Annotated in this window: 59 protein-coding genes and 1 tRNA gene (1 of these 60 only partly in view); 34 read left to right on the plus strand and 26 right to left on the minus strand. The window is 60.4% G+C overall.

All coding sequences use genetic code 11. The features are described 5' to 3' along the window. Window positions 1–48 precede the first annotated feature (48 nt). Genes IU397_RS23995 through IU397_RS17835 form a run of 3 tightly spaced genes read right to left on the minus strand, consistent with a single transcriptional unit; the run spans window position 49 to window position 853 of the window. The gene (locus tag IU397_RS23995) at window positions 49–210 is read right to left on the minus strand and encodes a hypothetical protein (RefSeq protein ID WP_370541722.1); all 162 of its coding nucleotides are present in this window, start codon (window positions 208–210) and stop codon (window positions 49–51) included. Then, window positions 147–410: an IS66 family insertion sequence element accessory protein TnpB gene (gene tnpB, locus IU397_RS17830; protein ID WP_204416383.1), complete on the minus strand. Its 264-nt coding sequence runs from the start codon at window positions 408–410 to the stop codon at window positions 147–149. The genes IU397_RS23995 and tnpB overlap by 64 nt, the downstream gene beginning before the upstream one ends. A 26-nt stretch (window positions 411–436) precedes the next feature. Next, window positions 437–853: a transposase gene (locus tag IU397_RS17835; RefSeq protein WP_204416384.1), complete on the minus strand. Its 417-nt coding sequence runs from the start codon at window positions 851–853 to the stop codon at window positions 437–439. An 87-nt stretch (window positions 854–940) separates the two neighbouring features. Here IU397_RS17835 and IU397_RS17840 point away from each other — a divergent pair, with 87 nt between their 5' ends. Further along, the gene (locus IU397_RS17840) at window positions 941–1,165 is read left to right on the plus strand and encodes an MAPEG family protein (protein WP_204416385.1); all 225 of its coding nucleotides are present in this window, start codon (window positions 941–943) and stop codon (window positions 1,163–1,165) included. Here IU397_RS17840 and IU397_RS17845 read toward each other — a convergent pair. Then, on the minus strand, window positions 1,162–1,743 hold the full coding sequence (locus IU397_RS17845; RefSeq protein ID WP_204416386.1) for a TetR/AcrR family transcriptional regulator: 582 nt from the start codon (window positions 1,741–1,743) through the stop codon (window positions 1,162–1,164). The genes IU397_RS17840 and IU397_RS17845 overlap by 4 nt on opposite strands. Window positions 1,744–1,819: 76 nt before the next feature. On the opposite strand from IU397_RS17845, the gene IU397_RS17850 reads away from it, so the two are divergent. Both IU397_RS17850 and thrS read left to right on the plus strand, forming a co-directional pair. Next, window positions 1,820–2,326: a DUF1772 domain-containing protein gene (locus IU397_RS17850; RefSeq protein ID WP_204416387.1), complete on the plus strand. Its 507-nt coding sequence runs from the start codon at window positions 1,820–1,822 to the stop codon at window positions 2,324–2,326. Window positions 2,327–2,410: 84 nt separating this feature from the next. Continuing rightward, the gene (gene thrS / locus IU397_RS17855) at window positions 2,411–4,420 is read left to right on the plus strand and encodes a threonine--tRNA ligase (RefSeq protein ID WP_204416388.1); all 2,010 of its coding nucleotides are present in this window, start codon (window positions 2,411–2,413) and stop codon (window positions 4,418–4,420) included. On the opposite strand, the gene IU397_RS17860 is transcribed toward thrS, so the two are convergent. Beyond that, window positions 4,421–5,461, minus strand: a complete 1,041-nt coding sequence (locus IU397_RS17860) for a hypothetical protein (protein ID WP_204416390.1) — start codon at window positions 5,459–5,461, stop codon at window positions 4,421–4,423. It abuts the gene before it with no gap. Window positions 5,462–5,825: 364 nt separating this feature from the next. Here IU397_RS17860 and IU397_RS17865 point away from each other — a divergent pair, with 364 nt between their 5' ends. The 4 genes from IU397_RS17865 to IU397_RS17880 all read left to right on the plus strand — a co-directional run bounded on the left by IU397_RS17865 (window position 5,826) and on the right by IU397_RS17880 (window position 8,477). Continuing rightward, window positions 5,826–6,131, plus strand: coding sequence for a DUF2282 domain-containing protein (locus tag IU397_RS17865; protein ID WP_204416392.1), 306 nt, complete (start codon window positions 5,826–5,828; stop codon window positions 6,129–6,131). A 174-nt stretch (window positions 6,132–6,305) separates the two neighbouring features. Continuing rightward, on the plus strand, window positions 6,306–7,154 hold the full coding sequence (locus IU397_RS17870) for a DUF692 family multinuclear iron-containing protein (protein ID WP_204416394.1): 849 nt from the start codon (window positions 6,306–6,308) through the stop codon (window positions 7,152–7,154). Next, on the plus strand, window positions 7,151–7,894 hold the full coding sequence (locus IU397_RS17875; RefSeq protein ID WP_204416396.1) for a DNA-binding domain-containing protein: 744 nt from the start codon (window positions 7,151–7,153) through the stop codon (window positions 7,892–7,894). The genes IU397_RS17870 and IU397_RS17875 overlap by 4 nt, the downstream gene beginning before the upstream one ends. A 13-nt stretch (window positions 7,895–7,907) precedes the next feature. After that, the gene (locus tag IU397_RS17880; protein WP_204416398.1) at window positions 7,908–8,477 is read left to right on the plus strand and encodes a DoxX family protein; all 570 of its coding nucleotides are present in this window, start codon (window positions 7,908–7,910) and stop codon (window positions 8,475–8,477) included. Here IU397_RS17880 and IU397_RS17885 read toward each other — a convergent pair. Then, window positions 8,474–8,800: an arsenate reductase family protein gene (locus IU397_RS17885; protein ID WP_204416400.1), complete on the minus strand. Its 327-nt coding sequence runs from the start codon at window positions 8,798–8,800 to the stop codon at window positions 8,474–8,476. The two genes, IU397_RS17880 and IU397_RS17885, sit on opposite strands and share 4 nt — an antisense overlap. Before the next feature lie 131 nt (window positions 8,801–8,931). Between IU397_RS17885 and IU397_RS17890 the strand changes: the two genes are divergently transcribed. Further along, window positions 8,932–9,138 carry a cold-shock protein gene (locus tag IU397_RS17890; RefSeq protein WP_204416402.1) on the plus strand — a complete coding sequence of 69 codons (207 nt, stop codon included), beginning with the start codon at window positions 8,932–8,934 and terminating at the stop codon, window positions 9,136–9,138. 99 nt (window positions 9,139–9,237) lie between these two features. Here the strand turns inward: IU397_RS17890 and IU397_RS17895 are convergent, their stop codons facing one another. Beyond that, window positions 9,238–9,549: a hypothetical protein gene (locus tag IU397_RS17895; RefSeq protein WP_204416404.1), complete on the minus strand. Its 312-nt coding sequence runs from the start codon at window positions 9,547–9,549 to the stop codon at window positions 9,238–9,240. Window positions 9,550–9,784: 235 nt separating this feature from the next. Between IU397_RS17895 and IU397_RS17900 the strand changes: the two genes are divergently transcribed. Then, the gene (locus IU397_RS17900) at window positions 9,785–11,023 is read left to right on the plus strand and encodes an aspartate kinase (RefSeq protein ID WP_204416406.1); all 1,239 of its coding nucleotides are present in this window, start codon (window positions 9,785–9,787) and stop codon (window positions 11,021–11,023) included. A gap of 22 nt (window positions 11,024–11,045) precedes the next feature. Next, complete coding sequence (gene ptsP, locus IU397_RS17905; protein ID WP_204416408.1) at window positions 11,046–13,286, plus strand: phosphoenolpyruvate--protein phosphotransferase; 2,241 nt, start codon at window positions 11,046–11,048, stop codon at window positions 13,284–13,286. Here the strand turns inward: ptsP and IU397_RS17910 are convergent. After that, entirely contained in the window at window positions 13,261–13,749 is a 489-nt protein-coding gene (locus IU397_RS17910) for a GNAT family N-acetyltransferase (RefSeq protein ID WP_204416410.1), read from the minus strand. The genes ptsP and IU397_RS17910 overlap by 26 nt on opposite strands. A 74-nt stretch (window positions 13,750–13,823) precedes the next feature. On the opposite strand from IU397_RS17910, the gene IU397_RS17915 reads away from it, so the two are divergent. Then, window positions 13,824–14,432, plus strand: a complete 609-nt coding sequence (locus IU397_RS17915) for a flavin reductase family protein (RefSeq protein WP_204416412.1) — start codon at window positions 13,824–13,826, stop codon at window positions 14,430–14,432. Between the two features lie 63 nt (window positions 14,433–14,495). Here the strand turns inward: IU397_RS17915 and IU397_RS17920 are convergent, their stop codons facing one another. Together IU397_RS17920 and IU397_RS17925 are read right to left on the minus strand one after the other, a co-directional pair. Continuing rightward, a complete protein-coding gene (locus IU397_RS17920) occupies window positions 14,496–15,089 on the minus strand; it encodes a hypothetical protein (protein ID WP_204416414.1) in 594 nt (197 codons plus the stop codon). 105 nt (window positions 15,090–15,194) lie between these two features. Beyond that, complete coding sequence (locus IU397_RS17925; protein WP_204416560.1) at window positions 15,195–16,805, minus strand: SulP family inorganic anion transporter; 1,611 nt, start codon at window positions 16,803–16,805, stop codon at window positions 15,195–15,197. A 281-nt stretch (window positions 16,806–17,086) separates the two neighbouring features. Between IU397_RS17925 and IU397_RS17930 the strand changes: the two genes are divergently transcribed. The 3 genes from IU397_RS17930 to IU397_RS17940 are packed head-to-tail and all read left to right on the plus strand — an operon-like array spanning window position 17,087 to window position 18,848. After that, window positions 17,087–17,956, plus strand: a complete 870-nt coding sequence (locus tag IU397_RS17930) for an S-methyl-5'-thioadenosine phosphorylase (protein ID WP_204416415.1) — start codon at window positions 17,087–17,089, stop codon at window positions 17,954–17,956. Next, window positions 17,953–18,321 carry a 5'-methylthioadenosine phosphorylase gene (locus tag IU397_RS17935; RefSeq protein ID WP_204416417.1) on the plus strand — a complete coding sequence of 123 codons (369 nt, stop codon included), beginning with the start codon at window positions 17,953–17,955 and terminating at the stop codon, window positions 18,319–18,321. Before IU397_RS17930 ends, IU397_RS17935 begins: the two co-directional genes overlap by 4 nt. After that, complete coding sequence (locus IU397_RS17940) at window positions 18,318–18,848, plus strand: adenine phosphoribosyltransferase (RefSeq protein WP_204416419.1); 531 nt, start codon at window positions 18,318–18,320, stop codon at window positions 18,846–18,848. Before IU397_RS17935 ends, IU397_RS17940 begins: the two co-directional genes overlap by 4 nt. Before the next feature lie 29 nt (window positions 18,849–18,877). On the opposite strand, the gene IU397_RS17945 is transcribed toward IU397_RS17940, so the two are convergent. Further along, window positions 18,878–18,954 (minus strand) — tRNA-Met (locus IU397_RS17945). Window positions 18,955–19,081: 127 nt separating this feature from the next. Here IU397_RS17945 and IU397_RS17950 point away from each other — a divergent pair. Next, window positions 19,082–19,642 (plus strand): pyridoxamine 5'-phosphate oxidase family protein, encoded by a 561-nt coding sequence (locus IU397_RS17950; protein WP_204416421.1) that lies wholly within the window; start codon window positions 19,082–19,084, stop codon window positions 19,640–19,642. Here the strand turns inward: IU397_RS17950 and IU397_RS17955 are convergent. Continuing rightward, window positions 19,639–21,129, minus strand: coding sequence for an alpha/beta hydrolase (locus tag IU397_RS17955; RefSeq protein WP_204416423.1), 1,491 nt, complete (start codon window positions 21,127–21,129; stop codon window positions 19,639–19,641). The two genes, IU397_RS17950 and IU397_RS17955, sit on opposite strands and share 4 nt — an antisense overlap. A 61-nt stretch (window positions 21,130–21,190) precedes the next feature. Here IU397_RS17955 and selD point away from each other — a divergent pair, with 61 nt between their 5' ends. Next, window positions 21,191–23,374 carry a selenide, water dikinase SelD gene (gene selD / locus IU397_RS17960; RefSeq protein ID WP_204416425.1) on the plus strand — a complete coding sequence of 728 codons (2,184 nt, stop codon included), beginning with the start codon at window positions 21,191–21,193 and terminating at the stop codon, window positions 23,372–23,374. A gap of 3 nt (window positions 23,375–23,377) precedes the next feature. Here selD and mnmH read toward each other — a convergent pair whose 3' ends face one another. Genes mnmH through IU397_RS17975 form a run of 3 tightly spaced genes read right to left on the minus strand, consistent with a single transcriptional unit; the run spans window position 23,378 to window position 25,296 of the window. After that, complete coding sequence (gene mnmH / locus IU397_RS17965) at window positions 23,378–24,421, minus strand: tRNA 2-selenouridine(34) synthase MnmH (protein ID WP_204416427.1); 1,044 nt, start codon at window positions 24,419–24,421, stop codon at window positions 23,378–23,380. Window positions 24,422–24,436: 15 nt separating this feature from the next. After that, window positions 24,437–24,844, minus strand: coding sequence for a DUF4149 domain-containing protein (locus IU397_RS17970; RefSeq protein WP_204416428.1), 408 nt, complete (start codon window positions 24,842–24,844; stop codon window positions 24,437–24,439). A 53-nt stretch (window positions 24,845–24,897) separates the two neighbouring features. Next, window positions 24,898–25,296 (minus strand): RidA family protein, encoded by a 399-nt coding sequence (locus tag IU397_RS17975; RefSeq protein WP_204416430.1) that lies wholly within the window; start codon window positions 25,294–25,296, stop codon window positions 24,898–24,900. A 224-nt stretch (window positions 25,297–25,520) separates the two neighbouring features. Between IU397_RS17975 and IU397_RS17980 the strand changes: the two genes are divergently transcribed. The 10 genes from IU397_RS17980 (at window position 25,521) to IU397_RS18025 (ending at window position 34,510) form a co-directional block, all read left to right on the plus strand. Then, window positions 25,521–26,522, plus strand: a complete 1,002-nt coding sequence (locus IU397_RS17980) for an ABC transporter substrate-binding protein (protein WP_204416432.1) — start codon at window positions 25,521–25,523, stop codon at window positions 26,520–26,522. 110 nt (window positions 26,523–26,632) lie between these two features. After that, window positions 26,633–27,370, plus strand: coding sequence for an ABC transporter ATP-binding protein (locus IU397_RS17985; RefSeq protein WP_204416562.1), 738 nt, complete (start codon window positions 26,633–26,635; stop codon window positions 27,368–27,370). Then, a complete protein-coding gene (locus IU397_RS17990) occupies window positions 27,367–28,221 on the plus strand; it encodes an ABC transporter permease (RefSeq protein ID WP_204416434.1) in 855 nt (284 codons plus the stop codon). Before IU397_RS17985 ends, IU397_RS17990 begins: the two co-directional genes overlap by 4 nt. Further along, on the plus strand, window positions 28,221–29,486 hold the full coding sequence (locus IU397_RS17995) for a cytosine deaminase (RefSeq protein WP_204416436.1): 1,266 nt from the start codon (window positions 28,221–28,223) through the stop codon (window positions 29,484–29,486). The genes IU397_RS17990 and IU397_RS17995 overlap by 1 nt, the downstream gene beginning before the upstream one ends. Continuing rightward, window positions 29,483–30,886, plus strand: coding sequence for an FAD-binding oxidoreductase (locus tag IU397_RS18000; RefSeq protein ID WP_204416438.1), 1,404 nt, complete (start codon window positions 29,483–29,485; stop codon window positions 30,884–30,886). The genes IU397_RS17995 and IU397_RS18000 overlap by 4 nt, the downstream gene beginning before the upstream one ends. Window positions 30,887–30,977: 91 nt before the next feature. Beyond that, window positions 30,978–31,559 carry an NAD(P)H-dependent oxidoreductase gene (locus tag IU397_RS18005; protein WP_204416440.1) on the plus strand — a complete coding sequence of 194 codons (582 nt, stop codon included), beginning with the start codon at window positions 30,978–30,980 and terminating at the stop codon, window positions 31,557–31,559. Beyond that, window positions 31,560–32,192: an NAD(P)H-dependent oxidoreductase gene (locus tag IU397_RS18010; RefSeq protein ID WP_204416442.1), complete on the plus strand. Its 633-nt coding sequence runs from the start codon at window positions 31,560–31,562 to the stop codon at window positions 32,190–32,192. After that, window positions 32,189–33,109, plus strand: a complete 921-nt coding sequence (locus IU397_RS18015; protein WP_204416444.1) for an isopenicillin N synthase family oxygenase — start codon at window positions 32,189–32,191, stop codon at window positions 33,107–33,109. Before IU397_RS18010 ends, IU397_RS18015 begins: the two co-directional genes overlap by 4 nt. Then, window positions 33,106–33,900, plus strand: coding sequence for a creatininase family protein (locus IU397_RS18020; protein ID WP_204416446.1), 795 nt, complete (start codon window positions 33,106–33,108; stop codon window positions 33,898–33,900). Before IU397_RS18015 ends, IU397_RS18020 begins: the two co-directional genes overlap by 4 nt. 79 nt (window positions 33,901–33,979) lie before the next feature. Continuing rightward, a complete protein-coding gene (locus tag IU397_RS18025; protein ID WP_204416448.1) occupies window positions 33,980–34,510 on the plus strand; it encodes a hypothetical protein in 531 nt (176 codons plus the stop codon). Between the two features lie 3 nt (window positions 34,511–34,513). Here the strand turns inward: IU397_RS18025 and IU397_RS18030 are convergent, their stop codons facing one another. Together IU397_RS18030 and IU397_RS18035 are read right to left on the minus strand one after the other, a co-directional pair. Further along, a complete protein-coding gene (locus tag IU397_RS18030) occupies window positions 34,514–37,048 on the minus strand; it encodes an ABC transporter permease (protein WP_204416450.1) in 2,535 nt (844 codons plus the stop codon). Further along, on the minus strand, window positions 37,045–37,743 hold the full coding sequence (locus IU397_RS18035; protein ID WP_204416452.1) for an ABC transporter ATP-binding protein: 699 nt from the start codon (window positions 37,741–37,743) through the stop codon (window positions 37,045–37,047). The genes IU397_RS18030 and IU397_RS18035 overlap by 4 nt, the downstream gene beginning before the upstream one ends. A 73-nt stretch (window positions 37,744–37,816) precedes the next feature. Here IU397_RS18035 and IU397_RS18040 point away from each other — a divergent pair, with 73 nt between their 5' ends. Then, window positions 37,817–38,437, plus strand: coding sequence for an arylesterase (locus IU397_RS18040; protein ID WP_239479912.1), 621 nt, complete (start codon window positions 37,817–37,819; stop codon window positions 38,435–38,437). Between the two features lie 46 nt (window positions 38,438–38,483). After that, entirely contained in the window at window positions 38,484–39,890 is a 1,407-nt protein-coding gene (locus IU397_RS18045) for an FAD-binding oxidoreductase (RefSeq protein ID WP_204416456.1), read from the plus strand. A gap of 75 nt (window positions 39,891–39,965) precedes the next feature. Here IU397_RS18045 and hemC read toward each other — a convergent pair whose 3' ends face one another. Continuing rightward, window positions 39,966–40,916, minus strand: a complete 951-nt coding sequence (hemC, locus tag IU397_RS18050; protein ID WP_204416458.1) for a hydroxymethylbilane synthase — start codon at window positions 40,914–40,916, stop codon at window positions 39,966–39,968. Window positions 40,917–41,014: 98 nt separating this feature from the next. Between hemC and hemE the strand changes: the two genes are divergently transcribed. Continuing rightward, the gene (hemE, locus tag IU397_RS18055) at window positions 41,015–42,058 is read left to right on the plus strand and encodes a uroporphyrinogen decarboxylase (protein ID WP_204416460.1); all 1,044 of its coding nucleotides are present in this window, start codon (window positions 41,015–41,017) and stop codon (window positions 42,056–42,058) included. A 92-nt stretch (window positions 42,059–42,150) separates the two neighbouring features. Here hemE and IU397_RS18060 read toward each other — a convergent pair whose 3' ends face one another. Beyond that, entirely contained in the window at window positions 42,151–43,320 is a 1,170-nt protein-coding gene (locus IU397_RS18060; protein WP_204416462.1) for an MFS transporter, read from the minus strand. A gap of 28 nt (window positions 43,321–43,348) precedes the next feature. Continuing rightward, entirely contained in the window at window positions 43,349–44,212 is an 864-nt protein-coding gene (hemF, locus tag IU397_RS18065; RefSeq protein WP_239479913.1) for an oxygen-dependent coproporphyrinogen oxidase, read from the minus strand. Between the two features lie 137 nt (window positions 44,213–44,349). Here hemF and IU397_RS18070 point away from each other — a divergent pair, with 137 nt between their 5' ends. Beyond that, window positions 44,350–44,742: a hypothetical protein gene (locus IU397_RS18070; RefSeq protein WP_204416466.1), complete on the plus strand. Its 393-nt coding sequence runs from the start codon at window positions 44,350–44,352 to the stop codon at window positions 44,740–44,742. Window positions 44,743–44,772: 30 nt separating this feature from the next. Here the strand turns inward: IU397_RS18070 and IU397_RS18075 are convergent, their stop codons facing one another. Together IU397_RS18075 and IU397_RS18080 are read right to left on the minus strand one after the other, a co-directional pair. Continuing rightward, entirely contained in the window at window positions 44,773–46,362 is a 1,590-nt protein-coding gene (locus IU397_RS18075) for a serine hydrolase (protein WP_204416468.1), read from the minus strand. Window positions 46,363–46,676: 314 nt separating this feature from the next. Beyond that, window positions 46,677–47,378 carry an HAD family hydrolase gene (locus IU397_RS18080; protein WP_204416470.1) on the minus strand — a complete coding sequence of 234 codons (702 nt, stop codon included), beginning with the start codon at window positions 47,376–47,378 and terminating at the stop codon, window positions 46,677–46,679. A 133-nt stretch (window positions 47,379–47,511) separates the two neighbouring features. Here IU397_RS18080 and clpS point away from each other — a divergent pair, with 133 nt between their 5' ends. From clpS to IU397_RS18100, 4 genes are read left to right on the plus strand one after another with little or no spacing between them, the layout of a single operon-like run. After that, complete coding sequence (gene clpS, locus IU397_RS18085) at window positions 47,512–47,835, plus strand: ATP-dependent Clp protease adapter ClpS (protein ID WP_204416564.1); 324 nt, start codon at window positions 47,512–47,514, stop codon at window positions 47,833–47,835. Between the two features lie 54 nt (window positions 47,836–47,889). Then, window positions 47,890–48,810, plus strand: coding sequence for a methyltransferase (locus IU397_RS18090; RefSeq protein ID WP_239479908.1), 921 nt, complete (start codon window positions 47,890–47,892; stop codon window positions 48,808–48,810). Window positions 48,811–48,814: 4 nt separating this feature from the next. Next, window positions 48,815–49,615 (plus strand): SDR family NAD(P)-dependent oxidoreductase, encoded by an 801-nt coding sequence (locus tag IU397_RS18095; RefSeq protein ID WP_204416472.1) that lies wholly within the window; start codon window positions 48,815–48,817, stop codon window positions 49,613–49,615. A 3-nt stretch (window positions 49,616–49,618) separates the two neighbouring features. After that, window positions 49,619–50,728, plus strand: coding sequence for an FAD-binding oxidoreductase (locus IU397_RS18100; RefSeq protein ID WP_204416474.1), 1,110 nt, complete (start codon window positions 49,619–49,621; stop codon window positions 50,726–50,728). 282 nt (window positions 50,729–51,010) lie between these two features. On the opposite strand, the gene IU397_RS18105 is transcribed toward IU397_RS18100, so the two are convergent. The 4 genes in view from IU397_RS18105 to IU397_RS18120 are tightly spaced (at most 11 nt apart) and all read right to left on the minus strand, a layout consistent with a single transcriptional unit that may run on beyond the window. Then, the gene (locus tag IU397_RS18105) at window positions 51,011–52,615 is read right to left on the minus strand and encodes an ABC transporter ATP-binding protein (protein ID WP_204416475.1); all 1,605 of its coding nucleotides are present in this window, start codon (window positions 52,613–52,615) and stop codon (window positions 51,011–51,013) included. Beyond that, the gene (locus tag IU397_RS18110; RefSeq protein ID WP_204416477.1) at window positions 52,612–53,796 is read right to left on the minus strand and encodes an ABC transporter permease; all 1,185 of its coding nucleotides are present in this window, start codon (window positions 53,794–53,796) and stop codon (window positions 52,612–52,614) included. The genes IU397_RS18105 and IU397_RS18110 overlap by 4 nt, the downstream gene beginning before the upstream one ends. A gap of 3 nt (window positions 53,797–53,799) precedes the next feature. Then, window positions 53,800–54,957 carry a microcin C ABC transporter permease YejB gene (locus IU397_RS18115; RefSeq protein WP_204416479.1) on the minus strand — a complete coding sequence of 386 codons (1,158 nt, stop codon included), beginning with the start codon at window positions 54,955–54,957 and terminating at the stop codon, window positions 53,800–53,802. Window positions 54,958–54,968: 11 nt separating this feature from the next. Next, window positions 54,969–55,416 carry the 3' end of an extracellular solute-binding protein gene (locus tag IU397_RS18120; protein WP_204416568.1) on the minus strand. Its footprint extends 1,415 nt past the window's final position, so the window shows 448 of its 1,863 coding nt (coding positions 1,416–1,863); its start codon lies off the right edge, out of view; its stop codon occupies window positions 54,969–54,971.

Consider the following 55,416-nt stretch of genomic DNA (forward strand, 5'->3'; position numbering starts at 1 on the left):
CGACGCTATGGGCGTCGCACGGGTATCTTCCGACGCGGCCTCACACTCCTAAATTGCGATGGTCAGATCTTCGAACGCAAGCTGGCGCTCGTCTTCGGCCAGCTTCTCGGACTTCTTGCCATGCAGCGCGTGGCGCAGCTCCTTGATTAGCGCCTCCTGGCGTTTGTTCGCCTCGGCCAGCACATCGACCCGCCGCTGATGGCGGGCCACGCGAACTTGCCACCCTCGAGGCGCTTATAAGTCAGCACGAGCCCGCTGCCATCCCAAACGAGGATCTTGATCCGATCGGCACGTTTGGCGTGGAACACGACCACGACGCCGAAATGCGCCTTCAGGCCGAGTTCTTTCTCCACATAGGCGGCCAGCCCGTCATGGCCTTTGCGAAAATCCACTGGCTTCGTGGCGATCACGACTTTGACCGCCTGGGACGGGACGATCACCGGTCTTGGCGCAGGGCAGCGACAAGTTCTGCAATCCGGCTTGCCGATGTATCTCCAGGAAGCCGCAGGATGATACCATTCGCTTCCAACTCGATCGATGTCGCCACCAAAGGTGCGCGCTCCTCGACGACCTCGAGTGCCGCAAACGCCGCAAAGTCCTCCTCCGGGATTGGCACGTTCAGCTTGGCCTTCTTCGCCACCCCCCGCCAAGTCGACAGATGCTGCGGTGCCATGCCGTTCCGACGCGCCACGTCACATACCCGTACACCCGGCTCGAGGCTTTCCCGAACAATCCGGATCTTCTCCTCATCTGGCCAAGATCGGCGCCCGGTCGGCCCTTCGAGAACCTCAAGCCGATCGACACAGCTCGGTTCGTCTAACAAATGGACTCGGTTTGTTGGGAAACGTTTCATCTACAGAACCTCTTCATGAGGCTCCGTTGAATCTCGTTATCTCGGCGGCAGCAATATGGGGACGACGCACCGCTTACCCACCAGAACATGCTGGAGACGTTGATCCCCTTTGCCACGGTCGTGTTGATCGCCCATATGGCAGGCATTTCCACCGGGGTAACGGTTGCCGCCTCTGTCGCGTTCTTCTGGCTAAGAGTGGGCCATGCGGTAGGCATGATATCGGGGTTGGCGCGCTTTCCGATCCGACCGATAATCTTTACGGCCTCGTGGCTCTGTACAGTCGTGATCGCCTTTGTTTTGCTGACACATTAAAACCTCACCAAATCCATGAAATGATCAAGCGCGGCATCGGCCCGCGCTTGAAGCGCGGGCGGGTCAGGCAGTGGCATGACACCGATCACACGCCGGATCTGCTGATCCCCGATCAGCAAAGACAGGTAAAGCTCTGTCGCAGCAACAGGGTCCATCCGATCCGAAAGGCCAGTCATCAGATCGGCCAGCAAAGGCGCCACAACATCGCGACCGGCCAGGGCAAGTGCGCGCCCCAGATCGCCGCTTGGATCCGCCGCAGCGGCCCGGTTCAAGGCAACAGCCCGCGCGCCCAACAGCATTCCCAGCAACACCGGACCGATCCGGGATAGATTTGCTGCCAAGCCATCCTCAAGCGGAACATCCTGTAACACGTGCCGGACCTCGTCGGTATTGCGACGCACCAGGGCCAGAAACAACCCGTGCTTGTCGCCGTACCAACGATACAGCGTCTCGTTCGAGGCTTTGGCCGCCCGCGCGATCATCAGCATGGAGACATTGGAAAAGCCTTTATGCTCCAACAGCTTATAAGCCGCCTCTGCGATCTGTGCCTCCCGCTTGTCCTTGTTCTCCTGCCGCATTCCAACGCCTCCTTGACAGAAAACGTACTCACAATTACGGATATGTAAAGACGTACTCTAAATTACGGATATGGATATGCGAGCTATTCTGCTGACGTTTGCGTTCACCTCTCTCACCTTGACGGCCGGGATCTTTGGCATCTTCTACGGCTGGGTCTGCACGGTTATGTGGGGCCTCGACACGGCGCCGCCCGATGTGGCGATCCGCGCCATGCAGGCCATGAATGCATCGATCCGCAACGCCGCGTTCTTTCCCGTCTTCTTTCTGGCGCCCGTCTTTGCAGGGCTTACCGGCCTGACCGCTTATTTTCAGGGCCAAACCCGCGCTGGCATGCTGTTTGGGGTCGCCGCCTTGCTGTGCGGCTTAGGAATCGTCCTGCTGACCTTCACCATCAATGTCCCGATGAACGAAAACCTGGCCGCCATCTCGATCCCGCGCGATCCGGTGGAGGCCACGCAGATTTGGGCCACCTTTTCGGGGACCTGGCAGCTTTGGAACCAGATCCGTACGGGGGCCGGGTTTCTGTCGGTCATCGCCATCGGCGCTGGTCTGATGGCATTGGCCCGCCCTGTTGCCGGTTGACAAGTCATCGGCCAAAGCGCACACCACATGTCCAACTTGCAACCGGGCGTTCCGTGGGCGCCAAACCGACGAGGAGGCCCAGTGATGGCCCAAATCTCTTTGACCTTTCCCGATGGCGCGTCGCGTGATTACCCCAAGGGTGTGACCCCGATGGAGGTCGCTGCTTCGATCTCGAACTCGCTGGCGAAAAAGGCGATCTCGGCCCATGTCGATGATGCCCATTGGGACCTGCAATGGCCCATCGAAGTCGACGCCAAAATCGCCCTGAACACCTTGAAAGACGAGGTCCCGGCGCTGGAATTGATCCGGCATGACCTGGCGCACATCATGGCCCGCGCCGTGCAGGAGATCTGGCCCGGTGTGAAGGTTACTATCGGCCCCGTGATCGCCAATGGCTGGTACTACGACTTCGATCGCACCGAGCCCTTCACCCCAGAGGATCTGGGGGCGATCGAGAAAAAGATGAAAGAAATCATCAATAAGCGCGAGCCGGTCACCACCGAGATCTGGGAGCGCGACCGCGCGATCGCGCATTACCAGGCTACCAATGAGCCCTATAAGGTTGAACTGATCGAGGCCATCCCCGGTGATGAGCCGCTGCGGATGTATTGGCACGGCCACTGGCAGGACCTCTGCCGTGGGCCTCATTTGCAGAATACCGGCCAGGTTCCGGCGGACGCCTTCAAGCTGATGAACGTCGCGGGCGCCTATTGGCGTGGCGACAGCAACCGGGCGATGTTGCAGCGGATCTATGCGGTCGCTTTCCAGAACAAGGAACAGCTGAAAAAGCACCTCTTCATGCTGGAGGAGGCCGCCAAGCGCGACCACCGCAAACTGGGCCGCGAGATGAACCTGTTTCACATGCAGGAAGAGGCGCCGGGCCAGGTCTTTTGGCACCCCAATGGTTGGTCGATTTATACCGAATTGCAGGACTATATCCGCCGCAAACAGCGCGCTGGCGGCTACCAGGAGGTGAACACTCCTCAAGTTGTGGACCGCAAATTGTGGGAGCAGTCCGGCCACTGGGAGAAATTCCAGGAGAGCATGTTCATCGTGGAGGTGGACGAAAGCCGCACCGAAGATGGCGACAACGCCCAGAACTTCGATGAACGCAGCAACGACCCCAAGCATACCCGCATCAACGCACTGAAACCTATGAACTGCCCGTGCCACGTCCAGATCTTTAACCAGGGGCTGAAATCCTACCGCGATCTGCCTCTGCGCATGGCGGAGTTCGGATCCTGCGCGCGGTATGAGCCGTCGGGGGCGCTGCATGGCATCATGCGCGTGCGCGGCTTTACCCAGGATGACGGGCATATCTTTTGCCGCGAAGATCAGATCGAGGAAGAGACCGCGATTTATATCGACTTCCTATCGTCGATCTACAGCGATCTGGGGTTCCATGAATTCAAGGTGAAGTTCTCGGACCGGCCGGAAAAACGCGCAGGTACCGACGAGACCTGGGACAAGGCCGAAGCCGCCTTGCTATCAGCCACCCGTGCCGCGGGGATCGAGCCGGAACTAAACCCCGGGGAAGGCGCGTTTTATGGACCCAAGCTGGAATTTGTCCTGACCGACGCCATCGGGCGGGACTGGCAATGCGGCACCCACCAGGTGGATTTTGTTCTGCCTGACCGGTTGGGCGCGGATTACATCGGCGAGGATGGCAACAAACATACACCCGTCATGCTGCACCGCGCCTGCCTGGGCTCGTTCGAGCGCTTTATCGGGATCCTTATCGAAGAGCATGCGGGCAAGCTGCCCTTCTGGCTGGCGCCGCGGCAGGTGATCGTGGCCTCCATCGTCTCGGACGCGGATCCCTTCGTGCATGAGATCGTCGCGGCCTTGAAAGCCAAGGGGGTGCGGGCCGAGGCCGATATCCGCAACGAAAAGATCAACTACAAGGTACGGGAACATTCGGTCGGCAAGGTGCCGGTTTTGTTAGCCATCGGTCAACGGGAGGTCGAGGATCGCACAGTGTCCGTCAGGCGACTGGGCGAGAAGCAGACCAAGACCGAAACCTTGGATCAGATCGTCGCGACGCTCGCCACAGATGCCCATCCACCAGACTTGCGCCGAAGCGCTGATCTGTAGTCATGCGATGGTGACGGGGTCTTCGCCGGATGGAAGCGCGGTCCAGACCCCGTCCAGCAAGTGGCTATCAAGTAGCTCGATCCCGCCATCGGATCCTACGCCAGCGATATCGTAGACCGTGCCGGCCCCGACATGGCCCCAATACGTGACGGCGTCGTTGAAATCGGTATCCGGATCATCGCCAAAGATTTCAAAGATCTTCGCGTCCCCCACCTTGTCCCACAGATATTGGTCGAAATAGGTCCCGTCATCCCCACCGATCCCGACGGTCTGAATGGGCACGACCTGGTCGAAACGATCCGGGGTCAGGCGGTATTGCAACAGGGCCTCTCCCCCGCCGAGCGAATGGCCAACCAGCACGACGTCGGCGCCCTCTGGAATGTCCTCTTCGAAGAACTGATCGATGATCTGGGTCATCGCTGCGCCGTGGGACAGGGTATTGCCGTTGAAGACGAGGCCCCAGATATCGGTATTGACGTCCGCCAGCCCCTGCGTGCCACCGATAGAAATCGTGTAGGCATCGGTTTCAACATTATAGAGCAACGCCACATTGGCCTCGTAAGGACCTTCGCCTCGGACGAAACCCGTTTCTTCCCGCACGCGGATCAAGTCGAATTCGGACGCGGCCCAGTTGATTTCGGACGTACCCCAATTCAACTCAGCCTCGCCGAAGAATGCAGGGGTATCCACGATATAGCCGTTATCATCCACGAGCCCTGCCTGAAACAGTTTGGATTCATCCAACGAGCCATGGCGTGCGGCATTCACGCTGTCTTTCAAAAACTCGATGTCAGCGATCGAAAAATCGGTGATCGTTTCCTGCGGTTTGCGGACGCCGACAGGATCGAACATGGCGTAGGTATCCGGATCCTGCCATCCGAAAAGGCGCTGAACACTCTCCACCGCATGTCGCCCGGCGAAATAGGCGTCTGCCGATTTCTCAACAAACCCTACGGACCTGTCGGTGAAGGCATTGAGCCAGTCCAGGAATTGCGAACTGGATCCGCGTAGGTCGTCGATCTGTTCGGGTGTGCTGTCCATTAGGGCCGAATCCTCCGCGTGCCGTGGGGTAATTTAAAGCTAACGCAGTTGGTTGGATCAAGAATACCGATAATTGCCGTAAAGCCCCAGATTTACGGTACAGCCGTGGCTTCATGGTCAAAGCGATGATCGCACCCCCCCCAGTCTTTTACGATTGTCGCCATAGAACACCGGCTTCGTTTTCCCTTAAACACCGATATCCAGCATTTTTTCGAAGATTTTCGGGCAAAATGGCAATAAAACTCACGAAGCTGTCACCCACAACCAAGTGACTGGATCGTGATCAGCCGCTATGCAAAACCTCTATCAAGTTGGCGTTTCACGCTGGCGACCCATGATTTTGATCAGACAGAGGATACCCACCATGTCCAACACTATGAAGACCCTGGCCGTGGCTGGCGCCGTGGCCGCCGCTTTGACCGCCCACACCACCACCACCGCCCAAGCGGCTGGCAAAGAGAAATGCTATGGTGTCTCGCTGGCCGGTGCCAATGATTGCGCGGCAGGCCCAGGTACGACTTGCGCCGGCACCTCGACCGTTGATTACCAAGGCAATGCCTGGACCCTCGTCGATGCCGGCACTTGCACGGAGATCGAACTGCCCGCCATGGCCGATGGCACGGCGCGTGAAGGCTCCCTGGAAGAGCTCGGCCGCGACCTACCGGCATAAGTCGGTACAAAGATGACAGATTTGGCCACCGATCCCGTCGGTGGCCTTTTCTTTTCCAGATTGCCACCACCGATTGTTACAGATCCTTGACGGTTGCGTGTCACACGGCCCCGTGAGTGGTAGGTTACATCGATGCGCGTTTAGACCGAAGACAACAGACCTGCGGAGACATCCATGTTGGATCACCAGACCCTCACATTGCCCAACGCGCCCGGGGTTGGCTACAAGGCGCAGCATTTTGCTGCGATCTGGGAGGATCCCGGTCCGGTACGGTGGCTGGAGATCCATGCCGAGAACTACATGGGCGACGGTGGTCGTCCGATCGCGCAACTGCGCAACCTGGCCGAGCGGTTCCCGATCTCAGTTCATGGGGTGGGTCTGTCCATCGGTGGCGAGGGGTCATTGAACGCCGATCACTTGGCGCGGCTGAAAAAGCTGGTGGACTGGGTGGGCCCTGCAAGCTTTTCCGAACATCTGGCCTGGTCCACCCATGACACGGCTTTTTTGAACGATCTTTTGCCCCTGCCCTACACCCAGGCCACCCTAAACCGCGTGGCCGATCACATCGATCAGGTGCAGCACGTCGTGGGCCGCCAGATGCTGCTGGAAAACCCTTCAAACTATCTGGCGTTCGAAGAAAGTGAGATGGCCGAAACCGAATTTCTGGAGGCCCTGATCAAGCGGACCGGCTGTGGCCTGCTGCTGGATATCAACAATGTCTTCATCTCGGCCACAAACCAACAGACCGATCCGCGCAGCTATCTGAACGCGTTTCCGCTGCGGGCTGTGGGTGAGATTCACCTTGGCGGGCATGACGAGGATCAAGACGAATATGGCGTCTCTCTTTTGATCGACAGCCATGGAGCACCCGTGGTTGACCCGGTCTGGCAGCTTTATGCGGAGGTGATCGCTATCATGGGCCCGACGCCCACATTGATCGAATGGGACACGGATGTACCTGACTGGCCCGTATTGGCGGCTGAAGCCAGCCGCGCTGCGGATGTTTTGGCTCAGGTCAGATGACGGTCGGGCAAGATATCTTTCGCGCGGCGGTGTTGGATCCGGCGGCGATGGCACCTGCCGGACTGGTTGATCCACAAGGTCGTCCCGCAGGCAAGCGGTTCGACGTCTATCGCAACAACGTCGCCGTAAGCCTGACCGAGGCTTTGGGCCAAGCCTTCCCCATCATTCGGAAACTGGTGGGGCAGACCAATTTCCAGATCCTGGCGGGGACATTCCTACGCGTGCATCCCCCTAAAGATCCCTTGGTCGCCCTTTATGGCGATGATATGCCCGCCTTTCTTGAGGGTTTTGAGTCCACACGCAATTTACCCTACCTGCCGGATATGGCACGGCTCGAATGCGCCATGCGCCGCAGCTATCATGCGGCTGACAGCATCCCAGCCGATCTGAACGGTCTGGGCGCGATGGACCCCGCACAACTGATGGCCACGCATCTGACGCTCAGCCCTGCAACCCGGTTGATCCGGTCGAAATGGCCGATCCACGGCATCTGGCGTGCAAATACGGAAAAAGACGCGCCGAAAGTGCAGATGTCGGCAGATGATGTGCTGATCACCCGGCCGGATTATGATCCACAGCCTATTCTGTTGCCACCGGGCGGCGGTGCCTTCATCGCGCAATTGCGCACCGAACCGCTGGGATCCGCGTTCGAGGCCGCACAAGCCGACGCGCCCGATTTCGACTTAACCACAACACTGGGCCTGCTGATCGCAGGCAACGCCATTGCCCATGTCGCCTAAAGGAGGATTTACGATGACCGGCTTGCTAACCCTTCCTGACCGATTGCTTGCCTGGGTCGATGCGCGCATTGGCGATGTTCTGATGCCAACATTGGCACGAGTTATCTTTTTGGGCGTGCTGTTCTTATATTTCTGGAACTCGGCCGTCACCAAGGTGAGCGACGGGTTTTTCGGCATCTTTTCCCCCTCGACAGGCGCCTATGCACAGATCTTTCCCAAGAAAGCGGAGGAAGTGCTGTACGACCCGGCGATGTTCAGCGCGATGGAAAAGACCATTATTATCGCCGGCACCTGGGCGGAGTTTATCTTTCCGGTGCTGATCGTGGTCGGCTTGCTAACCCGGCTGTCAGCATTGGGGATGATCGGCTTTGTGGTGGTGCAAAGCTTGACCGATATCTTTGGCCACGGTGCCGATGAAAAGACAATTGGGGCGTGGTTCGACGGACCGTCAGATGCGGTGATCCTGGACCAGCGTGCGTTCTGGGTCTTCCTTTTGGTCTTTTTGGTCCTGCGTGGGGCCGGGCCATTGTCGTTGGATGCGTTGCTACAGCGCGGCCGGTCGCCGGAAACCGCACCGGCCTAGGGCAAAAGCGCGGCCTGCACCTTGGCATCCCATCCCAGATTCAGGTCATGTTCTGTCTCAATGACGGGCCGTTTCATCACTGTCGGATGATGGGCCAGCAGATCCAGCGGCGGCATGGCCTTTTCATCATCAGACAAGGTTTTCCAGGTGGTCGAGCGACGGTTGATCAGCGCCTCCCCAAAGGCGGCAAGAAAACGCTGCCGTGTCTCCGCATTCAAGGGCGCAGCCCGGACATCGATAAATTCAACGGTGTTTCCGGTGCTCTCCAACGCCTTCCGCGCTTTGCGGCAAGTATCACATGTTTGCAAACCAAATAGGCGCATCGTGTTTGTCTCCGGTCTTATTGAAAGCTGCAGTGCATTGCGCCTTGCCCCATTTTGGATTTGTACCATGTTGAATTTGGGGAGACGACCCCACCCGCACTGTGACTAGGACTGCAAAAGGGAGGCGCGGCATGCCAACAGGCACCGTGAAATGGTTCAACACCACGAAAGGCTATGGTTTCATTGCGCCCGATGACGGTGGCAAAGACATCTTCGTTCATATCTCTGCCGTTGAGCGGGCGGGAATGACGGGTTTGGCCGATAACATGAAAATTGAATACGAACTGCGCGAAGGCCGTGATGGCCGAGAATCTGCCAGTGAGTTGAAATCAATTTGAATGAGGGGCGGTTGTCATAATCCCAACCGCCATCCCGCGATCATACATATGACCGCACCGGGCGCCCTTCATTAAAGCGCGCCTGTTGCGAAAGCCCCGTTAAGTCGGGTCCTTTTCGGCCACGCCGACCTCGACCCGGTCGGGGGTCCAGTCTTGGCCAACGGCCTCAACACAGCTTTCACCATTGGTATACGTGCGAACCAGGGACCAGGTCCCGCGTTCATCAGATGTGAACAACTCCATCACGCTGCCTTGCCCGCGCAAGCCCATGCCACGCCGCGTTTCACCGAATTGGTGTTCCACCTTGCGCACAACTTCGGTTCGCGGGCCACACCATGTGATGGTTTGGGCCGACGCAGCGAGCGTTGTGGCGATGAGGAGAACGGGAACAAATGCGACGAGGCGTTTCAAGAGCAACAATCCTTATGGTTGGGCATATGCGGAATGTAACGAAACGATGACATCAAAAGGTGATCAAATCGTAGCCGCTTTGTGACCCGAGCGGTAATTGCGCGCTAATCGTGTTTTTCATGTCGAAAACATTGGCCGTTGCCCGTTCTTTGATCAAAAACTTCACGTGAGCCGCCCTCCCTTGCACCCCCCTGCCCCTTCGCCTATCCCCGCCGACGGATGACAGGGAAAGCAGATGCCACTTCTGGTGATGAAATTCGGCGGCACGTCAGTCGCCACGTTGGACCGGATCCGGCGCGCCTCCAAACGTGTCGGGCGCGAGGTGGCCAACGGATATGATGTGATCGTCATCGTCTCGGCCATGGCGGGAAAGACAAACGAATTGGTCGGCTGGGTGGGTGACACATCCCCGTTATACGATGCCCGTGAATATGATGCCGTCGTCAGCTCGGGTGAGCAGGTGACAGCTGGCCTGATGGCACTGACATTACAGGAAATGGACGTGCCCGCGCGCAGTTGGCAAGGCTGGCAGGTGCCGCTGAAAACGACGAACGCCCATGCCAGCGCCCGGATCGAAGAAATCCCGACCGACAATCTGAATGCCAAGTTCGCGGAAGGCATGAAAGTTGCCGTTGTCGCGGGGTTCCAGGGCATCAGCAATGAGGGGCGCATCACGACGCTGGGCCGGGGCGGATCTGACACCACCGCCGTGGCCTTTGCCGCCGCCTTTGGTGCGGAACGCTGCGATATCTATACTGACGTTGATGGCGTCTACACCACCGACCCGCGGGTGACGAAAAAGGCTCGCAAGCTGGACAAAATCGCCTTTGAAGAGATGCTTGAATTGGCCTCCCTTGGTGCGAAAGTCTTGCAAACCCGGTCAGTCGAATTGGCGATGCGCTATAAAGTCAGGCTGCGGGTTCTGTCCAGCTTTGAGGACAATAATGAAAATGCGGGCACGCTTGTCTGCGATGAGGACGAGATCATGGAAAGCAACGTGGTGGCCGGAGTGGCGTTTTCGCGGGATGAGGCAAAGATGACCCTGATCTCGGTCGCGGACCGGCCCGGCATCGCGGCGGCGATCTTTGGACCGCTCAGCGCTGCGGGTGTGAATGTGGATATGATCGTGCAGAACATCTCGGAAGATGGGCGCACGGACATGACCTTTTCCTGCCCCATCGACCAGGTTGCCCGCGCCGATGCCGCGATGCAGGCGGCAAAGGACAATGGTGACATCAATTATCACGATCTGGTGGCCGATGAAGAAGTATGCAAAGTCTCGGTCGTTGGCATCGGCATGCGCAGCCATGCCGGGGTCGCCGCACAAATGTTTGCTGCCCTCAAGGATGAGGGGATCAACATAAAGGTGATTACCACATCCGAGATCAAAATATCCGTGCTGATCGACCGGAAGTATCTGGAACTGGCGGTACAAGCCCTCCATGATGCCTTTGGCTTGGAACGGGCCGCGTGATCCCAGGGGACAGAACAGGGCCATGGCCCAGAATAGTGATAGCGGGAGCAGAAAGCTCCTAGGACGGTTACGCGAGACCCTGGCCGAGGCGGCCGAGGGGCAGGAACGCTTGAACCGTATCGTGTCGCTGATCGCGACCGAGATGGGGACAAATGTCTGCTCGGTCTACCTGTTTCGGGACGCAGACACCCTTGAGCTTTGCGCAACAGAGGGGCTGAAAGCAGAATCCGTCCACAAAACCCGCATGCGGCTGGGTGAAGGTCTGGTCGGGCGTGTGGCATTGCGCAGCCGTCCGGTCAATACGGCCGATGCCCCGGCCGAGCCGGGCTTTCGCTTCATGCCGGAGACGGGCGAGGAGATCTATTCGGCTTTCATGGGCGTTCCGATCCAACGATTGGGAGAGCGGTTGGGCGTTTTGGTCGTGCAAGACAAGTCGGCGCGCGCCTATTCCGAAGATGACCTTTACGCGCTGGAGGTCGTGGCCATGGTCTTGGCCGAAATGACGGAGCTTGGCGCATTCACCGGAGAAGGTGCCGCCTTGGCCGCCCCGCACAAGCGTGCGGTCATGCTGCGCGGCGTGACCGGTCAGGAAGGCGCCGCAGAAGGCCATGTGTTCCTGCATGAACCTCGTGTCATCGTCACCAATCCCTTTGCCGACGATGCCGAAACCGAACGCGCCCGCCTACGTGAGGCGGTCGATGCCTTACGCGTTTCAGTTGACGAAATGCTCAGCACTGCCGGGTCGGGTGACAAGGACCAGACCCAGGTGCTGGAAGCCTACCGGATGTTTGCCAATTCCAAGGGCTGGCTGCGGCGGATGGAGCAGGACATCGAAAGCGGCCTGAGCGCCGAAGCCGCGGTAGAGAAAGAGCAGTCCAATGCCCGCGCCCGGATGGAGCAGGTCGGCGACGCATACCTGCGCGAACGGCTTGCGGATCTGGATGACCTGTCGAACCGCCTGCTGCGTTTGTTGACAGGCCAGGGCACCGATACCGGTGCCGAAATGCCCGAAAACCCGATCCTGATCGCGCGCAATATCGGACCTGGGGAATTGTTGAGCTATGAACGCACCCTCAGCGGCATCGTGTTGGAAGAAGGCTCCGTCGGCAGCCATGCCGCAGTTGTCGCGCGCGCCCTTGCCATTCCGCTGGTTATCAATGCCAAACGGATCACGACCGAGGCGTTGAACGGTGATCCGATCCTGGTCGATGGGGATCAGGGGATTGTGCATCTGCGCCCCGAAGAAAGCATCCAGTCCGCCTTTCGCGACAAGATGGCGATGCAGGCCAAGGCGCAGCAACGCTATGCCTCCATCCGCAGGGTTCCCGCGACAACCGTCGAAGGGCCGACAATCGCGCTGCATATGAATGCCGGGTTGATGGCCGATCTGCCGTCTTTGGCCGGATCCGGGGCGGAAGGTGTCGGTCTTTTTCGGACAGAGCTGCAGTTCCTTGTGCGCAACCAAATGCCCAAACGCGGAGAGTTGGCCGCCCTTTACAGCCGCATCCTGGATGCCGCCCAAGGCAAGCGCGTGGCCTTTCGCACGCTCGATATCGGGTCCGACAAGGTATTGCCCTTCATGAACCCGCTTGATGAACCGAACCCGGCCCTGGGTTGGCGTGCCGTGCGGGTAGGCCTGGACAAACCCGGCGTGTTGGGCATGCAGCTTCAGGCCCTGATCCGGGCCGCCCATGGCCGCCCGTTGACGGTGATGTTTCCGTTTATCGCCCAGTTCGAAGAGTTTCTGGCCGCCCGCGATCATCTGTACCATCAGATGGAACGGGAGCGGAAGCTGGGCCACCCTTTGCCCAGCAAGCTGGATGTGGGGGCCATGCTGGAAACCCCCAGCCTGGCCTTTGCCCCTCGCCTGTTTTTTGAAGAGGCGGATTTCATCTCAATCGGCGGGAATGACCTAAAGCAATTCTTCTTTGCCGCGGATCGGGAAAATGAACGTGTCCGCCGCCGGTACGATACACTCAACACGTCCTTCCTGACATTCATCGAGCAAATCGTGCAACGCTGCGCCGAAACCCGCACACCGCTCAGTTTTTGCGGGGAGGATGCGGGTCGACCGGTCGAGGCCGCGTGTTTTGCAGCCATGGGTTTACGGACCCTGTCGATGCGCCCGGCCTCTATCGGGCCGGTCAAGCACCTGCTGCGCCGGACCCATCTGGCAAAGCTGCGCGAGGTGATCCATGCCGCGCGCGATACCGGCCATCAATCGGTGCGCGAACCGGTCATGGACTGGATGCGCAACCAGTAGCCAGCACTCGCGTCACCAGACCCGACACACCCGCCCAGGGGCCATGTCCCAGCACACGGTCCGGGTTTGTGGGCGGCGGCATCTGGACGCCCCTCAGCTTTTCAAAGCCCATGCGGCCATAATAGGGCGCATCGCCGACAAGCAGCACCCGAGCATCACCCGCCAATGCCAACCCTTCGCGAATGAGATAAGCACCAAGCCCTTCCCCCTGCCGTGTTGGGTGAACCGCAATCGGCCCCAGCAAAAGCGCGCTATGATCACCAACATGAACCGGCCAGAACCGGATCGCCCCGGCGATGGTCCCCGGATCATCACGCGCCACCAGGCACAGGCGGGCCACCGGGGGCACATCGTCGCGCAAGCGGTAAGACGACAATGCCTCCCGCCCCGGGGCAAAGCACAGATCGTAGAGGGCTTCGACCTCCCATAGGTCCGCCGCCGTTTCTTCCGCCAGGTTGATCATCCCGCCCCCATTTGCGCTGGCGCGGCACCTAGCATAGCGTGCGGCGGAAACGAAAGAGGCGCTGTAAATCACCGATGTTCTACCAACCTGCACAGGGCCATGGCCTGCCCCATAACCCATTTAACGCCATCGTCACACCGCGCCCCATCGGCTGGATCTCCAGCCGTGCCGCGGATGGAAGCGACAACCTGGCACCCTATTCATTTTTCAATGCCGTGGCCTATGTGCCGCCCCAGGTGATGTTCGCATCAACCGGAGCCAAACCCGACCGGGACGGCACCAAAGACAGCGTTGGCAACATTCGGGAGACCGGAGTGTTCTGTGTCAACATCGTCGAATATGCGGCCAAGGATGTGATGAACACCTCCTCCGGCCTCTATGACCGGGACATCGACGAGTTTCAGGCAGCCGATTTGCAAAAGGAGGCGTGCCAGACCATTGATTGCGCCCGCGTTGCCGGAACGCCTGCCGCACTTGAATGCAAGATGACCCAGATTGTTCGGTTGGACGGTGACGCGAATTTCGTTGTCTTTGGCGAGGTTGTCGGTGTCCACCTGCGCGATGATTGCATGAAGGACGGTTTGTTCGACGTCACCACCTACCAGCCGCTCGCGCGCATGGGCTATCGCGATTACACCCGCGTAACAGAGGTGTTCTCCCTGAATCGCCCGAATGAGGCATAAAGAAAGGGGCGCCCGGTTAGGCACCCCTTTGCATGTTCGCAGACCCCGATTTGGGGGCAGGATTTAGTTTGCGACGATGCTGTCGACCCGGCGGTTGATTTCCGCCTGCGATGCACCGCTGTTAAACACGTTGCTCAGCTCGGCCACGTCCTGATCGCTCAATGCATCAACATCGATATCGATCTGATAGGTGGCCAGCGTGTTTTCCAGACCAGCGCGTAGATTGTCCGCATCGGTCTCGCCCGACACGTTCAGAACGCTGTCGATCTGGCGACGGATCTCAGCTTGGGACTCACCGGAATTCAACGCGAGGTTCAAGCTGGCGACCTGCTCGTTGGTCAGTGTGTCGACATCGACATCCAACTGGCGCTGCATCAGCGACGCTTTCAGCGCTTCGCGCTGATGGCTTGCATCGTCGTCACCGGCGACGCCTGCAATCTGTTCGACATCGCGCTGGATCTCGGCCTGACTCTGGCCGGAATTCAAGGCCAGGGAAAGCTCGCTCAGCTGATCCGCCGTCAAAGCGTCGACATTCACGTCCAGTTGACGTGAAGCCAGTTGGCTTTCGACCGAGGCTTTCAACTGGCTGTCAGTGTCGGCGATGGCTGCCGTACCAGTCAGCAAAACAAGAGCGGTTGTGGTCAGAATGCGTTTCATAGCGTGTCCTTTCAATTGTCTTACGGGTGTCTAACACCCGCTTATCAGAACAACCGAAGCCGCTTTGAAAGGTTCCGATCTTTCGCGATCCCTGCCGGGCAGCGCTCAATGACCCGATGACAAAACGCCTGTACGCACGCCGTAATCAGCCGCGATCATATAGTCGGGGTCATCTTCGCTATCGACCATCAACTGACCCGCCTTTTTCAGCAACTTGTGACAATCGCGGCTGAGATGGCGCAACTGCACGCGCTTCCCTTCCGCTTCATATCTGCCGGCCACGGCCTCAATCTCGGTCAATGCGGACTGGTCAGCCACGCGGCTATCCGCAAAATCGATGATCACCGATCCCGGATCCCCGGTTGGATCGAACAGCTCTGCAAATCCTTCGGTCGAGCCAAAAAACAAAGGGCCCTGGACCTGGTACACCTTGGCGCCTTCCGGGGTCACATAGGTGCTGGCGCGGATGCGCGTCGCGTTTTGCCATGCATAGGCCAGGGCAGAGACGATGACACCGACCACCACCGCGATGGCGAGGTCGGTCATGACCGTGACAACGGTCACAAGCACAATCACAAGCGCGTCCACCAACGGCACTTTCCGCATGATGGTCAGCGATTTCCAGGCAAAGGTGCCGATCACCACCATGAACATCACCCCCACCAGGGCGGCGAGCGGGATCTGTTCAATCAACGGTGCGGCCACGACGATGAAAAGCAGTAGGAAAAGGGCCGCAGACAGGCCCGATAGCCGCGTCCGCCCACCAGATTTCACGTTGATCATCGATTGACCGATCATCGCACAACCGCCCATGCCACCGAAAAAGCCAGTCACCGTGTTGGCAGCGCCCTGCGCGATGCATTCCTGGCTGGATCCGCCGCGTTGGCCCGTGATCTCGCCCACAAGGTTGAGGGTCAGCAGGCTTTCGATCAGACCGATCGCCGACAGGATCAACGCATAGGGCAGTATGATTTCAAAGGTGTCCCATGTCAGCGGGACGCTGGGAACATGGAAGCTGGGCAATCCGCCTTCGATCGAGGCCAGATCGCCGACGCGCGGCACGTCGATGCCAAAGGCGATGACGATCCCGGCCACGATTGCAATACCGGCCAATGGTGCCGGAATGGCATTGGTTAGCTTGGGAATACCCCAAATAATCACCATCGTCAGTGCCACAAGCCCCAACATCAGGATTAGTGGCCAGCCCGACAGCCACTCCCCGCCGCCCATGCCGTGGCCCGTCGCCTCCGCCGAGCCGGGGACCTGAAATTGGGTCAACTGTGCCAGGAAGATCACGATGGCCAGACCGTTCACGAAACCCAGCATGACGGGATGCGGCACCAATCGAATGAATTTACCCAGCTTGAAGATGCCCGCCGCGATCTGGATCACGCCCATTAACACGACGGTGGCAAAAAGGTATTCCACACCGTGCTGGGCCACCAGCGACACCATCACCACAGCCAAAGCCCCGGTCGCACCCGAGATCATGCCCGGCCGCCCACCGAACAAGGCGGTGATCAGGCCAACCAGAAAGGCTGCATAAAGCCCGACCAACGGATGGACACCCGCCACAAAGGCAAAGGCCACGGCCTCCGGCACCAGGGCCAAGGCAACGGTCAAGCCCGCCAAAATCTCGATCCGGACCCCTGCCGGTTTGCGCAATTCATCGGGCAGCCGGAACTGAGCAAATGTCGATTGTTTGGCCAATTCCATAAGGGTGCGGGTCAAGGTCTGAACCTCTTTCGTTGTAAAAGCGCCAAATTTTGCGGAAATCTAGCATAGTCGCCGGACGCAGCATGGTATTCTTGGGTACACAGTGCCCAAACCACATCATGCTTAACGTACCATGGTTGCGTTAACAAATACCAATCCGTCACAGAAGCCCAAGCTTCGGGAACCAGCTACCCGCTCAGCGCATAGCTGGCAACAGACTCGCCTTGACTTTCGCCACGGGGAACCGCGGGATGCGCACAAACCAACGGGAGGGCATCGCGATGACAGCACGCAAACTTGGGGTGATCGGCGGCAGCGGTGTTTATGATATCGACGGCCTTGCAGATCCCGCCTGGGTGACCCAGGAAACCCCCTGGGGGGCGCCCTCCGATCAGTTCCTGACCGGTACGCTTGACGGGCTGGACATGGTGTTTCTTCCGCGCCACGGACGCGGACATGTCCATACGCCAACCTCCGTACCCTATCGCGCCAATATCGCCGCGCTGAAAATGCTGGAGGTCACGGATGTGATCTCCGTCTCCGCCTGCGGGTCGTTCCAGGAAAAGATGGCCCCCGGCGACTTTGTCATCGTGGATCAGTTCATCGATCGCACCATGGCGCGCGACAAGACCTTCTTTGGCCCGGGTTGCGTGGCCCATGTGCCGTTGGCCCATCCCACGTGTCCGCGGCTGAGCGCCGTCTGTTCGGGCGCCGCAAAAGCCGCCGGCATCACCGTTCATGATGGCGGCACCTACCTGGCGATGGAGGGTCCCCAATTCTCGACCCTGGCCGAGAGCAGACTTTATCGGGAGCAATGGGGCTGCGACGTCATTGGGATGACCAACATGCCGGAGGCCAAACTGGCCCGCGAAGCAGAGCTTTGTTATGCATCGGTCGCGATGGTGACGGATTATGACTGCTGGCATCCCGATCATGACGCCGTGGATGTGGCTCAGGTAGTGCGCGTCCTGCAGCAGAATGCCAATAACGCCAAATCCATGGTGGCACAGATTGCAGGATCGCTGGGGGAATATTCCCCCTGCCCCTATGGCTGCGACCGGGCGCTTGATTTTGCGATCATCACTGCGCCGAATGCCCGCGACTCGCGAATGGTGGAGGATTTGCGGGCCATTGCAGGTCGGGTTCTGTGACCGGGCGCCTCATGGGTCTGGGTATGGCCCTGCTGCTGACCGGCACCGCCGCGCCGGCGCAAGACGCGGACCCGCCACAGGTGGATGGCTATGTCATGGGGGCCGGGCGTTGGACCTGCGAACGCGCCCGCACCACGTTCGAAACCGGAACAGAGGTCGACCAGGGCCAGTTATTCGGCTGGCTGATGGGCTATTGGTCCGCCGCCACCCAAGGCGGGACCTCGGAATTCATCACCACGGTTCAGGAGGCTGGCGGCAAGCGCATTGCAGAAATCACGTTGACCGAATGCGCCAAGCAACATCCCGAAACCTCTATCATTGCCGTTACCGAAGCCCTGATCGACAATACACGCGAGACACCATGAAAACCGTTCAAGATTACATCCGTACCATCGCCGACTTTCCCCATGAGGGGATCATGTTCCGCGATGTCACCACGCTTTTTGCCGATCCCAGGGGGTTTCGCATGGCCGTCGATCAGATGCTGCACCCCTATGCCGGGACGCCCATCGACCGGGTTGTGGGTCTGGAAGCACGCGGCTTCATCCTGGGCGGGGCCATCGCGCACCAGCTTTCGGTCGGGTTCGTGCCGATCCGCAAGAAGGGCAAGCTGCCCGGCACGACGATTTCTGAAAGCTACACGCTCGAATACGGAGAGGCAGTGGTCGAGGTTCATGACGACGCCATCGCAGCGGGGGAACGGGTCTTGCTGGTGGATGATCTGCTGGCCACCGGCGGTACGGCAGAGGCTGGCATCAAGCTGGTCGAACGACTGGGCGGCCAGATCGTCGGCTGCGCCTTTGTGATCGACCTGCCCGATCTGGGCGGGCGTGCCAAACTTGAAGCCATGGGAATGGAGGTGCATGCGCTATGTGCCTACGGCGGGCATTGACACTGCGGATTTGGTTGTCTGGGAAGGCTTGGTAGCGGAGGAGGGACTTGAACCCCCGACACGCGGATTATGATTCCGCTGCTCTAACCACCTGAGCTACTCCGCCGCAAAGCCACGTCGTCCTAGTGGAGCCTTGCTGGGCCGTCAAGCGCAAATCAGACCCGTCAATATGGCCTTTGCGCAAGGGCGCTCTATGCTGGCACGCACCAGATGAAACCCTGTTGGAAGAGTTGATGGATACCTGGCCGAACGCTTTGGAGACCACCCTTGATGAGGTTTGGCGGCGTTTGATCCGCGGTGTTGCGGATCGGCGCGCACCGGCCCGCCATCCCACGCTTGCCACGACGAATATCACGGGCGGCGCGGAGGCGCGTACGGTTGTCCTTCGGCGCGCGGATCGCGAAACGGCCACCGTTGATTTCCACACAGATGCGCAATCGACGAAAGTGTCGGAGCTAAAGGCAAATCCGTCAGCCAGCCTGCATATCTGGGAGCCCAAGCCTCGCCTGCAGATCAGGCTGCGTGTGCATGCCCACCTGCTCACCGGCACGGTGGCGGAGGAAGCTTGGGGCCGCGTCCCCGACGGCTCCCGGTCGGGCTACGGCGCCACGCCACCGCCGGGCTCTGCCATTGATGCGCGCGATGCCTTTGTCACAGCACCGGGGCCGGAACGGTTCATGGTCGTGCGATGCGAGATCAGGAATATTGATACCCTTTGGCTCGGCGATACGGACCATCGCCGGGTCCTCTTTGAGCGGTCCGATAACTGGGCCGGAAGTTGGCGCGTCCCTTAGACCGCAAACATCGGAAAGCTGACAGCGATCGACCAGGCCAGCAGCACGGCCAGCCCTAAACCGGATGCAAGGCCGCCTTGGCGACGACCGAGCCATCCGGCCATTGAGCCATAGACCAGGAAAAACAGGACGATCACGGGCAGCACCATCATCATCAAAAACAGGCGATCCGGGCCAAAGACGACGGCCAGGATCAACGATCCGATCACCGCCACCCGCGCCCACAATCGTTGCCAGACCGGGGCCGTTCCACCCCCCGTAGCAAGCCCATCGGCCACCATGCACGGAATGGTTCCAACCATCAGCAAGGGGATCATGGCAAGCCGTTCCATATTCGGCATGAAGCTGGCGCCGTAGCGATCAAGCGCCAAGCCGAATACGCCCAACCCATAGGCGATCAACACGATTGCAGGCCAAACCGGGCCGCGCGTCAGTCGCCGCCCGCACCATGCCAGAACAATCATTTGCAAAATGCCGTAGGCCGCAAAATGCCAGGTCAGGTAGCCCACAACCTGAACCGGCAACAGCCAGGCACTCAACGCCGAAGCAATCACGGGGGCTGTCCCCGCGGGGACAAGCGTGACCAGCGCGATCTGCCGCCAGTTCAGCGGGTCGGGGCGGGTGACCCCCACTGGGAGAGCCGTCAGAACCGGCCAGGCGGCGATGAACGCACATGACACAAGCAGGACAACGAAGAGGCCGTAGTTGTCTGTCACCGGGCCATCGGACGACCGGTCAAAGGTCAGATCCAGAAATGCCCGCGCCTCCGTCAGAGATGTGGCAGAATACAATACGCCCACATGTTCGGTACGGGGGGCAAAAACCGCACGACGCCAGACATTCTCGGCTTCGGCGGTCTCTCCCTCTTGCGCGGCGGGGTCGACCATCTGCAAGGCGGTGCGCCCAAACTCCCTCAGATGCGGCTCCCATTCGCCAGACAGGATCAGCATGCGGCCTGGCTCCGACGCGGTGATCGCCTGGGAATACATCGACACAGCCACCACTCCATCCACATCAGGGTTGCGCAACGCTTCGCGGATGATCACATCGGTCGACATTGAATGGCCCAGCAACGCGACATCCCCCGACATACCCGGCAAATCCCGACCAGCCGCGATCACGGCGGAGAGCTCATCCATCAAGGCGCGGGTGGTGCCATCGATTTCGGTCACCTCCGGCGACATGGGCACCGGATTGCGTCCATGCCCCTGCAGATCATAGGACAGAACCGCATAGCCGGACCGGGCGAGCGTCAGGGCAAAGGCCTCCATGAATTGCCGCGATCCGGCAAAACCATGGGCCAGGATCACCAAAGGTACGGGGGCGTCAGCCTGCGGCCCGGCATAAAGCATGGCCGGGGTCGTGCCGATGGTCACGATGGTTCTGTCGACCGACCCGCGCAACCGCTCCAGCTGGGTCACGGACCAAAGGCCCAAGCCAAGAGCCAACACGAGCACACCCCATCGTGTCATATGTCTGGGATGCATCAGCTTGTTCCTTGCGCTTGGGTCGGGCTATCACGCGATGGACATAGCGGAGCCTTCGAGGATGGACACCCCTCTTCCCCTGACCCGAGATCTTGTTTTTATGGGCGGTGGGCATGCCCATGCCCTGGTTCTGCGGCAATGGGGGATGCGCCCGCTGCCGGGTGTCCGTGTGACGCTGATCAACCCTGATCCCGCTGCGCCCTACACCGGTATGTTGCCCGGCCATGTGGCTGGTCACTACGCCAAAGACGAGTTAATAATCGATTTGGTGCGACTGGCCCGTTTTGCGGGCGCGCGACTGGTTCTGGGCCGTGCCATGGGCATGGATCGGGAGGCCAAGCTGATCCATGTGCCGGGGCGTCCGCCGATCCGGTACGATGTCGCCTCCATCAATGTGGGGATCACCGCCGATATGCCGGATCTGCCAGGCTTTCGGGACCACGGTATCGGGGCCAAACCGCTGGACCGGTTCGCAGCCAGATGGGACCAATTCGTGGCGGACGTCACCCATGGCCGCAAGCAGGGCCGGATCGCCGTTATCGGAGGCGGTGTGGCGGGATGTGAACTTGGGCTGGCGATGGCGCACCGGCTAGAGGCACTGGAAGCCACACCGCATATCAGCATTGTCGAACGTGGCAGGGTCCTGGACGGGATCAGTGGCACGGCACGCGCCCTTCTCTTTGAACGGATGCGGGTCGCTGGCATTCGCCTGTTCGAGAATATCGTCATTCGGGAGGTTCAGGCTGATCGCGTGCTCAGCATAGCGGGGCAGTTGATCCCGGCAGACCTGACCATTGGTGCGGCCGGCGCCCGCCCCCACGACTGGGTCGCGGAACTGGGATTGGCCAATCAAAACGGATTTCTGACCGTTGATAAATACCTGCGCTCTATCACGGATCCAAGCATCTACGCTGCGGGGGATTGCGCCACGATGCTGGATGCACCACGGCCCAAAGCCGGGGTTTTTGCCGTGCGTCAGGCGCCGATCCTGTACCGTAACCTGCGCGCCGACCTGAGCCGCGCCCAGCGCACGGCCTACAGACCGCAAAAGCGGTTCCTCAAACTGATCTCTCTGGGCGCAAAAGATGCCGTGGCAGAGGGTTACGCCCTGGCGCCCTCCGGTCCCTGGCTATGGCGGTTGAAGGACAAGATCGACCGGGACTTCATGGAAAAATTCACCAACCTGCCTGTCATGCCCAAGCCCGCCCCACCGCGGGAGGCAGCGGTGGGCGTGTCAGCCGCCTTAGATGCACAGCCCCTTTGTGGCGGATGCGGGTCCAAGGTCGCCTCCGCCACACTGACCGCAGCGCTGGACCGGCTTCCGGCGGTACAACGGGCGGATGTCACCATCGGGCCTGGGGATGATGCCGCCATCCTGACGCTTGGGGACAAGCGCCAGGTTCTGACGACGGATCATTTGCGCGCGTTCAGCGATGACCCTGTCCTGATGACCCGGGTCGCAGCGACCCATGCGCTGGGGGATGTCTGGGCCATGGGCGCCGCCCCCCAGGCCGCAACAGCCAACATCATCCTGCCGCCCCTGTCCGGTCCGATGCAGGCTGCAACGCTGAACGAGATCATGGAAACCGCGACCCACGTGTTTCGGGCCGCAGGGGCAGATCTGGCCGGTGGGCATACCACGGTCGGCGCGGAACTGACCGTGGGCTTTACCATCACCGGCCTATGCGATCAGCCGCCCGTGGGACAGGACGGGGCCCGCGCTGGCGATGCCCTGGTGCTGACCCGCCCTATAGGTGCGGGCACGGTCCTCGCCGCGGAAATGCAGGGCCGCGCCAAAGGGGACTGGGTCGCCAATGTCTGGAGGCATATGACCCAGCCACAGGGGGCCGCCGCTCGCATTCTCGGCCATGCCCATGCCATGACCGATGTCACTGGCTTTGGCCTGGCCGGTCACTTGCTGCGCATGTGCCAAGCCTCCGGCATCGGGGCACAGATCCATTTGGCAGATATTCCTATCTATCGCGGTGCGACAGACCTCGCATCCCGAGGCATTCGGTCGACCCTCTACGCGGCCAACAGACAGGACAGCGAAGCCTATTTGAACGATCTGCAAGAGACACCCGCGTCATGGCTTTTGTTCGATCCTCAAACGGCGGGTGGTCTGCTCGCCGCCGTTCCGGCCGACGACGCCCAGCACCTGATCAAACAACTCCGGGGCGCCGGGATGCAGGCTAGCCAAATCGGGCAGATGGTCGATGGTCCACCAGCGATCACCCTACGGTGACGGTTACAACGTGTCTGCCAGCCCCATGATCCGGGTCGCGGCCCGATCGATCCCAGCAGGATCAAAAGTCACTTTGATCTCGGCAACCGGGTCGTGACCACTTCCGCTTTTGGCATAGCGCGCGTCGTAATGCCGGACGATCAAGTCATGGGCGAGGGTCGTGAATTCCTGCGCGTCGACCAAATCCATCCAGGCGGCCAGCCTCTCCCGGCCGACATAGGGCAGCAACTTGCCCAGCAGCAGCTTCAGATCATCGGGTTTTGCCACAAGATCCCGGTAGGCGCGGGCCAGATAGCCGGCCCGTTGCGCGGGGGAAGCGACCAATCGGATCCGCGGTGCCGCGCGCATGGCCGACCACAAGGTCGGCGGCACCAACCGCGCGCCAACCTTGCTAGACTCCGCCTCCACAAAGACAGGCAGGGCCGGGTCGATGCCGGACATCTCCGCAATGATCGCACTTTCAAATCCCTTTTGCGCCGGTTGCCCATCCGGCCTTGGCCCCAAGACAGAGCCGCGATGATTTGCCAACCCTTCAAGATCAAGGACCTGACCCCCCAGGGCTTTGATCCGGTGCAGGATCTCTGTCTTGGCGGTGCCGGTATGGCCATCCACCAGAACGACGCGATGCGGCAGGTCAGCTTTGTACAGGCAATCGACAACGGCACGGCGATAGGTCTGATATCCCCCTTCCAGAACCTCGACCCGCCACCCGATCTGCGACAGGATTGACCCGAACGATCCCGACCGTTGCCCACCACGCCAGCAATAGACCAATGGCTGCCATCCGCCATCCTTGTCCGCGAGGGCCGTTTCCAAATGACAGGCCGCATTTTTGGCAACCAATGCCGCGCCGATCTTGCGGGCCCGAAAGGGGCTGTCTTGTACGTAAATCGTGCCAACCTCGGCCCGCTGGGCATCCGTCAGCACCGGCAAGTTGATCGCGCCGGGCAGATGATCTTCGGCATATTCCGAAGGGCTGCGCACATCGATCACAGTGTCAAAGGGCAGCGCGGCAAGAGTCGTCAAATCAGGGAGAGTGTAGGCCATGGCCCAGCAATAGCGTTAAAGAAAGCGAACAAGAACCCAGGCCACCAGACCAAGCTGAACAAAGTTGATGCCGACAGAGGCGCCGTGCAGCGTGGCAAAGCGGCGTTTCGCAACATGCTCCCCCGCCAGTTGCCGGTCCCGCGCGTCATTGATCATGGGCATCAGCTTTTGACGAGACATGACGCCAAGCACCGCAACGACGATCAGCAGCATCGCGCTTAGCCAATCCCGGGCGAGCAGCATGCCACCGGCCACCACAGCGGCACCGATCACGAACAGATAATACCAGGGAAAGGCCTTGCGGATCAGCGGCCCCGCCGTTTCGGCAGGCAATGCGTTGAACAGAAATGGCGCAAAGCCAAATGAGTAAAGCGTCATGCCCCCAAACAGAAATGCCGTCATCAACAAAGCCAAGACATCCATGGCCGCCTCCATCATCCGCGTCTGTCCGAAAGATAGATCAGCCCTGCCCCAAGTCAGGGGGCCGCGGCCGTCAGTTCGACCTCGACCAGAAACTCGGGGCGGGTGAAGCCAGACACGATGACCAGGGTCGAGGCGGGCAAGTCATCATTCGGCACCTCGGCCAGCCAGGCATCGCGCGCCGCCATGTAGGCCGTCATATGGGCCCTGTCAGTCACGAAAGCATTCAGGCGGATCGCGTTTTCGGGCGCCATGTCACCCTCGGCCAGGATCACCGTCAATGCCTTGAAAATAAGATCCGCCTGTCCGCGCGCATCCGGCGGTATGCTCTCATCTGGCGCAATTCCCAACTGGCCAGACGTCACCAGAAACCGCCAGTCGGCGGGCACGCCCACACCATGGGCATATCTGGCAAAGGGCGGTCGAATCGAAGGGGCAGTCAGGATCTTGCGCATGGTGAAGTGTCTTCCACGTCGGCTGGCACAGGCCACAATGGCATATCGCGGCTTTCCCTACCAACGCGCGAACAGGCGCCTAAAAACCGGGCAGCGCGATCAGGTTTTGCTGGTTTTGTTCGCAACTCATCGTAAGCTACCCCACAGAAATGGGCCGCCCGGTGGCACCCCACAGGCTCCACCGGCAGGCTACGCGCGAATGAGCGTATCTCGGGGGAGTATCTATGACCAAATTTTTGACCATCAGCCTTGCCACCTTGGCACTTGCCGGTCCCGCCATCGCGGATGGCCATGCAAAGAAGGTCGTCTTTGGCACAAACTGGTTGGCACAGGCAGAACATGGCGGTTTTTACCAATCCGTGGCTGACGGCACCTATGCGGAATGTGGCCTCGATGTCGAAATCGTCTCGGGCGGGCCCCAGGTGAACAACCGGCAACTGATGCTGGCGGGCAAGATCGACTTTCACATGGGCGGCGACATGCTCCAGGCCTTTCTGGCGGTGAAAGAAAACATTCCGGTCGTGGCTGTGGCCGCCATTTTCCAAAAGCATCCCCAAGTTATCGTGGCCCATCCCGGTGAAGCCGAAAGCTGGGAAGATCTCAAGGACCTGACCCTCCTGATCGGCGACAATGGCTACCAAAGCTATTACCAGTGGATGATCGCCGAACATGGCTTCACCGCCGAACAACGGGAACCCTACACGTTCAACCCCGGTCCCTTTCTGGCGGATAGCAAGAAAGGCATGCAGGGATACCTCAGCTCAGAGCCCTATCTGGTGGAAAAGGAAGGCGGGTTCAAACCCAACATCTTCTTGATCGCCGATAACGGATATTCCAGCTACGCCACAACGATTGAAACGATGGCCGACACCATCACCAACACGCCTGAGGCCGTAACCTGCTTTGTCGAAGGATCGATCAAAGGGTGGTACAGCTACCTTTACGGGGACAATGCCGCCGCGAACGAGGCCATCAAGGCCGCGAACCCCGAAATGACCGACGACAAGATCGCCTTTGCCATCGACAAGATGAAAACCGAAGGCATCGTCGAATCCGGTGATGCAGAAACCATGGGCATCGGCGTAATGACCGAAGAGAAAGTTGGCGATTTCTTCAACAAGATGGTCACAGCGGGTGTCATCGACGAAGGTATCGATTGGAAAGCGTCGTTCACCACCGATTATGTCGGGGAAGGCGTTGGCATGGACCTGAAACCCAGCAACTGACCCTTGCGCGTGACCGGTCGGGCGACCCTCGGGGTGCCCGGTCGCATCTGTTGGAGCCGTTCTACATGCAAGCCCCCCTCCCCCTAGGATCGCGTCCGCCTGTCTTGCGGATGTCAGCCGTGGACAAGGTGTTCGGGGCCGACATCGTGGCATTGAAAGGCATGCAACTAGACGTCAATCAAGGTGACTTCATATCTTTGCTCGGCCCGTCCGGCTGCGGCAAATCAACGGCCCTGCGCCTGATCGCGGGGCTGATGACGCCAACCACGGGGCGTATCGAATGGTCCGGCGGGACAGGGCAAGGGGACCTTGGCGTCGTCTTTCAGGAACCGACCCTGATGCCGTGGACCACCGTGGCCAAGAACGTGGCCCTGCCATTCCGCCTGCGCGGCAAATCAGGGGCCGAAGTGGCTGACGCCATCCGCAACGCCCTGGATCTGGTCGGATTGTCGGGGTTCGAAAATGCCTATCCGCGCGAACTATCGGGCGGCATGAAGATGCGCGTTTCCATCGCCCGCGCGTTGGTTACCAATCCGAGGCTGATCCTGATGGATGAACCCTTTGCCGCCTTGGACGAAATCACACGGTTCAAGCTGAACAACGATCTTCTGGACCTGAAAACCAAAACGGGCTGCACCGTGATCTTCGTCACCCACTCCGTTTTCGAAAGCGTGTTCCTCAGCGACCGTATCGTTGTGATGGCTGCCCGCCCGGGTCGCGTCATCCGTACGCTGGAAGTAGACGAACCCTATCCCCGGGCCGAGGCGTTCCGCACCACGCCCGAATATGCCGCCCATTGCCGCGCCGCCTCCGACGCGCTGCACGACGCCATGGGAATAGCGGCATGACCATCGCCAGCGACGCCCCGACCCCGACGATGGACAGCGAAGAACTCCGGCGCGCCCGCCTGGCCCGGATCCAACTGGTCGCCAAATGGACCCTCCCCGTGATCGTAATGGCGCTGACCCTGCTGGCCTGGCACCTCTATGTCACGATCAACGAGGTTCCGCATTACATCCTGCCAAGCCCAGCCATGGTGTTCCAAACGATGTTTACCGATTGGGGGCTGCTGTCAGCCGCGGCTTGGGTCACCACAAAATTGTCGCTTTATGCCCTGGCTTTGGCGGTGATCGGTGGCGTGGCCCTCGCCGTGCTTTTCACCCAATCGAAATGGGCGGAGATGTCGTTTTTCCCCTATGCCGTGATCCTGCAAGTGACGCCTGTCATCGCGGTGGCACCCCTGATCCAGATCTATGTCGACAGCGCCTTTGCCGCCGCGTTGATCTGTGCCTGGATCGTGGCCTTCTTCCCGATCCTGTCGAACACCACGATTGGCCTGAAAAGCGCAGACCATAACCTGCGCGACCTGTTCACGATCTATGGCGCCACACGCTGGCAACGGCTGATTTTCCTCGACATCCCCTCCGCCTTGCCTTTCTTCCTGGGTGGCCTGAAAATCGCAGGCGGGCTCGCCCTGATCGGCGCGGTTGTGGCAGAGTTTGTCATCGGCCGCTCGGGCACTGGCCTGGGTCTCGCTTCGACCCTGCTGGAGGCAAGCTACCGCTACAACTTTGCCCGGCTCTATGCCGCCCTTTTCCTGATCTCCGGCTTGGGTATCATGATTTTCGCGGCGACCTCCTTGATCTCGCACCTGTCGCTGCGCAAATGGCACGAGAGTGCGCTGAACAGGGAGAGTTGATGGAGTTTCGCGTTCTGCCCAGCGGCCCCGTGACCCTCCAAAACGTCCACATCCCCGCCTGCTTTCTGGATCAGCCCGGTGACCTGATCCGGACCGAGATTTCCCTGGCCGATGGCAAAATCGCCGCCCCGCAGGCGATTGCTGTCGATATGGGCGGGGCGATGGTTTTTCCGGCCTTTGTCGACATGCACACCCATCTGGATAAGGGGCATATCTGGCCGCGCTCCCCCAACCCGGACGGCACGTTCATGGGCGCGCTGACAACCGTGGGCCAGGATCGTGTGGCGCACTGGACAGCCGAAGATGTGCGTCGCCGGGCCGATTTCGCGCTGCGCTGCGCCTATGCCCACGGCACCCGCGCGATCCGCACCCATCTGGACAGCGTGCCGCCGCAAGATGACATCACCTGGCCCGCTTTTTCCGACCTGCGCGCCGAGTGGACAGGTCGGATCGATTTGCAAGGCGTCTGTCTGATCGGCTGCGAAAAGTTCTCCACCGATGGCGAGTTTCGCCACACCGCCGATCTGGTCACCGAACATCGCGGTGTCCTGGGTATGGTGACCTACCCGGTCGATGATCTGGCAGAGCGTCTCACCGGTTTTTTGACCATGGCCGCCGAACGCGGGCTGGATGCCGATTTCCACGTGGACGAAACCATGGATCCGTCCAGCGAAACTTTACGCGCGATAAGTTTGGCCGTGTTGGAGACGGGTTTTGCTGCACCCGTCACCGTGGGCCATTGCTGTTCCCTGTCCACGCAAGACGAGGCGCGGGCCATGGACACGTTGGATCTGGTCGCGAAAGCCGGATTGAGCGTGGTCTCCCTGCCCCTGTGCAACCTCTACCTGCAAGATCGCCACAGGGGCCGAACCCCGCGCAATCGCGGCATCACCCTGGTGCATGAAATGGCCGCACGCGGCATCCCCGTCAGCTTTGCCTCCGACAATACCCGCGATCCGTTCTACGCCTACGGCGATCTGGATATGCTGGAGGTGATGCGCCAGGCCACCCGGATTGGCCATCTGGACCATGCGGGCCACGACTGGCCCCGCGCCTTCACGACCCATCCCGCCGCGGCCTGTGGATTTTCGGCGCCCAGCCTTGCGGTCGGATCGCCGGCCGATCTGGTGATCTGCAAGGCGCGGAACTGGACCGAGCTGTTTTCCCGCCCGCAATCGGACCGGATCGTGCTGCGGGAGGGCCAATCGATTGACCGTACCCTGCCCGACTATGCCGAGCTTGACGACCTGATGGAGCCTGCATGACACCCAACATAGACGCCGCCAAAGCCGCCCTGTCGCACCTGGAGATTGACGACAATCCCACATCGCTCAAGGCCAAAAGCCGCGATTTCTTTTGGTATTCACCCGTTCTGAAGGCCCGGCTGGACCATTTGGTGGGCGATTTCGTCGTCTCGCCCAGGAGTGAGGCCGAGGTGATCGAGGTCCTGCGGGTCTGCTATGCCCATGACGTGCCGGTAACCACCCGGGGTGCGGGCACAGGCAATTACGGGCAGGCCATGCCACTGGCGGGCGGCTGCATCCTGCACCTCAAAAACATGGCCGCGGTGAAAGAGATCCATCCCGGCCGCGTCATCGTCGAACCCGGCTGCCTGCTGAAAGACCTCGACACCGCCTGCATCGCAGATTCGCAACAGGAAATCCGGATGTTCAGCAGCACCTGGGCCACGGCGACGATTGGCGGGTTCATTGCGGGCGGCTCTGGCGGGGTCGGATCCTGCACCTGGGGCTCGCTGCGGGATCTGGGGAACATCCTGCGCTTGCGGGTCGTGACGATGGAAGAGGAACCGCGCGTTCTGGAATTTACCGGCCAGGAACTGGCCCGGGTCAGCCACGCCTACGGCACGAACGGGATCATTACCGAGGTCGAGGTTCCACTGGCCCCCGCTTATGACTGGGTCCATCTGTTCGTGGCCACCGATGACTTTGCCGAGGCGGCTTTGTTCGCCCAGGATATCGCGAACGAAGACGGCATCCTAATCAAGCTGGCCACCGTGTTCGAGGCGCCCACGGCCCATGAATACTTTACGCGCGTAAAGCCCCATGTGACGGCAGAAACCAACCTCATTGGCCTGATGGTTGCACCCCATGCCATGGATGCCTTCCAAACCTTCCTGGCCCGGCGCCCGGGGTGCCGCCTGATCTACCGCTCGGATGATGAGAGCGGTTGGGACCGCTCCCCGGGCCTGGTTTTCGAATATGGCTGGAACCACACAACTTTACGCGCGCTAAAGGTTGATCCGTCGATCACGTATCTGCAGGTGCGATATGGCTTTCCCGATCACCTGGAGAAGATCGAACAGATCCGCGCGGCCTTTCCCGGGGAGTTGCTACAGCACCTGGAAGCCCTGCGCGAAAACGGGAAGGTCATGTTTGCAGGTCTGACACTGGTGAAATTCACCACCGAAGAACGCCTGGACGAGATCATTCGCCACCATGAGGATATCGGCGCCATGATCTTTAACCCGCACCGCTACACCTTGGAGGAAGGCGGGCGGCAAACGGTCGATGACCGGCAATTGGCCTTCAAGCGGGAGGCCGATCCGAAGGGGCTGTTGAATCCCGGCAAGATGATCGCCTGGGACGATCCGAACTGGGCCTTTGACCGGATGTATAGTTACCCCAATATCAAGGCCGCGGAATGACCGGCGGGCGGGGATTGGGGGCAGTCTGCCCCCCTTGCCCTGGCGGGCAAATCCCCCCGAGAGTATTTTTAACAATAAGAACGGGGCGGCGATGACGCGCGCCCTTGTCCTGTTTGCCCATCCCTGCCCCGAGAGTTTCTCGGCAGCTTTGCATGGTCAGGTGGTGTCTTCCCTGCAAGAGCGTGGCTGGGACGTGGACGATTGTGACCTGAACGCCGAGGGGTTCAACCCCGTCTTGTCAGAGGCGGAGCGGCGCGGCTACCACGACGCCCCGGCCAATTGTGAACCCGTGCAGGCTTACGCGGAGCGGGTCAAGGCGGCTCAGGCCCTGGTCATGGTCTTCCCGGTTTGGAATTTCGGCTATCCGGCGATCCTGAAGGGGTTTCTGAACCGGGTTTTTCTGCCCGGCGTCTCGTTCACATTGGTCGATGGCAAAGTGAAACCGAACCTGACCCATATCCGCAAGCTGGCCGCCGTCACCACCTATGGTGGGACGCGGATGCGGGCCGTGCTGGCGGGGGATCCACCGCGGCATTGCGTGAAGCGTGCCGTCTGGCATGTCTGTCGCCCGCGCAAGATGCGGTACCTCGCTCTTTATGACATGAACCGCGCCGATCAGACCCGGCGCACCCGCTTTCTGAGACAAGTAAAACGCGAAATGGAGGCATTTTGAATGCGCGCGCTGGTCATCTACTGTCATCCCAAACCCGACAGCTTTAACGCTGCGATCCTGGGGGTCGTGACCGACAAATTACGGGAGGCGGGGGCGGAGTACCGTATCAGGGACCTCTACCGCGACACGTTCGAGCCGGTGCTGAGCGCCTGCGAGTTGGACGGATATCTGGATTGCCCGGCCAACCTGGAACCGGTGGCCCGCGACGTCGAAGATGTGAAATGGGCCGACACGCTGGTCTTTGTCTACCCGACCTGGTGGTATGGATTGCCGGCGATGTTGAAAGGCTGGCTCGACCGGGTTTTACTGCCTGATGTGGCGTTCCTGATGCCCGATTGTGACCACAGCACCATTCGCCCCGGGTTAAAACATATCAAGGGAATGGCCGTTTTCACCACTTGTGGCGCCAGCTGGTGGCTGACCCAGATGGTGGGCGCGCCGGGCAAGCGGACCCTGTTTCGCGGCATCGGGTTTTTATGTGCCAAGCCACTGCGCACCGCCTTTGCGGCCCACTACCTGATGGACAGTTCCACCCCTGAAAGCCGGGCGCGCCATCTGGCCCGCGTCGGGGCGACCATGAGCCGCTTTACCGGATCGCGCAGCCGGCGGCGGCCCCGGGAAGCCACGGCATGATCCCGGTGCTGGACTGGACGGATCACGGGCGCGACCCGGCGCGATTTGCCACTGGTCTGGGTCGGGCCTGCCGCGATACCGGATTTTTCCTGCTGAACGGGCATGGGGTGGAGGATGACCTGATCGCGGCCGTCTTTGACCAGACGGACGCGTTCTTTGCCCAGCCCGTTGAGGCGAAGGCCAAACTGGACATTCGGGTTGGCGGGGCCAATCGCGGCTGGGTCGCGTTCGGGTCAGAGAACCTGGACGATACAAGCACGGGTCAAACCGACCAGAAGGAGGCGTTCAACATCGGGTTCGACCTGGCCACTGATGATCCGCGGATTGCTGCGGGCGAAGCGTTTCGCGCTGCCAATGTGTGGCCCGACCTGCCGGGTTTTCGGGCGACGATGCTGGCCTATTATGACGCGCTGCACCAGCTTGGCATGGCACTGCATCACCCGATTGCACGGGATCTTGGATTGGAGGGCGACCACTTCGACGGTGCGCTGGACCAACCCCTGGCCGTGCTGCGGTTGCTGCATTACCCGGCCAATCCAGATGCGGCGGGGATCGGGGCCGGAGCGCATACGGATTATGGCTCGCTCACGCTTTTGATGACGGATGGTGAGGCGGGGCTGCAGGTCAAACCACGCGGCGCGGACTGGACCGATGTGCCCCACGTTCCGGGTGCGTTCGTCGTCAATATCGGGGACTGCCTGATGCGGTGGACCAATGACATATATATCTCGACCCCGCACCGGGTCTTGCCGCCGCGACGCCGCCGCCGGTCTATCGCGTTCTTTTTGGACCCGAACCCGGATGCGGTGATCACAGCGCTGCCCGGCACGGGGGCGGCGCTTTATCCGCCGATCACGGGGGCGGATTACCTGCGGTCGCGGTTGGAGGCCACCTATACAGCCACGGCTGCGCCATGAACCGTCGCTTGGACTGGGCGGACTATCGCACCACGGAATATGCCCAGATCGACCCCATGCGCACCATCGCCATTCTCCCGACGGCGGCGGTTGAACAGCACGGGCCCCATCTGCCGGTGGGCACCGACACGATGATTGCCCAGGGCATGTTGGACCAGTTGCGTGCCACCTGCCCCGATGATCTGGATATCCGCATCCTGCCCATTCAATCCATCGGCAAATCGAACGAGCATATCCATGCGCCCGGCACCCTGACTCTGCCGGCGGAAACCGCCCTGGCGGCCTGGCTTGACATTGGGCTGTCGGTTGCACGTGCGGGGGTCCGCAAGATCGTGATTGTAAACAGCCATGGCGGCAACCTCGATCTGATCTCGATCCTGTCGCGGGAATTGCGGGTGCGGGCCGCGATGCTCGCCGTCAAATGCCAATGGGGCAGCTTCGGCCATCCTGCGAGCATGTATTCCGACCATGAACTGGCGTTCGGCATCCATGGGGGAGATGTTGAAACCTCGCTTATGCGCGCCTTCCGGCCCGACACTGTGGATATGGAACGGGCCGCTGATTTTCGCTCAACCGCCCAAGGAGCGGCCATTCCGCCGATCGGGCCGATTTCCTATGGTTGGGTCGCGTCCGACCTGAACCCTGCCGGGACGGTTGGCAATGCGGCGGCGGCCACGGCTGAGAAGGGCCAGGCCACCTGCGCCCACCAGGTTGCGGGCCTTGTGCGGCTTTTGAAACAGGTGGCCGGGCATAGCCTTGACGGCCTGGAGGCCACACAGCCCCGGCTTTGACACATCTTTCACCAAACCTTGCATGGCGCCGCACAAGATTGCGGGTGTAGCGTTCCTGAAAGAGAAAAAGGAATTCACCATGGCCCGCCTTCTTGCCGCTATCGCCTTGATTTTCACCGTAACCTGCGCAGCTGCACAGGATGATCCGGCCACCGAACCGCCCATGACACTGGAGCGGTTGGGCGAAATCCTCAAGGCGCTGGACCCCGAGACCGAGGCATTGGGCACCGCATTCCAATTGACGCTCAGCGACGTGCCGATTGTGATCGTGACGGATCCGGGCGCAGACCGGATGCGGGCGATGGTGCCCATCCGCGATGCCAGCGCCATGTCTGCGGACGAATTGCTGCGGGTCATGCAGGCCAATTTCGACACCGCCCTGGATGCCCGCTATGCCATTGCACAAGGGCGGCTTTGGGCCACGTTCATTCATCCGCTGTCACCGCTGGAAAAGAACCAGGTCATCTCTGGCATCGGGCAAACGGTGAACGTCGCAAAGACCTATGGCACGCTTTACACAGGCGGCGCCCTAAGCTTTGGCGGTGGCGATAGCGGCACGTTGCAACGCGAATTGATCGAAGAGCTGTTGGACAAGGGCCAGGATATCTGAGCACTACTCCCGGGCGCGCAGCACACCGGCCGGGCGCGTGGCCAATGGCCGCCAGGCAAAGGCCAGACCAGCCAGCAAGGTGACCATCACACCGCCCACGACGATCAGTAGGGCCGAAACGGGTTCGAACACATAGTCGGCATCCATGACAAAAGTCAGGACGGCCCAGCCACCCAAGGCCCCCGCCAGGATGGCAACCGATCCCGCTGCCAGCCCCAGCAAAGCGCTGCGCAAGGCAAAGTAACGCAACACCTGCCCACGCATCGCACCGACGGTTTTCAGCACCGCGGCCTCAAAAACCCGCGCCCGTTCGCCTGCAGCTGCGGCCCCGATCAGGACGATCACGCCGGTGATCAGCGTCGCGGCGGCACCATAGGTGATCGCCGCCGCCAGCCCGCCCAAAACCTCGCTCACCTGCGCGATGGCATCGCGGACCCGGATCGCGGTGATGTTGGGATAGGCCTTGGCCAGATCGCGCAGTATCGCGGTTTCGGCCTCCTCCTCGGCATAGATCGTGGCGATGTGGCTGTGGGGCGCGCCTTGCAAAGCGGCAGGGTTCATCGACAGGATGAACCCGATCCCAGCAGTGGAGAAATCAACCTCCCGAAAACTGGTGAGCGTACCGGTGATGTCGCGACCCAGGATGTTGATCGTCATCTCATCTCCAAGGGACAGGCCCATCTCCTCCGCTTCCTCGGCGGCAAAGCTGATCTGGGGCGGGCCGGTATAGTCTTCGGCCCACCATTCGCCAGCTGTGACCTTGGTCTGCTCGGTCGGTTTGGCGGAGTAAGTGACACCGCGGTCGCCGTTCAAAACCCAATGGTCCCCTGCGACGTCGCGCGCGGGCTGGCCGTTGATCTTGGTAATGATGCCCCGAAGCATGGGCGCGGTATCTACGCGGCTAACCCCATCGTCGCCGTTTAAACGGTCCAGAAAGCCCGGCAATTGCTGGCTTTGGATATCGACCATAAAGTAGCTGGGGGCGACCTTGGGCAGGTCATTGGCGATGGCGTTGCGCAGGTTCCAGTCGATCTGCCCAACGGAGGCCAAGACAGAGAGGCCCAGCCCCAGGGACAGCACGACCGACGTCGCCTCCCCGCCCGGGCCGCCGACAGCACCCAAAGCGAGGCGCAGCGCAGTGCGCCCGCGCACAAACTTTGCGCGCGCCAAACGGCGCGAGAGCGTGCGGATGCCCCATGACGCTGCGACCAGCAGGACCAGCGCCCCCAGAACGCCCGCCGCTGCGTAAAATGTCAGCATCGGCACTCCGGAAAAGAGCGCGGCCAACCCGACCAACAACGCAAGGATGACCCCGGTCACCACCAGGTAGACGGGTTGGGGAAGTGACCAGGCGCCCGCCGTGGCATCGCGGAACAAGGCTGCGGCGCGCACCTGTTCGGTTCGCGCCAAGGGCCAAAGGGTGAACAAAAGGGCTGTCAGCGCGCCATAGATCCCGGCTTCGACAAGTGGACCGGAATAGACCCCGACAGAGATCGGGACCGGTAACCGTGCCTCCAGCAAGGGGGCAAAGATGAGCGGTGCGATGGCCCCCAGGATCAGGCCCGCCACGATCCCGACCCCTGCCAAAACGCCGATCTGTATCAGGTAGGCGGCAAAGATCACCCGGCCTTCGGCACCCAGGGTTTTGAGCGTCGCGATCACGGCGATCTTGCCGTCGAGATAGGCGCGGACGGCGGCCGACACCCCGACCCCGCCCACGGCCAGGCCCGCCAGGCCGACCAGCACCAGGAAGGATCCCAATCGTTCGACAAACTGGGCCACACCAGGCGCCCCGTTGCGGCTGTCGCGCCAGCGCAGGCCGGTTTCCTGGAATTGCGCCTCGGCCTGTTGTTGCAGGGCAGCAAGATCTGTCCCCGCGGGGACAGCCATCCGGTATTTGGTCTCAAAGAGGGTGCCAGCCTCCAGAAGGCTGGAATTGGCCAGATCCTCGGTCCGCACGATGGTGCGCGGGCCAAGGGCAAAGCCATCGCCCGCGCGGTCGGGCTCATCCGTCAGTTCCGCCATCAGCACAAAATCTTGAGTGCCCAAGCGAAAGAGGTCACCGACGGCCAGGCCCATCCTGGCGATCAAGACCCTGTCCATGACCGCGCCAGGCAGATCATCCCGGCCCGCAAAGGCAACCTCCAGCGGCATGTCAGGCGCCAGCCCGACAGCGCCTTTCAAAGGATAGGCCGCGTCGACGCCTTTGACCTGGGTCAGACCGCGCTCGGCCTCCCCCCCTTTGTCGACCACGGCCATCGACCGAAAGTCGACGATTTCGGAGATCCCGGTGGAAATCTCTTCAAGGAATGCGCGTTCCGCGCTATCGGCGAAGCGATAGGTGAACCGCGCCACCGCGTCGCCGCCCAGCAGAACCGCACCTTCGCGCGACAGGCCCTCCTGCACGCTGACGCGCACGGTGCCGACGGCGGCGATGGCGGCAACACCCAAGGCAAGGCACGCCAGAAAAACGCGAAACCCGGCCAGGCCGCCGCGCAGCTCTCGCCGCGCGATGCGGGCCGCGACAGACAGGTTCATTCCGCCGCCTCGCGCAGGGCATCATCGCCCGAGATCCGACCATCGCTGAGGCGGATCACCCGGTCGCAGCGGGCGGCAAGCTCTGACGCATGGGTCACCAGAACCAGCGTCGCGCCGTGTTTGTCGCGCAATCCGAACAGCAATTCGATGATCGCCTCGCCATTGGCGCCGTCCAGATTGCCGGTTGGTTCATCCGCCAACAGGATATCGGGGCGCGGAGCCGCGGCGCGGGCCAAGGCGACGCGCTGCTGTTCACCGCCTGACATCTGCGCGGGGTAATGGTCCACCCGGTGGGCCAGGCCTACGGCCTGCAACTCTGCCTGGGCCCGGTCAAATGCATCGGTCGCACCGGCAAGTTCCAGCGGGGTTGCCACATTCTCCAACGCAGTCATCGTGGGGATCAGGTGGAAAGATTGAAAGACGACGCCCATATGTTGCCGGCGAAAGCGGGCCAGGGCATCTTCGTTCATACCGGACAGATCAAACCCCAATCCCGTGATCGTGCCGCCCGTGGCGCGCTCCAGCCCGCCCATCAGCATCAGGAGAGATGACTTGCCACTGCCCGACGGACCGATCAGCCCCAAGGTTTCGCCCTTTGCAACATCCAGCGAGATGCCGTGCAGGATCTCGACCCGGCCTGCATTGCCATCAAGGGCCAGGGTGACATCGTTGAGCGAAAGAACAGGTTCGACCATAACACGGCTCCAAGGATGGGTTGCTGCCTTGCGATATGGGGCCCGCCGGGGGCGCAACAAGGTCGCCGCCGGGATGATCCTGATGACCACTGCCGTCACCGCGCAGGCAGAGACGCTGACGATTGCCGCCTTGGGCGACAGCCTGACCCAAGGTTATGGCCTGCCCGCCGAACAGGGCTTTGTGCCGCAATTGCAAAACTGGCTGGTGGAGCGCGGCCATGATGTGGTGATCATCAACGCCGGCGTGTCGGGCGACACCACGGCCGGTGGGTTGAACCGGGTCGAGTGGACCCTGGCCGACGGCGTGGATGGGATGATTTTAGCCCTTGGTGGCAATGACTTACTGCGTGGCATCCCGCCCGAGGCCAGCCGCAGCAACCTGGACAATATCCTGAAAGCGGCGACTGCCCAGGATATCGATGTAATGCTGGTGGGCCTGCCGGCACCGGGCAATTACGGGCCGGACTACAAGGCGGCGTTCGACAGCATGTATCCGGAACTGGCCGCCACCTACGATGCGCTGCATTTTAAAGACTTTCTGGCGGGTTTGAGCGTCTTGCCAAACCGCGCCACCACGCTGCGCAAATACATGCAATCCGATGGCATTCACCCCAATGCGGAGGGTGTCGCGCTGATCGTCGATGCGATGGGACCCACAGTGGAACAATTGCTGGACCGCGCCGCGGGGAGTTGACGCCTCCCGCGCCCCGGCACAGAACAGTCTGGGCGAGGAGGGACAGATGGACCTGATATCGAAACTTGCGCGGGCTTTGGGGCCTGCCCATGTGCTGACCGGCGATGACACGGCGAAATATGCCAGCGACTGGACCGGCACCTATGTGGGGGCACCGCTTGCCGTCATCCGCCCGGCCAATACGGGCGAGGTGAGCGCAGCCGTCAAAATGGCCGCCGAGGCAGGGGTCCAGATTGTACCGATTTCGGGCAATACAAGCTTGGCCGGTGGCACTCACGGGCCCGGCGCGCTGATGATTTCCATGGAGCGTATGAACCGCATTACCGAGATCCGGCCCGCCGCCCGGATCGCCATTGTCGAGGCTGGAGTTGTGCTGAGCCAGTTGCACGATGCCACCGCGGAGCATGATCTGTCGTTCCCCCTGACTTTTGGCGCGCGCGGATCGGCCATGATCGGTGGCGCGCTAAGCACCAATGCGGGGGGCTCGAATGTGCTGCGCTATGGCAATACGCGGAGCTTGTGTCTGGGATTGGAGGTCGTTCTGCCCTCTGGCGAGGTGCTAAACCTGATGAGCGCGTTGCATAAGGACAATTCCGGTTATGACCTAAAGGATCTGTTCATCGGCGCCGAGGGCACGTTGGGTCTGATCACCGGGGCAGTCCTGAAGCTGGTGCCACAGCCGCAAGCCTATGCGACCGCCATGGTCGCCACGCCGTGCCTGGACGCCGCGCTGACCCTGCTGAACCAGTTGCAGCAGGCCACGGGCGGCGCAGTCGAAGCCTTTGAATACATGCCGGGCGAATACATGGATGCGACCCTTGCCATGTTCCCCGAGATGCGGGCGCCCTTTGACACACGGCATGACGTCAACATTCTGGTTGAGGTTGGCGCAACGGCCGCGCGCGACGCGGTGCCTGATGGGACCGGCGCTGTGCCGATCGTCACCCTTCTGGAGCAGCTGCTGTCGGGTTTGTTTGAGGATGGTGCGGTTTTGGACGCCACGGTCGCGCAATCCGATCTTCAGCGAAAGCAGATGTGGGCCCGCCGCGAGGCCGCGGCCGAGGTCTCGCTCGGGCACGGGCCTGTCGTCAATAACGACATCGCCGTGCCATTGGACAAGGTTGCCACGTTCCTTGACCTCGCCAAAACGCGTCTGGCCCCTGTGGCCCCTGATGCCACCATTCTGACCGTGTCGCACCTGGGCGACGGCAACGTGCATTACACAGTGCGCCCCAAGGATCCTCAGCCCGAGGTGATAAATGGCATCATGGAAACTGTTGAGGATATCGTCTTGTCGCTGGGCGGCAGCTTTTCGGCGGAGCACGGGATTGGCCTGGCCAAAAAACCATCCATGGACCGGCGCAAAGACCCAGTCGCATTGGCGGTGATGCGATCGATCAAAGCGGCACTTGATCCGGACAATCGGATGAACCCGGGAAAGGTTCTGCCCTGATTGAGCCGTTAGTGCTGATTGAGGATGCGGGAGCTTCCGGCGGGAGTATTCTTAACAATAAGAAAGGCGGAGAGGCTAAGCCGCGCGCCAGTCGAAAAAGCCCGTAGGCGCACGGCTGAGGAGCCGTTGACCCAAGTCATGGCCCAACGCGGCGGCGTCTGCGATCGGGGCCGCGCCATCATCCTTTAGACTTTCGCTGCCATCGGGGCGCAAAACCTCGCCGCGCAGATGGATCGAGGTATCGGTAAGTTCCGCCAGCCCGGCGATGGGCGTTTCGCAGGAGCCGTCGAGCGCGGCAAGAAATGCGCGTTCCGCCGCCAACCTGTGACCGGTGGCCGTGTGGTGGATCGGCTCCAGCAGCGCGCTTGTGTTGGTGTCGTCGCTGCGCTGTTCGATCCCGATGGCGCCTTGGGCGACGGCGGGTAGGATATCGGATGTTTCAATGGGCTGGCGGCGCACCTCGACCATGTTCAGGCGGTTCAGCCCGGCGCAGGCCAGGAAGGTGGCCATCGCCACGCCGTCTTTCAACTTTTGCAGGCGCGTCTGAACATTGCCGCGAAACTCCACCACCCGAAGATCCGGCCTGCGGACCAAAAGCTGCGCCCGACGGCGCAGGGATGACGTGCCGACCACTGCACCCTCTGGCAGATCGCCAAAGGCCGCGCCATCCAGCGTCACAAAGGCATCGCGCACGTCTTCGCGCGGCAAGGCACAGCTTAGCACCAGGCCATCCGGCTGCAGCGTCGGCATGTCCTTCATGGAATGGACAGCGATGTCGATGGCACCACTCAGCAGGTCGTCTTCGATTTCGCGCGTGAACAGCCCCTTGCCGCCGATCTCCTTCAATGGACGGTCCAAAACCTTGTCGCCCGTGGTCTTGATCACCACGATTTCAAAGGCATTCTGCGGCAAATCATGCGCAGCCATCAGGCGTGCCCGCGTCTCATGGGCCTGCGCCAGCGCAAGTGGAGAGCCGCGTGTCCCTATTTTCAGGGGCTTAGCGGGAGAAGGCAAATTCACTGTCATAAAACGTGTCTAAATGCGTCAACCTAAACTGACAACTGCTTCTGTCTTGACTTCGTGACGCATTCATCGGACCCAAGATAGGATCAAAGGAGAACGCGATGGCCCCGACCAAGACCCTGCTGCGCGCATTGGCGGGGGAAATCCTGCCCACCCCGCCCATTTGGATGATGCGTCAGGCGGGTCGCTACCTGCCCGAATACCGAGCCACGCGCGCGCAGGCCGGGGATTTTCTGTCGCTGTGCTATACTCCCGACTTGGCCGCGGAGGTCACATTGCAGCCGATCCGACGCTATGGATTTGATGCAGCGATCCTGTTCGCCGATATCCTTTTGATCCCCCAGGCCCTGGGGGCGGATCTTTGGTTTGTTACAGGCGAAGGCCCGCGATTGTCGACCATCCAATCCGCCGGGGATTTCGCCAAGTTGAAAGGCGGTGCCGATATCCACGATCATCTGGGTCCCATCTATGAAACGGTCCGGATCCTGGCGCAGGAACTCCCCAAAGAAACCGCATTGATAGGCTTTGCCGGGGCGCCCTGGACAGTCGCAACGTATATGATCGCGGGACAGGGCACGCCGGACCAGGCCCCCGCCCATACCTTGATGACCGAGCATCCGGATGTATTCGACGCGTTGATTGATCTGCTGACAGAGGCCACGATCGAATACCTCTCTGCCCAGATCACGGCGGGCGCCGAGACGGTCAAACTGTTCGACAGTTGGGCAGGATCCCTGAAAGGCGATGCGTTCACCCGCCATGCCTTGGCCCCGGCCAAACGCATCATCGGGGAGCTCAAATCGCGCCACCCGGATGTCCCGATCATCGCCTTCCCACGAGAGGCAGGCGATGGCTATATCGGTTTCGCCAGAGCAACGGGGGCGGATTGCGTCGCAATCGACAATTCCGTCTCAGCAACCTGGGCTGCGAAACATGTGCAATCGGATGGCTGCGTGCAGGGAAACCTGGCGTCAAGCCACATGGTGACAGGCGGGCAGGCCCTGGTGGATGAGACACGCGCCATCGTCCAGGCGTTTCAAGGCGGTCCGCATATTTTCAACCTTGGCCACGGGATCACCCCGGACGCTGATCCCGACAATGTGGCACTGATGATTGAAACGGTCCGCGCCACCGAAACCGTCTGACGACCCGACGAAACGGTGAAATCTGTGCCACGCTCGACGACCGCGTGCGGACGCAACAGCCTCAAGGGGCGCGCGGGGGACGCACGCGCCCCTTAGGAATTTAGTCGCGTCGATATCAGAATATGGGCCAAGGCAAGTGCCGCGACCGCGCCGCCCGCAATCCCCAAGGCAGCAAGACCGAACCGGTCTAATACAGCGCCGCCCAGGGAAGACCCCAGGGCCGCGCCCACATAAATCGCCGCCGCGTTCAGGGCCAGTACAACACCTGCGCTTTGAGGCTCCATCGCGATCAGCCGCACCTGCTGACCCGCCATGAAGGACCAGCCAAAGACCGACCAGACCATGATCAACCCTACCAATCCGATCGGCGCCAACGGCAAGAGGGAAAAGACCGGCATGATCACGATCTGCAAACCGGCCAACCCGATCAACGTGCAAACGGGGCCGACCCGATCAGCCAGAACACCGCCCAGCAGATTGCCAATCACCGCGCCACAGCCAAAGACGACCAAGGCTAACGCGATCCCGTTGCGACCAAACCCCATGGTCTCCTCCAACAGGGGGGCCATGTAAGTGTAGATCACGTAAACCGAGCCCAGAAAGCTTGTCGTGAACAAAACCGCAAGCAGGACGGGGCCATTACCAAGGATACTGCGCAGATCGCTCAGGCTCACCGGTTGAAACTTCAAGCCAGCAGGCACCCGGGTCCAGATCAGCCAGATACACGGTACGGCGAGGGCTGCGACGATGCCAAATGCAAGGCGCCAACCGAACGTATAGGCGATGTAGCTGCCCACAGGCACGCCAACGACCTGCGCCAGCGTCAAACCGAAAAAGACCGCCGCCAGCGACCGGGCGCGGCGGTCCGGGGGGCTCAACGCCGCAGCCGTTGCGGCGGCGATGGGCGTAAAAAGCCCGGCCCCCGCCGCGGCCAGCACACGCGCTGCCAGCAACACGGTGGGGTTTGGCGCAACGGCAGACATCAGGCAAGCTACAGCGAACAATCCCAAACCTGCGGCCATCACCCGCCGCCGTCCGATCCGCCCCGTTCCCGCTACCAACAACGGAGAACTGATTGCATAGGCGATGGCATAGACGGTCATGACCCAACCCGCGCCTGAGGTCGACATCCCGAAACTTGTCGATATCGGTGTCAGCAGCCCGACGACGACAAATGCACCCATTCCGATTACGAAGTTGGAAGCCGACAGGATCGACACCAGGCTTGAGGCATGGATCGCCTCGGCCGGTTGCGCCTCCATCAGGGCGCGCCCATCACCCGGGCGCGGCTCATATCCATTTCGCCAAAGGGGGCAAGCTCATCAGCACTGCGTTGGCATCATGCCCGGTCTCAAGGCCAAATTTGGTGCCACGGTCATAAACAAGGTTGTACTCGGCATACAAACCGCGATGCACCAGTTGTGCGTCCTTGTCCGCATCGGTCCATGGCGTATCGCGCCAGTTTTCCGTGATCGGGACAAAGGCCGGCAAAAAGGCGCGTCCCACATCCTGGGTAAAGGCAAAATCAGCCTCCCAGTCACCGGTGTTCAGATCGTCATAGAAGATGCCACCAACCCCGCGGGCCCGATTGCGGTGCGGGATGAAGAAATATTCGTCTGCCCACGCCTTGAACCGATCATAATAGGCGTCGTCGTGGCGGTCGCAGTGATCTTTCAACACGGCATGGAACGCCTCTGTATCCGCCGCCCGTTCAAGGCAGGGGTTCAGGTCGGACCCGCCTCCAAACCACCAGGCCTGGGGCGTCCAGAACATCCGAGTGTTCATGTGGACGGCGGGGGTATGCGGGTTTTGCATATGCGCCACAAGGCTGATCCCCGATGCCCAAAAGCGTGGATCACTGTCCATCCCTGGCACGCCGCGCGCAGCCATCGCTTTTTGCGCGCGCTCTCCCAATGTGCCGTGCACGGTCGAGACATTCACACCGACCTTCTCGAACACGCGGCCCCCGCGCATCACATTCATCAAACCGCCGCCTGCATCAGATCCATCGTCGGATTGGCGTTTCGTCTCACTCACCTCAAACCGTCCAGGCGACAACCCGGCAAAGGGGCCGGTTGCCTGACTGTCCTCAAGCGCCTCAAACGCGGCAACGATCTCATCCCGCAATGATCGGAACCAGGCCGCGGCTTGCATCTTACGATTGTCAAACTGTTCGGTCACACCGGTGTCCTCCTGCTGTTACACTGGGTCGTAATCGCTTTTGCCGCGCGGTTGAATCGAAATCGCTGGCCCTTCTTTAGATATCAACCTGATCGCGTTAGAGATATGACATGAGAAACTGGATTTTAGGTGGTTTTCTGATGGTCCTTGCGGCCTGTGGCACACCGCAAGAGCAATGCATCCGCCGGGAAACACGGGAATTGCGGATCGTGAACAGCCTGATCGCGGAAGTGCAGGGCAACCTCACGCGCGGTTATGCGATCACGAGGGAAGCCTTTGAGGTGCCCGTCTATCGGGTCTGTTCCGTCTACAAAGACAAATCCGGCCGGGTCAGGCAGGATTTCTGCTGGACGCGGGAAACGCAGTACCGCACCAAGCGGGTCGCCTTCGATCCTGCAGCCGAACGCCGCAAGCTCAGCGGCCTGCAAAACCGGAAACATAACCTGACACGAATCGCGACCCGCGCCGTGGCGCAATGCAAAGCGCAGTTTCCTGAAGACTGATATCAGCGACCGGTCCTGGCCGGGTTCAAATCAACCCGGCCCGAACGTGCTGCATTCTGATCCACGGGCAGCCAGCCTTTGACAGGCGCGATTGGCCTGGTCCTGGCTCATCCCCACGAAATTCGCTTCAAAACCGCCCTTTTGCTGAACGATCTTGCGCAAGGCGCCGTCCAGGGATTGTGTTTCCTTGAGAGCGGTGGTCAGCAAAGCCCGTTCTGCCGAATGGCGCGATGGATATTTGCCCATGCTCACGCCCCAATGGCGCCCGCCTGAGGTTGAAACCCGCGTGACCACCACCGGCTCCTTTAGCCGTGCGGCAGCCACCAAGGCAGTTTTGGGACGCGGCAGTGGTTTAACCTTAGGGCCGCGCTGGGTGGCCTGAGCCAGCAGGGGCGCCGTGGCCGGTTGCTGGGCACGGCTGACCTGTGGCGCAAAGGTGGATGGGCCCTCCTCTTCCGTTGCGGCAAGCGCCTCCGCCACGGCCTTGTCCGTATCTGGCCGGGCCACCGCCACGGCGACCGGGTCCTCAACCGCCGGTTTTGGCTCTTCCGTCTGTGCGGCCAAAGGTTTGGCATCCGCCTGCAGGGGTTCTGCCGCTGCCTGGGCCACAATCTGATTGATCTCCTGCTGCATGGCCAAAAGCACCGGATCCTCTGCCCGCGGTTTCGGCCTGCGATGAGGGATCATCGACCGTTTTGGTGCGCGAACGATACGCAGCGTTTTTCCAACTGCTCGCGGCAGGCCGTTGACAGGCCCGGCATCATCGGCCGTGCGTGCCACTAAAACTGGTTCAGTCTCAACCGGTTGACGATTGTACCTAGGCAATGCCGGTTTGCGGACGGCGACCCGGGACGGCGCTCGACGGAAACCCAAATCCATCAACTCCGCAACCTTGGCGTTGCGCGTGGCAGTCGAGCGCCCTCCGAAAACAGTGGTGATAATCCGCTCGCGCCCCCGCTCGGCAGAAGCGACAAGGTTGAAACCTGCGGCACGGGTATATCCGGTCTTGATCCCGTCCGCGCCTTTGTAATTGCTCAGGAAACGGCGATTGGTGTTGGGCACGTTGCGGACCCCTGCATGGGTCGAAAGACGCGAGAACAGATTGTAGTATTTGGGATAGTCATAGAAAAGCCGCCGACCCATGATTGTCATGTCGCGGGCAGTCGACAAATGACCAGCCTCCGTGAGGCCATGGGCGTTCTTGAAAGTCGTCCGCGTCATGCCCAGCGCCTTGGCCGTGCGATTCATCCGCCGGGCAAACGCCGCCTCGGACCCGGAAATCCCTTCGGCGATGGCCGTAGCCGCGTCATTGCCGGATTTAACGGCCGCCGCCCGCACCAAATATCGCAACGATATGCGCTGGCCCGATTTCAAACCCAGCTTCGATGGCGGCTCTGACGCCGCTTTCTTTGAGACCTTGATCTTGGTATCCATGCTGATCTCGCCCAGCCGCACCGCCTCGAACGCCACGTAAAGCGTCATCATTTTGGTCAGCGAAGCCGGATGTAATCGCGTATCGGCATTGCGCGAATGCAAAACCTCGCCCGACCGCGCATCCATGACCATCGCGGCATAGGGCGCAGCGCCCGCTCGCAAGCTGATTGCGAAAAGCGTGAGCATACACAAGCTATAGAGGAGGGCGACACGGCCCCACTGTCCCAACGTTGTCACGTCGTTCTGCCTTTTTTCTGCCTCAAGCCGCCCGTGATCTGATGTCTGGGTCGGCGGTATTATTTATTTGTGCTCAAGCTAGCACAGAAAGCCATTACCGAAAACTGTGTTTGGTCAAAGGCTTTGGTGTAGGCTTTAAAGCAACACCTCAAAATCTGGACGCAACCAACCACAGCTAAACAAGATAGGTCCATGTCAAGACCCATAACCAGCAAACGTTTCTGATTAGACAACAGTTTTAGACAAAAGTTGATGATGCGGGATCAGCGTAAATCCGCAAGCAGGTCTGGCAGCGATCCCAAATCGGGGACCTCGCAAAACCGGGGATGGCCAAGCGGCGGTTCGGCGTGATCCAAGGCCCATGTCAGGCCAAAGGGAACATGCACACCCCAGGCACCAGCCTCGATCGCGGGGCGGACGTCGGATTTCAGCGAGTTCCCTACCATCATAGACCTGGCTGGTCCGTCCCCGTGGAAAGAAAAGATACTGCTATAGGTTTGCGACATCTTTTCGGAGACGATCTCCACCCCGTCGAACAGATCGCCCAGGCCGGATTGGGCGAGTTTGCGTTCTTGATCCAGCAGATCGCCCTTGGTGATGAGCAAAACCATGTGGTCCGCCTTTGCCGCCTCAACCGCTTCCCTGGCATGGGGCAGCAAGTCGATGGGATGTTCCAGCATGTCATGGCCAATCGCAAGGATCTCCTGCAGAACCGATGACGGGATACGCGCCTCCGTCAATTCAATCGCGCTCTCGATCATTGACAGCAGAAACCCTTTGATCCCGTAGCCGTAGCGCCCAAGGTTGCGGCCTTCGACTTCCAGCAGATGCGCATCCAGCACCGCGGGATCCGCGTAATCGGCCAGCAATGATACGAATCGTTCTTGCGTCAGCTTGAAAAACCGTTCGTTGTGCCAGAGCGTGTCATCCGCATCGAATGCAATTGTAGTTAGTTTTCCGGGCATTGCAGGTCACTCATGGCAGTTGGGTATCGACAAGCCCTTTTCACAAGGGACCGCTCGCTTATATATAGGGGCCTGAACAGCGACCATCCCTTACGCTATGGATACAGCCGTGACCAAGTTTGCGCCTTTGAACATGTCAGATGACGATGCAGGCCAGAACGATGGCGATGCGGACCTGCTGCTAAAGACCAAGCCGAAGACCCAGAAACCACCTTTGTACAAGGTGCTTTTGCTTAACGACGATTACACTCCGATGGAATTCGTCGTTCACGTGCTGGAGCGGTTCTTTGGGTTGAGCCATGCGCAATCGTTCGAATTGATGCTGGTCGTCCACAAAAAAGGGCTGGCCGTGGTCGGTGTGTTCAGCCACGAAGTAGCGGAGACGAAGGTCGCGCAGGTCATGGATTTTGCCCGTCGTCACCAACATCCATTGCAATGCACGATGGAAAAGGAATAACCCATTTCGCTTGACCACCGTGTAGCCCTGGCGATTGATGCTGGGGCTTTTGATTTGCCCACCGGTCATGTCCTGGCAATCGGTGCCCGGTCGCAGACCAACCTGTCATTTGCCCCGGACGCTACCATCGTTGCCGGGTTTAAACCGGATTTTGCAGCTTGGTCAGCACGGGGGCGTGACACCTTGGCCACGATCAAGGGGCCAGCTGATGGCGCCATCGTCTTCCTGCCCCGGGCCAAGGCACAAGCACGCGATTGGATCGCACGCGCCCTTGCCCTCGGCGGCCCGGTGATCATCGATGGCGACAAGACAGATGGTATAGACAGCATATTAAAGGCCGTACGCGCCGTGACCGCCACCAGTGCCCCTTTTGCCAAGGCCCATGGTAAGGTGTTTCGGATCGAACCAACCGATGCGCTCGCCCACTGGATACAACCAGATCTTGTTCAGACCGGTGATTGGATGACGGCGCCTGGCGCGTTTTCGGCTGATGGCCCCGACCCGGCCTCCACCGCATTGGCCGACGCCATGCCCGACCTTGCGGGCCGCATTGCCGATCTGGGGGCCGCGTGGGGATATCTTTCCGCGCGGGTGCTGGCCAGTCCCAAGGTCACCGAGTGTGACCTGATCGAAGCCGACCATGGCGCGTTGCACGCCGCGCGTGCCAATGTCACCGATATCCGCGCGGCCTTTCATTGGGCAGACGCGCTGGCATGGCAGGCCGACCCCTACGCGCATATTATCAGCAACCCTCCCTTTCATACAGACCGGCGCGCTGATCCCAGCCTGGGCACAGCGTTCATTACCGCGTCGGCCCGCCTTTTGACCCCTTCCGGCACCTTGTGGCTAGTCGCCAACCGGCACTTGCCGTATGAAAGAGCCTTGAAAGAGGCATTCGCCGAGGTAACGGAACTGCCCGGCCCGCCCGCCTTCAAACTGATCCGCGCCAGAAAACCGGTGCGGAGACGGAGATAAAAACATGTCATTTTCGATCAGCGGCAAGGTCGCCATCGTCACCGGTGCCGCAAACGGGGTGGGCCTGGCCATAGCGCGCCATTTCATTGACGCAGGCGCTTTGGTCATGTTCGCCGATATGGATGACGAACGGTTGTCAAAGGAAGTCGAAGGCCTCGGCGATAATGCGCGCCACTTTGCAGGGGATCTTCGGCAAAAACTGACCATCGCCAATCTTCTATCGGCCACACTCGACAGTTTTGAGCGGGTGGACATCCTGATCAATGCCAGCCGTCAAATGGTCGCGTCGGACCCGTTGAACCCGGACGACGACGCTATCGAAATGCTGTTGGAACAGAACCTGATGACCTCCCTCCGGCTCAGCCAACTGGTGGCCAAACGCATGATCAAGCAGGCAGACGATGCCGCGGATGACAACGAACCGGTCGGCGCCATCGTCAATCTCTCCTCCATCGCGGCGCGGCGGACCCATCCAGCACTGATGGGCTATTCGGTCAGCACCGCAGCACTTGATCAAATGACCCGCAGTTTTGCCGTGGCCCTGGCACCGCACAGGATCCGCGTTAATGCCGTGGCCTTTGGATCCGTCTTATCGGCATCTCTCAAGGGCGCGTTGAAGGACAATTCCGATTACCGGGACGATATCAAAGAGCATACGCCAATGAATCGCATCGCCAAACCAAGCGAAGTTGCGGAGGCGGTGCAGTTCATGGCCTGCGACGGGGCAGGATTTGTCACGGGCCAGATCATGACGGTCGATGGCGGTCGGACCCTGCTGGATCCCGTGACCGCTCCGGCCCACTGATCCATGACTGATGTCCTTGTCATTGGCGCCGGCATCAACGGCCTTAGCACTGCGTATTGGCTGACCAAATCGGGATTGAGCGTCACCGTGGTGGAACGGGGTCGCGTGCCCTGCCCCACGGCCAGCTCCAGCGACCATCATAGATTGATCAGGCCGCTTTACGGGGACGCGCGCGGGTACACCGCCCGTATACCCGCAGCCTATGAAGCGTGGCGCGCGATGTGGTCAGATCTGGGGCCCGAGGCGCGATATTACGCCGAAACAGGGATGCTAGCCCTTTGCCAGGAACGCGGGGACTACACTGACCAATCCCGCGCAACGATGGACGCGTTGGGTCAGCCCTATGAACAGATCGACAGCACAGCCGCTTTGGACAAACGGTTCCCGTTTCTTGAACCCTCGAACGTGGCCTATGGCCTGCTATCGGAGGGTGGCGCGCTGATGGCCGATGTGATCCTGACGGATCTGGCCGCATGGCTGCGCAGGCAAGGGGTGAGCATTCTGGAAATGTCGCCCGTGACCCAGGTCGATCCGGTCAAGGCAACCGCGACGTTGACCTCGGGTGAGGTCCTCTCTGCCGGGCAGATCATTGTGGCCGCGGGTATCGGCCTGCCGCACCTGACCCCCTGGTTAGAGGTGCCATTGCTCTTTCGCAGGACCGTCATCCTTTATGCCCAGCCGCCAAAGGATCTGACAGAGATCTGGGCGAATGCGCCAAGCTGGACCCATTTGGGCGGCACGGACAACGATTTATGGGGCATGCCGCCACTGCGGGGGCTGCCCATGAAGCTGGGCGACGGATCCATGGGGCGGGAAGACCCCGACGACAGCGACCGCACCATGACACGGGATGAAATGCAGCATATGCGGGCCGGCTATGCGGCACGCTTCCGTCGCGCCGAAGACTTTCAGATCTGCTGGGGTCAGGCCAACTACTGGACGAAGGCCCCGGGCGCGGCTTTTGTCATGGTCCGTCAAGACCGGGCGGTCGCGCTCTCCGCCTGTTCCGGCCATGGTTTCAAGTTCGGTGCCCTGACCGGGCGCGACGCGTCGGACGCCATAACCGGCCAAGCGCCCGTTGCCGACATCGCGCACCGCATGGCGGGGCGTTAAATCGCGGTTCGCACATCATCCTGCAACGGCCCTTCGCCAACCAAAACCGCGTCCGATACGTTGCCCCATTATTCGCCTAAAAGTGGACGTTTCACGGTGAGCCCCAGATGAGAAAATTCACATGATTGCCGCCAAGTAAGTCGTCATCATGTGTCCGGAAATATCCCCGCCGGAGGCACATGATCTAAGGTCATGCCGCTATATTTTAGTGCCTCCGGCGGGGATATTTCCGGACACATGATGACGACTTTGTGGGCAACTGGAGATATGGCAGCGATTTATCTATTCTGCAGCCACATCTTTCAGATTTAGTGCAGCATTCAAAAGCTGACGGGTATAGTCCGATTGGGGCGCGTTGAAAATCTGATCGACCGAGCCCGTTTCAACGATATCGCCTTGCTTCATCACGATGACCTTATGGCTGAGCGCGCGTACAACGCGAAGGTCATGGCTAATGAAAAGATAAGCCAAATCGTACCGGGCCTGCAGCTCGCGCAAAAGTTCGACGATCTGCACCTGCACCGTCATGTCGAGAGCAGATGTCGGCTCGTCGAGAACCACCAGCTTTGGGCGAAGGATCATCGCACGCGCGATCGCGATGCGCTGGCGTTGACCACCAGAAAATTCATGGGGATAGCGCGCCATCATTCCGGGCTGCAAACCAACCTCGGTCAGGATTTCCGCAACCATCTCCCGTCGGTTGCGGCCGGGTTCGACCCCATGCACCGTCAATCCCTCGGCCACGATCTGCTCCACCGTCATCCGCGGGCTCAGCGAACCATAGGGATCCTGAAACACGATCTGCATATCACGGCGCAGGTTGCGCAACATGCCCGGATTCCAGCCCTGGATATTCTTGCCGCCGTAACGGATCGCCCCCTCGCTTGAGATCAGGCGCATGATCGCCAGGGCCAGCGTTGTCTTGCCTGACCCGCTTTCTCCGACGATGCCAAGGGTTTCGCCGGGGCGCACGCTCAGGCTCGCCGCGTTGACGGCTTTCACATGGCCAACGGTACGGCGCAGCAGGCCACGCTGGATCGGAAACCAGATCCGTAGATTATCGGTTTCAATCATTGGCTCACCGGTTTCGGGCAGGGGATCGGCACGCCCTTTTGGTTCCGCGCCAAGCAACTTTTGCGTATAGGGATGCTGGGGGGCATCAAAGATCTCGGCCGTTGGGCCGGTCTCCACAATCTCGCCGCCTTGCATCACACACACCCTATCGGCAATCCTACGAACGATACCCAGATCGTGGGTGATGAACAAAAGGCTCATCCCCTCCGATGCCTTCAACTCTGCCAGCAGGTCGAGAATCTGCGCCTGAATGGTCACATCCAATGCGGTGGTCGGTTCATCTGCGATCAGCAGGTCCGGCCCGTTTGCCAGGGCCATGGCGATCATCACCCGCTGGCGCTGCCCGCCCGATAGCTGATGCGGATAGGCACCCAACCGCGTTTCAGGGTCGCGGATGCCCACCTTGGTCAGCAGATCCAGGATCCTGTCCCGCGCAGCCTCTCCCTGAAGCCCTTGGTGGAGCGACAGGCTTTCGGTCAACTGCTTTTCCAGCGTATGGAGCGGATTGAGAGAGGTCATCGGCTCCTGAAAGATAAAGCTGATATCGTTGCCGCGGACACGCCGTAACTCTGCCTCGGACGCGCCGACCATCTGCGCTCCCTCATAGGTGACGGACCCTTCGACGGTCGCGTTTTCCGACAAAAGCGAAACGGTGGACAAAGCCGTGACAGACTTTCCCGACCCACTTTCACCGACCAGGGCCACAGTCTCCCCCTTTGCAACGTCAAAGGAGACGCCATTGACCGCAACGGTCTCCGCCCCGTCCTGGCGGAACCGCACCACCAGATCACGGACTTGCAAAACGGCCGTCATGCAAAGGTCTTTCGGGGATCATACGCGTCTCGTACGCCTTCGAAGATGAAGACCAGAAGCGAGAGCATGATCGCAAAGGTGAAGAATGCCGTGAAACCAAGCCAAGGTGCTTGCAGATTTTGCTTGGCTTGCAAGGTCAGTTCTCCCAATGACGGGGCCGAGGATGGCAATCCATAGCCCAGAAAATCAAGCCCGGCCAAACCGCCGATTGTGCCGGTGACGATGAAGGGTAACAGGGTCAGCGTCGCCACCATGGCATTGGGCAGCATGTGGCGGAACATGATCGTCCAGTTCGACACACCCAGGGCCCGGGCGGCGCGGACATATTCAAAGTTACGGGCGCGCAGGAACTCGGCACGGACGACCCCAACAAGGGCAGGCCAACTAAAGAGGATCATCAGGAATACCAACAGCCAGAAACCGCGCCCCAGGATCGCGAACATGATGATGATGACGTAAAGGCTGTTGATGCTGGTCCAGATCTCGATGATCCGCTGGAAGACCAGATCGATCCAGCCGCCAAAGAACCCCTGAACTGCACCTGCGATGATCCCGATAACGGATGCCACGGCCGTCACGATCAGCGTATACAGAATGGACAGCCGGAACCCGTAGATGACCCGCGCCAAGACGTCGCGCGACCCGTCATCTGTACCCAGCCAATGGGTGCCATCCGGTGGCGATGGCGCACGCATCGGGCGCCCTTCGGCATCCACCAGATCGTTGCCTGAGTTATAGTGGAATGGGATCACCGGCCAAATCATCCAGCCCTTCTGGATCTCTTGGCCATTCACCACGCCATCATCGGCATCAGCAATCACCGCTTCGGGATCATCGAAACAGTCTTCCAACCCGCCCGATATGATCAGGCATTGAACTTCCGGCTCCTCATACTGGGCCACCGTTCGGAAATCACCGCCAAAGGTCGTCTCGGCGTAGAAGTTATTGATGGGGAAGTAATACTCCCCCTGATATTGCACGACAATTGGCTTGTTGTTGGCCAGGTACTCCGCAAACAGCGACACGCCAAACAGGACTGCGAAGATGATCAACGACCAATAGGCGCGATTGTTGCGGCGGAAGTTTCGGAGCCGGCGTTTGTTCAATGCCGATATGGTGAACCATCCCGGCTGTTCGGGGACTGCAGCGGTGATCGTGTCGGGGCTTTCAGCGACAGTCATGGTTCAGGTCCGCCGGCTTTCAAAGTCGATCCTCGGATCGACCAAGACATAGGTCAGGTCCGTGATCAGCCCCACAATCAGCGCGATCAGCGAAAACACATACATCGTGGCAAACACGATGGCATAGTCGCGGTTCACCACGGCCTCGAACCCCAACCGTCCCAGTCCATTGAGGGAGAACAACGTTTCGATAATGATAGACCCGCCAAAAAATACACCCACGAAAACGGCCGGGAATCCGGCAATCACGATCAGCATCGCATTGCGGAAAACATGGCCATAAAGCACCCGCTGTTCCGTCAGACCCTTGGCCTTAGCCGTGATCACATACTGCTTTTTCACCTCATCCATGAAGGAGTTTTTGGTCAGCAAGGTCAGCGTCGCAAAACCTGAGATCGATGAGGCGAGCACCGGTAATGTGATATGCCAGAAATAATCACCAATCTGCTGGAGCCTGGTCATATCCTCGAACCCGTCCGAGGTCAGACCTCGTAATGGAAAGATCTTGAAGTAGGACCCGCCCGCGAAAAGCACCAACAGCAAAATCGCAAATAGAAAGCCGGGTATCGCATAGGCAGCGATGATGATCCCCGAACTCCACGTGTCAAACCTGCTGCCATCCCTCACAGCCTTGCGGATGCCCAGCGGGATAGACACCAGATACGCAATCAAGGTGGACCACAGGCCAAGGGTGATGGAGACCGGCATGGTCTCCAACACCAGATCCACCACCGGTCGGGATTTGAAATAGCTCTCACCGAAGTCAAAGATCAAATACCGCCCGATCAGCCTAACAAATTGCTCGGCCAGTCCGATCGGGACGGCAACGCATTCCTCAGCAGCCAGCAATGGCACCCCATCATAGCCATCGGCACATCGCAGCCGCTTAAAGCCCATGTCAATCTCAAGCCGTTCCAGATAGGCGGGTGGCAAACCACGCGCGCCCTGATATCCGCTCTCCTCGCTCTCGAACCCCTCATTCGCCCCAGCATCGGAGCCACCGGCAATCCCGGAAAACGCATCCCCCTCCCCGTCGATCCGCGCGATGATCTGCTCAATCGGGCCACCGGGCACGAACTGGATCAGGGAAAAGTTGATCAACATGATCCCCAAAAGGGTCGGGATGATCAGCAAGAGCCGCCGGATGATATACGCTGCCATGGGAAAGCGCCTTAGAACGCGCCGGCTGCTTTAAGCTCGGCAGCCCGTTCGGCATCGTACCACCAGAAATCAAGATTCCCCAACGCGTAGGGTGGCAACTCCTCCGGGTGCCGAAATACGTCGTAATAGGCCACCGTGTGCTTATTCTTAAACCATTGCGGCACCCAGATGTGATAAGCGCGCAAAGTTCGGTCCAAAGCCCGCACCGCAGTCGTCAACTCTTCCTGCGTTGTCGCGCTGATGACATGCTCGATCAACGTATCCACAGCCTGGGATTTCAGCCCAACCTTGTTGAACGTGCTTTGATCCGCCGTTTCAGCACCGAAATACTGCTTCAACCCCGCACCCGGCACGTTTCCCTGTCCAAAAAAAGTGGTGACAAGATCAAAGTCGTAGGCGGGTGGACGCTCTCGGTTGGTCGCGGCCGCGTTGTCCACCCGTTGGTGGACGGCATCGATA

Source organism: Actibacterium sp. 188UL27-1, assembly GCF_016901225.1.
GTDB lineage: Bacteria > Pseudomonadota > Alphaproteobacteria > Rhodobacterales > Rhodobacteraceae > 188UL27-1.

Bases quoted from the DNA above. Each gene is read 5' to 3' on its own strand.
- IU397_RS17900 (WP_204416406.1), top strand. From the start codon at position 9,785: ATGCCACTTCTGGTGATGAAATTCGGCGGCACGTCAGTCGCCACGTTG.
- IU397_RS17995 (WP_204416436.1), top strand. From the start codon at position 28,221: ATGGAGTTTCGCGTTCTGCCCAGCGGCCCCGTGACCCTCCAAAACGTC.
- IU397_RS17890 (WP_204416402.1), top strand. From the start codon at position 8,932: ATGCCAACAGGCACCGTGAAATGGTTCAACACCACGAAAGGCTATGGT.
- IU397_RS17930 (WP_204416415.1), top strand. From the start codon at position 17,087: ATGACAGCACGCAAACTTGGGGTGATCGGCGGCAGCGGTGTTTATGAT.
- hemF (WP_239479913.1), bottom strand. From the start codon at position 44,212: ATGCAAGCCGCGGCCTGGTTCCGATCATTGCGGGATGAGATCGTTGCC.
- IU397_RS18080 (WP_204416470.1), bottom strand. From the start codon at position 47,378: ATGCCCGGAAAACTAACTACAATTGCATTCGATGCGGATGACACGCTC.
- IU397_RS17835 (WP_204416384.1), bottom strand. From the start codon at position 853: ATGAAACGTTTCCCAACAAACCGAGTCCATTTGTTAGACGAACCGAGC.
- IU397_RS18005 (WP_204416440.1), top strand. From the start codon at position 30,978: ATGACGCGCGCCCTTGTCCTGTTTGCCCATCCCTGCCCCGAGAGTTTC.
- IU397_RS18040 (WP_239479912.1), top strand. From the start codon at position 37,817: ATGATCCTGATGACCACTGCCGTCACCGCGCAGGCAGAGACGCTGACG.
- thrS (WP_204416388.1), top strand. From the start codon at position 2,411: ATGGCCCAAATCTCTTTGACCTTTCCCGATGGCGCGTCGCGTGATTAC.
- IU397_RS17910 (WP_204416410.1), bottom strand. From the start codon at position 13,749: ATGATCAACCTGGCGGAAGAAACGGCGGCGGACCTATGGGAGGTCGAA.
- IU397_RS17880 (WP_204416398.1), top strand. From the start codon at position 7,908: ATGACCGGCTTGCTAACCCTTCCTGACCGATTGCTTGCCTGGGTCGAT.
- IU397_RS18105 (WP_204416475.1), bottom strand. From the start codon at position 52,615: ATGACGGCCGTTTTGCAAGTCCGTGATCTGGTGGTGCGGTTCCGCCAG.
- IU397_RS18110 (WP_204416477.1), bottom strand. From the start codon at position 53,796: ATGACTGTCGCTGAAAGCCCCGACACGATCACCGCTGCAGTCCCCGAA.
- clpS (WP_204416564.1), top strand. From the start codon at position 47,512: ATGTCAGATGACGATGCAGGCCAGAACGATGGCGATGCGGACCTGCTG.
- IU397_RS17860 (WP_204416390.1), bottom strand. From the start codon at position 5,461: ATGGACAGCACACCCGAACAGATCGACGACCTACGCGGATCCAGTTCG.
- IU397_RS17950 (WP_204416421.1), top strand. From the start codon at position 19,082: ATGGATACCTGGCCGAACGCTTTGGAGACCACCCTTGATGAGGTTTGG.
- IU397_RS17865 (WP_204416392.1), top strand. From the start codon at position 5,826: ATGTCCAACACTATGAAGACCCTGGCCGTGGCTGGCGCCGTGGCCGCC.
- IU397_RS17850 (WP_204416387.1), top strand. From the start codon at position 1,820: ATGCGAGCTATTCTGCTGACGTTTGCGTTCACCTCTCTCACCTTGACG.
- IU397_RS17980 (WP_204416432.1), top strand. From the start codon at position 25,521: ATGACCAAATTTTTGACCATCAGCCTTGCCACCTTGGCACTTGCCGGT.
- IU397_RS18015 (WP_204416444.1), top strand. From the start codon at position 32,189: ATGATCCCGGTGCTGGACTGGACGGATCACGGGCGCGACCCGGCGCGA.
- IU397_RS17875 (WP_204416396.1), top strand. From the start codon at position 7,151: ATGACGGTCGGGCAAGATATCTTTCGCGCGGCGGTGTTGGATCCGGCG.
- IU397_RS18045 (WP_204416456.1), top strand. From the start codon at position 38,484: ATGGACCTGATATCGAAACTTGCGCGGGCTTTGGGGCCTGCCCATGTG.
- IU397_RS18075 (WP_204416468.1), bottom strand. From the start codon at position 46,362: ATGCTCACGCTTTTCGCAATCAGCTTGCGAGCGGGCGCTGCGCCCTAT.
- mnmH (WP_204416427.1), bottom strand. From the start codon at position 24,421: ATGGCCTACACTCTCCCTGATTTGACGACTCTTGCCGCGCTGCCCTTT.
- hemE (WP_204416460.1), top strand. From the start codon at position 41,015: ATGGCCCCGACCAAGACCCTGCTGCGCGCATTGGCGGGGGAAATCCTG.
- IU397_RS17915 (WP_204416412.1), top strand. From the start codon at position 13,824: ATGTTCTACCAACCTGCACAGGGCCATGGCCTGCCCCATAACCCATTT.
- IU397_RS18095 (WP_204416472.1), top strand. From the start codon at position 48,815: ATGTCATTTTCGATCAGCGGCAAGGTCGCCATCGTCACCGGTGCCGCA.
- IU397_RS18100 (WP_204416474.1), top strand. From the start codon at position 49,619: ATGACTGATGTCCTTGTCATTGGCGCCGGCATCAACGGCCTTAGCACT.
- IU397_RS18025 (WP_204416448.1), top strand. From the start codon at position 33,980: ATGGCCCGCCTTCTTGCCGCTATCGCCTTGATTTTCACCGTAACCTGC.
- IU397_RS17970 (WP_204416428.1), bottom strand. From the start codon at position 24,844: ATGGATGTCTTGGCTTTGTTGATGACGGCATTTCTGTTTGGGGGCATG.
- IU397_RS18000 (WP_204416438.1), top strand. From the start codon at position 29,483: ATGACACCCAACATAGACGCCGCCAAAGCCGCCCTGTCGCACCTGGAG.
- IU397_RS17985 (WP_204416562.1), top strand. From the start codon at position 26,633: ATGTCAGCCGTGGACAAGGTGTTCGGGGCCGACATCGTGGCATTGAAA.
- IU397_RS17920 (WP_204416414.1), bottom strand. From the start codon at position 15,089: ATGAAACGCATTCTGACCACAACCGCTCTTGTTTTGCTGACTGGTACG.
- IU397_RS17885 (WP_204416400.1), bottom strand. From the start codon at position 8,800: ATGCGCCTATTTGGTTTGCAAACATGTGATACTTGCCGCAAAGCGCGG.
- IU397_RS18030 (WP_204416450.1), bottom strand. From the start codon at position 37,048: ATGAACCTGTCTGTCGCGGCCCGCATCGCGCGGCGAGAGCTGCGCGGC.
- IU397_RS18035 (WP_204416452.1), bottom strand. From the start codon at position 37,743: ATGGTCGAACCTGTTCTTTCGCTCAACGATGTCACCCTGGCCCTTGAT.
- IU397_RS17990 (WP_204416434.1), top strand. From the start codon at position 27,367: ATGACCATCGCCAGCGACGCCCCGACCCCGACGATGGACAGCGAAGAA.
- IU397_RS17955 (WP_204416423.1), bottom strand. From the start codon at position 21,129: ATGCATCCCAGACATATGACACGATGGGGTGTGCTCGTGTTGGCTCTT.
- ptsP (WP_204416408.1), top strand. From the start codon at position 11,046: ATGGCCCAGAATAGTGATAGCGGGAGCAGAAAGCTCCTAGGACGGTTA.
- IU397_RS18010 (WP_204416442.1), top strand. From the start codon at position 31,560: ATGCGCGCGCTGGTCATCTACTGTCATCCCAAACCCGACAGCTTTAAC.
- IU397_RS17925 (WP_204416560.1), bottom strand. From the start codon at position 16,805: ATGGAATTGGCCAAACAATCGACATTTGCTCAGTTCCGGCTGCCCGAT.
- hemC (WP_204416458.1), bottom strand. From the start codon at position 40,916: ATGACAGTGAATTTGCCTTCTCCCGCTAAGCCCCTGAAAATAGGGACA.
- IU397_RS17975 (WP_204416430.1), bottom strand. From the start codon at position 25,296: ATGCGCAAGATCCTGACTGCCCCTTCGATTCGACCGCCCTTTGCCAGA.
- IU397_RS18070 (WP_204416466.1), top strand. From the start codon at position 44,350: ATGAGAAACTGGATTTTAGGTGGTTTTCTGATGGTCCTTGCGGCCTGT.
- IU397_RS18020 (WP_204416446.1), top strand. From the start codon at position 33,106: ATGAACCGTCGCTTGGACTGGGCGGACTATCGCACCACGGAATATGCC.
- IU397_RS18060 (WP_204416462.1), bottom strand. From the start codon at position 43,320: ATGGAGGCGCAACCGGCCGAGGCGATCCATGCCTCAAGCCTGGTGTCG.
- IU397_RS17840 (WP_204416385.1), top strand. From the start codon at position 941: ATGCTGGAGACGTTGATCCCCTTTGCCACGGTCGTGTTGATCGCCCAT.
- IU397_RS17940 (WP_204416419.1), top strand. From the start codon at position 18,318: ATGAAAACCGTTCAAGATTACATCCGTACCATCGCCGACTTTCCCCAT.
- IU397_RS18115 (WP_204416479.1), bottom strand. From the start codon at position 54,957: ATGGCAGCGTATATCATCCGGCGGCTCTTGCTGATCATCCCGACCCTT.
- IU397_RS17870 (WP_204416394.1), top strand. From the start codon at position 6,306: ATGTTGGATCACCAGACCCTCACATTGCCCAACGCGCCCGGGGTTGGC.
- selD (WP_204416425.1), top strand. From the start codon at position 21,191: ATGGACACCCCTCTTCCCCTGACCCGAGATCTTGTTTTTATGGGCGGT.
- IU397_RS17845 (WP_204416386.1), bottom strand. From the start codon at position 1,743: ATGCGGCAGGAGAACAAGGACAAGCGGGAGGCACAGATCGCAGAGGCG.